At 40.3% G+C, this 57671-nt stretch carries 49 protein-coding genes and 1 pseudogene (1 of these 50 only partly in view); 25 read left to right on the forward strand and 25 right to left on the reverse strand.

Annotation, left to right across the window (positions count from 1 at the left end):
- Positions 1-333, reverse strand: partial view of a DUF4007 family protein gene (locus BV375_RS09725; RefSeq protein ID WP_086759844.1) — the 5' end (the start) only. 609 nt of this gene lie to the left of the window's left edge; the window shows 333 of its 942 coding nt (coding positions 1-333); it begins with the start codon at positions 331-333; its stop codon lies beyond the left edge, outside the window.
- A 130-nt stretch (positions 334-463) separates the two neighbouring features.
- Here BV375_RS09725 and BV375_RS09730 point away from each other — a divergent pair, with 130 nt between their 5' ends.
- The gene (locus BV375_RS09730) at positions 464-2614 is read left to right on the forward strand and encodes a DNA phosphorothioation-associated putative methyltransferase (protein WP_166507417.1); all 2151 of its coding nucleotides are present in this window, start codon (positions 464-466) and stop codon (positions 2612-2614) included.
- Positions 2615-2858: 244 nt separating this feature from the next.
- On the forward strand, positions 2859-3014 hold the full coding sequence (locus tag BV375_RS36720; protein WP_166507418.1) for a hypothetical protein: 156 nt from the start codon (positions 2859-2861) through the stop codon (positions 3012-3014).
- On the opposite strand, the gene BV375_RS09735 is transcribed toward BV375_RS36720, so the two are convergent.
- From BV375_RS09735 to BV375_RS09745, 3 genes are read right to left on the reverse strand one after another with little or no spacing between them, the layout of a single operon-like run.
- Positions 2997-3848, reverse strand: coding sequence for a hypothetical protein (locus BV375_RS09735; protein WP_086759848.1), 852 nt, complete (start codon positions 3846-3848; stop codon positions 2997-2999). The two genes, BV375_RS36720 and BV375_RS09735, sit on opposite strands and share 18 nt — an antisense overlap.
- A gap of 14 nt (positions 3849-3862) precedes the next feature.
- Positions 3863-4657, reverse strand: coding sequence for a hypothetical protein (locus tag BV375_RS09740; protein WP_086759850.1), 795 nt, complete (start codon positions 4655-4657; stop codon positions 3863-3865).
- 20 nt (positions 4658-4677) lie between these two features.
- Positions 4678-5658 (reverse strand): hypothetical protein, encoded by a 981-nt coding sequence (locus BV375_RS09745; RefSeq protein ID WP_243713893.1) that lies wholly within the window; start codon positions 5656-5658, stop codon positions 4678-4680.
- 233 nt (positions 5659-5891) lie between these two features.
- Between BV375_RS09745 and BV375_RS09750 the strand changes: the two genes are divergently transcribed.
- The 6 genes from BV375_RS09750 to BV375_RS35885 all read left to right on the forward strand — a co-directional run bounded on the left by BV375_RS09750 (position 5892) and on the right by BV375_RS35885 (position 10400).
- A complete protein-coding gene (locus BV375_RS09750; protein ID WP_086759934.1) occupies positions 5892-6479 on the forward strand; it encodes a hypothetical protein in 588 nt (195 codons plus the stop codon).
- A gap of 72 nt (positions 6480-6551) precedes the next feature.
- Positions 6552-7781, forward strand: a complete 1230-nt coding sequence (locus tag BV375_RS09755; protein ID WP_086759852.1) for a hypothetical protein — start codon at positions 6552-6554, stop codon at positions 7779-7781.
- Between the two features lie 48 nt (positions 7782-7829).
- Positions 7830-9089: a DNA cytosine methyltransferase gene (locus tag BV375_RS09760; RefSeq protein WP_086759854.1), complete on the forward strand. Its 1260-nt coding sequence runs from the start codon at positions 7830-7832 to the stop codon at positions 9087-9089.
- A gap of 95 nt (positions 9090-9184) precedes the next feature.
- Entirely contained in the window at positions 9185-9739 is a 555-nt protein-coding gene (locus tag BV375_RS09765; protein WP_243713894.1) for a hypothetical protein, read from the forward strand.
- A gap of 96 nt (positions 9740-9835) precedes the next feature.
- Positions 9836-10126 carry a GIY-YIG nuclease family protein gene (locus tag BV375_RS09770; RefSeq protein WP_086759856.1) on the forward strand — a complete coding sequence of 97 codons (291 nt, stop codon included), beginning with the start codon at positions 9836-9838 and terminating at the stop codon, positions 10124-10126.
- A complete protein-coding gene (locus BV375_RS35885; RefSeq protein ID WP_143842041.1) occupies positions 10095-10400 on the forward strand; it encodes a DUF3155 domain-containing protein in 306 nt (101 codons plus the stop codon). The genes BV375_RS09770 and BV375_RS35885 overlap by 32 nt, the downstream gene beginning before the upstream one ends.
- 175 nt (positions 10401-10575) lie before the next feature.
- On the opposite strand, the gene BV375_RS09775 is transcribed toward BV375_RS35885, so the two are convergent.
- Positions 10576-11151, reverse strand: coding sequence for an ImmA/IrrE family metallo-endopeptidase (locus tag BV375_RS09775; RefSeq protein WP_086759857.1), 576 nt, complete (start codon positions 11149-11151; stop codon positions 10576-10578).
- Positions 11152-11192: 41 nt separating this feature from the next.
- Positions 11193-11549, reverse strand: coding sequence for a helix-turn-helix transcriptional regulator (locus tag BV375_RS09780; protein ID WP_086759859.1), 357 nt, complete (start codon positions 11547-11549; stop codon positions 11193-11195).
- A 99-nt stretch (positions 11550-11648) separates the two neighbouring features.
- Between BV375_RS09780 and BV375_RS09785 the strand changes: the two genes are divergently transcribed.
- The 10 genes from BV375_RS09785 to BV375_RS09830 all read left to right on the forward strand — a co-directional run bounded on the left by BV375_RS09785 (position 11649) and on the right by BV375_RS09830 (position 29008).
- The gene (locus tag BV375_RS09785) at positions 11649-12173 is read left to right on the forward strand and encodes a multiubiquitin domain-containing protein (protein ID WP_243713895.1); all 525 of its coding nucleotides are present in this window, start codon (positions 11649-11651) and stop codon (positions 12171-12173) included.
- Between the two features lie 3 nt (positions 12174-12176).
- Positions 12177-12557, forward strand: coding sequence for an E2/UBC family protein (locus BV375_RS09790; RefSeq protein ID WP_086759864.1), 381 nt, complete (start codon positions 12177-12179; stop codon positions 12555-12557).
- Complete coding sequence (locus tag BV375_RS09795) at positions 12554-13981, forward strand: ThiF family adenylyltransferase (RefSeq protein ID WP_086759866.1); 1428 nt, start codon at positions 12554-12556, stop codon at positions 13979-13981. Before BV375_RS09790 ends, BV375_RS09795 begins: the two co-directional genes overlap by 4 nt.
- Positions 13982-13984: 3 nt before the next feature.
- Entirely contained in the window at positions 13985-14344 is a 360-nt protein-coding gene (locus tag BV375_RS09800; protein ID WP_086759867.1) for a DUF6527 family protein, read from the forward strand.
- A gap of 369 nt (positions 14345-14713) precedes the next feature.
- Positions 14714-16156 (forward strand): lecithin--cholesterol acyltransferase, encoded by a 1443-nt coding sequence (locus BV375_RS09805; protein ID WP_208099093.1) that lies wholly within the window; start codon positions 14714-14716, stop codon positions 16154-16156.
- 67 nt (positions 16157-16223) lie between these two features.
- Entirely contained in the window at positions 16224-18065 is a 1842-nt protein-coding gene (locus tag BV375_RS09810; protein ID WP_086759868.1) for an ATP-binding protein, read from the forward strand.
- A 22-nt stretch (positions 18066-18087) separates the two neighbouring features.
- The gene (locus BV375_RS09815) at positions 18088-20280 is read left to right on the forward strand and encodes a WD40 repeat domain-containing protein (protein ID WP_208099094.1); all 2193 of its coding nucleotides are present in this window, start codon (positions 18088-18090) and stop codon (positions 20278-20280) included.
- Between the two features lie 127 nt (positions 20281-20407).
- Positions 20408-21037, forward strand: coding sequence for a sigma-70 family RNA polymerase sigma factor (locus BV375_RS09820; protein WP_086759871.1), 630 nt, complete (start codon positions 20408-20410; stop codon positions 21035-21037).
- A gap of 547 nt (positions 21038-21584) precedes the next feature.
- Positions 21585-24662 (forward strand): PQQ-binding-like beta-propeller repeat protein, encoded by a 3078-nt coding sequence (locus tag BV375_RS09825; RefSeq protein ID WP_086759872.1) that lies wholly within the window; start codon positions 21585-21587, stop codon positions 24660-24662.
- Between the two features lie 146 nt (positions 24663-24808).
- Positions 24809-29008, forward strand: coding sequence for a tetratricopeptide repeat protein (locus BV375_RS09830; protein ID WP_086759874.1), 4200 nt, complete (start codon positions 24809-24811; stop codon positions 29006-29008).
- A gap of 144 nt (positions 29009-29152) precedes the next feature.
- Here BV375_RS09830 and BV375_RS09835 read toward each other — a convergent pair whose 3' ends face one another.
- Positions 29153-29644 carry a hypothetical protein gene (locus BV375_RS09835; RefSeq protein ID WP_086759938.1) on the reverse strand — a complete coding sequence of 164 codons (492 nt, stop codon included), beginning with the start codon at positions 29642-29644 and terminating at the stop codon, positions 29153-29155.
- A gap of 940 nt (positions 29645-30584) precedes the next feature.
- Here BV375_RS09835 and mobV point away from each other — a divergent pair.
- The gene (gene mobV / locus BV375_RS09845) at positions 30585-32324 is read left to right on the forward strand and encodes a MobV family relaxase (RefSeq protein ID WP_086759876.1); all 1740 of its coding nucleotides are present in this window, start codon (positions 30585-30587) and stop codon (positions 32322-32324) included.
- 168 nt (positions 32325-32492) lie between these two features.
- On the opposite strand, the gene BV375_RS09850 is transcribed toward mobV, so the two are convergent.
- The gene (locus BV375_RS09850; protein WP_086759878.1) at positions 32493-33017 is read right to left on the reverse strand and encodes a thermonuclease family protein; all 525 of its coding nucleotides are present in this window, start codon (positions 33015-33017) and stop codon (positions 32493-32495) included.
- Between the two features lie 170 nt (positions 33018-33187).
- Positions 33188-33790, reverse strand: a complete 603-nt coding sequence (locus BV375_RS09855; RefSeq protein WP_086759880.1) for a class I SAM-dependent methyltransferase — start codon at positions 33788-33790, stop codon at positions 33188-33190.
- Between the two features lie 104 nt (positions 33791-33894).
- On the opposite strand from BV375_RS09855, the gene BV375_RS09860 reads away from it, so the two are divergent.
- Positions 33895-34359 carry a DUF1643 domain-containing protein gene (locus BV375_RS09860; protein WP_086759882.1) on the forward strand — a complete coding sequence of 155 codons (465 nt, stop codon included), beginning with the start codon at positions 33895-33897 and terminating at the stop codon, positions 34357-34359.
- Positions 34360-34515: 156 nt separating this feature from the next.
- Here the strand turns inward: BV375_RS09860 and BV375_RS36725 are convergent, their stop codons facing one another.
- Entirely contained in the window at positions 34516-34653 is a 138-nt protein-coding gene (locus BV375_RS36725; RefSeq protein WP_166507419.1) for a hypothetical protein, read from the reverse strand.
- Between the two features lie 551 nt (positions 34654-35204).
- Between BV375_RS36725 and BV375_RS09865 the strand changes: the two genes are divergently transcribed.
- On the forward strand, positions 35205-35528 hold the full coding sequence (locus BV375_RS09865) for a hypothetical protein (RefSeq protein ID WP_086759884.1): 324 nt from the start codon (positions 35205-35207) through the stop codon (positions 35526-35528).
- An 84-nt stretch (positions 35529-35612) separates the two neighbouring features.
- Positions 35613-35753, forward strand: coding sequence for a hypothetical protein (locus BV375_RS36730; RefSeq protein ID WP_166507420.1), 141 nt, complete (start codon positions 35613-35615; stop codon positions 35751-35753).
- Between the two features lie 121 nt (positions 35754-35874).
- Here the strand turns inward: BV375_RS36730 and BV375_RS09870 are convergent, their stop codons facing one another.
- From BV375_RS09870 to BV375_RS09925, 11 genes are all read right to left on the reverse strand, one after another.
- Positions 35875-36141 (reverse strand): hypothetical protein, encoded by a 267-nt coding sequence (locus BV375_RS09870; RefSeq protein WP_086759886.1) that lies wholly within the window; start codon positions 36139-36141, stop codon positions 35875-35877.
- Positions 36142-36745: 604 nt separating this feature from the next.
- Entirely contained in the window at positions 36746-38026 is a 1281-nt protein-coding gene (locus BV375_RS09875; protein WP_086759888.1) for a nucleotidyltransferase family protein, read from the reverse strand.
- Positions 37986-39806, reverse strand: a complete 1821-nt coding sequence (locus BV375_RS09880; protein ID WP_086759890.1) for an ABC transporter ATP-binding protein — start codon at positions 39804-39806, stop codon at positions 37986-37988. Before BV375_RS09880 ends, BV375_RS09875 begins: the two co-directional genes overlap by 41 nt.
- Before the next feature lie 3 nt (positions 39807-39809).
- On the reverse strand, positions 39810-42986 hold the full coding sequence (locus BV375_RS09885; protein WP_086759892.1) for a type 2 lanthipeptide synthetase LanM family protein: 3177 nt from the start codon (positions 42984-42986) through the stop codon (positions 39810-39812).
- Positions 42987-43180: 194 nt separating this feature from the next.
- Positions 43181-43954 (reverse strand): NHLP leader peptide family RiPP precursor, encoded by a 774-nt coding sequence (locus BV375_RS09890; protein WP_086759894.1) that lies wholly within the window; start codon positions 43952-43954, stop codon positions 43181-43183.
- Positions 43955-44012: 58 nt separating this feature from the next.
- The gene (locus BV375_RS09895) at positions 44013-44480 is read right to left on the reverse strand and encodes a lasso peptide biosynthesis B2 protein (protein ID WP_086759896.1); all 468 of its coding nucleotides are present in this window, start codon (positions 44478-44480) and stop codon (positions 44013-44015) included.
- Between the two features lie 1668 nt (positions 44481-46148).
- Positions 46149-47054 (reverse strand): hypothetical protein, encoded by a 906-nt coding sequence (locus BV375_RS09905; RefSeq protein WP_086759900.1) that lies wholly within the window; start codon positions 47052-47054, stop codon positions 46149-46151.
- 1204 nt (positions 47055-48258) lie between these two features.
- A complete protein-coding gene (locus tag BV375_RS09910) occupies positions 48259-48582 on the reverse strand; it encodes a hypothetical protein (protein ID WP_086759902.1) in 324 nt (107 codons plus the stop codon).
- A gap of 163 nt (positions 48583-48745) precedes the next feature.
- The gene (locus tag BV375_RS09915; protein ID WP_086759904.1) at positions 48746-49120 is read right to left on the reverse strand and encodes a hypothetical protein; all 375 of its coding nucleotides are present in this window, start codon (positions 49118-49120) and stop codon (positions 48746-48748) included.
- Positions 49117-49725, reverse strand: coding sequence for a ParA family protein (locus tag BV375_RS09920; protein ID WP_086759906.1), 609 nt, complete (start codon positions 49723-49725; stop codon positions 49117-49119). Before BV375_RS09920 ends, BV375_RS09915 begins: the two co-directional genes overlap by 4 nt.
- 668 nt (positions 49726-50393) lie before the next feature.
- Positions 50394-50699 carry a hypothetical protein gene (locus BV375_RS09925; RefSeq protein WP_086759908.1) on the reverse strand — a complete coding sequence of 102 codons (306 nt, stop codon included), beginning with the start codon at positions 50697-50699 and terminating at the stop codon, positions 50394-50396.
- A gap of 300 nt (positions 50700-50999) precedes the next feature.
- Between BV375_RS09925 and BV375_RS09930 the strand changes: the two genes are divergently transcribed.
- The gene (locus BV375_RS09930; protein ID WP_243713897.1) at positions 51000-52079 is read left to right on the forward strand and encodes a pentapeptide repeat-containing protein; all 1080 of its coding nucleotides are present in this window, start codon (positions 51000-51002) and stop codon (positions 52077-52079) included.
- A gap of 7 nt (positions 52080-52086) precedes the next feature.
- Here the strand turns inward: BV375_RS09930 and BV375_RS09935 are convergent, their stop codons facing one another.
- Genes BV375_RS09935 through BV375_RS37545 form a run of 4 tightly spaced genes read right to left on the reverse strand, consistent with a single transcriptional unit; the run spans position 52087 to position 55328 of the window.
- Positions 52087-52791: a tyrosine-type recombinase/integrase gene (locus BV375_RS09935; protein WP_243713898.1), complete on the reverse strand. Its 705-nt coding sequence runs from the start codon at positions 52789-52791 to the stop codon at positions 52087-52089.
- A 26-nt stretch (positions 52792-52817) separates the two neighbouring features.
- Positions 52818-54128, reverse strand: coding sequence for an IS701 family transposase (locus BV375_RS09940; protein WP_086759914.1), 1311 nt, complete (start codon positions 54126-54128; stop codon positions 52818-52820).
- Between the two features lie 38 nt (positions 54129-54166).
- Complete coding sequence (locus tag BV375_RS09945) at positions 54167-54967, reverse strand: IS4 family transposase (protein ID WP_086759916.1); 801 nt, start codon at positions 54965-54967, stop codon at positions 54167-54169.
- A gap of 4 nt (positions 54968-54971) precedes the next feature.
- Entirely contained in the window at positions 54972-55328 is a 357-nt protein-coding gene (locus BV375_RS37545) for a hypothetical protein (RefSeq protein WP_086759918.1), read from the reverse strand.
- A gap of 446 nt (positions 55329-55774) precedes the next feature.
- On the opposite strand from BV375_RS37545, the gene BV375_RS09955 reads away from it, so the two are divergent.
- Both BV375_RS09955 and BV375_RS09960 read left to right on the forward strand, forming a co-directional pair.
- Positions 55775-56590, forward strand: a complete 816-nt coding sequence (locus BV375_RS09955) for a DUF4351 domain-containing protein (protein ID WP_086759920.1) — start codon at positions 55775-55777, stop codon at positions 56588-56590.
- A 489-nt stretch (positions 56591-57079) separates the two neighbouring features.
- Positions 57080-57527: pseudogene (locus tag BV375_RS09960) on the forward strand (transposase); the annotation flags it as partial.
- Positions 57528-57671: the final 144 nt, after the last annotated feature.

The raw sequence follows: 57671 nt of genomic DNA on the forward strand, positions 1-57671 counted from the left end.
ATGTAAAAGCCATAGTGTTGCTGGGTCTTCTAGAAAAGGGTCCCAACCATTTTCTCCTAAAAGTTGAACACCAAACTCAGAAGGGGCATCCTTTTCCAACACCTTAAACGCATGACACCAGTAGCGAATAGCACTTGCCATGTTTTTCCCAACACCTAGCCGCACAGGAGCCTCCTCGCGCAAGAAGATACCCGAATCATCTCTTGCAGCGTCAAAACCTTTCTTAATCCAGCCGTAGCGAGGGTGAAAGGTTTCATGGCGGGCAAAAACTGGGTTAACATGAATTGTTTTTTTTATATCGCCATTTAAATTTAGGGCAATTTGCTTTCCCATAATTTTCAGTTTTATAAGTTAATAAACCATAGTTCAAAAGTGATTAAAATCCTAATTATTATGGGAAAATTGCAATCTCCACTCATGCTTGAGTAATTTTGCTGACAGTACCTCTCCACTAATGAGCGCTATGGCTTCAAGCGATAACAGTTTTAACACAATTCAGGCAACCTGTGATACATCGGAGCCACAGCTATCTAATAGATATGATTTGAACATAATTGCTCGGGCTTGCAAACGTAGTCCGGTTGGGAAAAATCTACCTGATGCTTTTTATGTCCATGTTTGGGCACTGCACGCTCTTGAAGACTTGCTGCAACAATATGAAAGCTGCGCCAGAAGTGCTACTACCCAAGCTCAAAACGCAACAATTGTAAAATTTAGCACTAGTAAACTCAAGATTTCGTACCTGTTCTATCCCGACTTCGACACCGATCCACATCCAGCATTACAAGCCAGCATCCAAGTTGACTTGGAAACCCTACAAGTCACACACCGCGACTACGGCACTTCAAGTAATCCCTTTATTCTCCACCGTAAAGAAACTTTTGTAACACCCGAATATCCACTTTACCAACAGTTCGCAGAACTTACCCGCGCTCAAGAAGCGTTGGGTTTACTGAATAATTCCAGAAGTATTGGTACACGCCGAGGATGGGAAGAACGTTTAAGAGCCTATAATGTAGAACTGCAAGGTCATTGTCTCATCCAATACCAAGCAGCAAGCAGTACTGGTGAATCGCCATCGCGCCAGATAGATCGTCATAAAGCAGCAATTGTTCGCAATGACTTTTCACGTCCTGTACGCACAGCTTTAGAAGCTGGCTTATTTACACCAGACACAACTTTTTTTGATTATGGTTGTGGACATGGCGGTGATGTTACTCGCATCGCACAACAAGGCTATACCAGCACAGGATGGGACCCTTATTACTTACCAGATACTCCCAGAACAACTGCTGATATCGTTAATCTTGGTTATGTGATTAATGTTATCGAAGACACGGGCGATCGCCGAGAAGCATTAGTCAAAGCCTGGGAACTTACTCGTAAAGTTTTGCTTGTCGCTGCCCAAGTCACCCTTGCGGATACCAATAAAGGTACAATCGCTTACGGCGATGGGGTAGTTACGACCCGCAACACCTTCCAGAAATATTACGAGCAAGAAGAACTAAAAATCTACATCGACCAAGTTCTTGGTGTTGATGCCATTCCTGTAGCTTTGGGTGTTTACTTCGTTTTTCGAGATGAAGCTCAAGCTCAGTTATTTCGTGCTTCCCGCTTTCGTTCTCGTGCTACTACACCCAGAGTTCGTTCTCACGTCAAGCGATTTGAGGACTATCAAGAACTACTCACTCCTCTGATGTCTTTTGTTACCGAACGCGGTCGCTTGCCAAGTAAAGGCGAACTGTCACAAGACGCTGACATAAATGCAGAATTTGGCAGTTTACGGCGTGCTTTCCAAGTAATTTTGCAAGCGACAGACCCACAAGAATGGGAGGCAATTACTGAAAAACGCCGTCAAGATTTGCTGGTTTATTTGGCGCTTTGTCAATTCAGCCGTCGCCCAAAATTAGGAGAATTAGCGCCGTCAGCGCAAGAGGATATCTTAGCCTTATTTGGTACGTACAAACAAGCTTGGCTCAATGCTGATCAGATGCTGCACAGCTTGGGCAATTCTGAAATTATTGTAGAACGTTGCCAAAATAGCCAAATTGGGAAAAAATTACCCAATTCTCTCTGGGTTCACATATCGGCCCTACAAGCCCTCGATCCGCTACTGCGCCTTTACGAAGGTTGCGCTAGTCGTACTATAGGGCGCTTAGATGAAGCCAATGTAATTAAATTCCATACCAAAAAACCAAAAATTTCTTATTTATTTTACCCTGACTTTGATACTGACCCCCATCCGGGATTACACACGAGTATGGAAATTGACCTGCGTGATTTGCATGTCAGTTATCGAGACTATGATACTGATGACGACCCCCCAGTGTTGCACCAAAAAGATGCTTTAGTTACCCCTGACTATCCGCTTTACGAGAAGTTTGCCAAGTTAACTTGCCAAGAAGAGGACTGGGGGCTACTGGATAATTGGCGTAACATTAGTCATCGCTCTGGTTGGCTCAAATGTTTGGCAGACCACTGTGCAACACTTCAAGGGTATCAGTTATCCTGGCGAAAGGATGCTGACCCCTATAAACTTAAGGCGCTGCGTGCTACCGTAAAAACTCGCCAAGCGAAAAGACGCAATGCCAATAATAAGAACAATACAGAATAGATAAACTATCTTGTTGCGAAAGTACATCAATTTGCAATGGTGTACCTGCCAGCCGGAGGCGATTGCACTCCGTTATAGACGAAATGTACGCGATCGCCCTTTAGTCAATTAAATCAAGTAACGCTAACTTAGTTTCTTCCACAACGTTGCTGGAAGAAACCAACGTCATAACTGCAACAGTTTCCGAACATATTCAACAAATTCCTAGCTGGCATTTCAGTTTGTTGCTCAAGAACTGATAGCAATGATCGCCGCAGTAGATATCAAAAATGCCAACCTAGGGATGGTTCACCTCATACCCAACGATTTTGACACTTGTGAAGGTGGTAATGGAGCAGCAATGGATTCATTTTCGTTGATTAGCTCGATTCAAATGAGTATTTTATCGTTTAAAAAATAACAACATTCCATGTGGATTATCTAAAAATACATCTTTATTACTGTTGTGATTCTGCGACTCATACCCTTGTAAATCTTGACTTGAAAGTGAGTACACATCAGTTGCAACAAGCTGATACCCTTGAGTATTGAAATAACCAACTAGTTTATCTGGCATGACATGAGACGCGCCGTAACTTGGTAACAAATTATGTTCTATTTTATCCTGGTCTAAAATATTTAATTGCACAACACCTGTACGACAAAATATATCAAAATCAATCGACTCGATTAAGCCACTTGTAGTAATTTCTATTGAATTTAATTCCATCGCTAGTTGCTCTATACTCGTAAAATTCCGCGACCACGGGTTGCCCATTAAAAATAGTCTTATCGATATTGCCTCTGGCTGCACCTTCACGATATCAAGTAATGTTGTTGTAACCGTATGTGGTTGTAAGTAATCTAATACTCCATGAACCGAAACTAGCCGCAGGCTATTTCGAGCGTAAAGTTTTGTCAGTTCTAGTTCTGCTAGATTGCAATCGCAAAAATAATTTAACTGTAGGTTTGGATATTGGCTGCGTAAAGCTAAAAACTTTTCTGGTGGGTTAGGAGCAATGTCGTAACAATCGATTGTCGGAAGTTGGTAGCGCGTTAAGTCAACTCCCTCAAAACCAAAAAAAACTTCACGTTCGGCAAAACCTGCACCCAAGATAGCTGCACTGTCACCATTACCTGAAAGAATCGCTTCCCAAGTGAGGGGATAAACATTGGGGGTAAGTTCTAAAAGCCTAGCTCGACTAATTTCTAAGATATTGCCACTGCCCTTATTTTCTAGGAATCTTACTGCCATAAAACCTCGCTATATTATGAAATAACCTTGGGACGACTGATTAGGGTGATATCTTTACCTTCGCCCAGACGGTACACTTCTGTGCGATCGCCAACATCAATTTCAAAAAACCGATAGCTTGTAGTAAACCGCGCCCACGCTGCCAAAGGATTAATTTTTGGGAGATTGGTTGTTGCTTGGTAAGTAATTTCAAACCCCGCTCCCCCATCTTGCTTGAACATCCGCAAAAAACATTCGTAGTCTCTAGCGTGCCAAAAATCAGTCGTTCGGCGACGCACCACATCTTGGGAGTCAGAACTCATAGCCCGTGCTGCTGATGCAGACACGATCAATTGCAAATTGTCAGACATTCGCGTTAAGGCAAGTTTCTTGTCTGGATTTGAGAATATTTCATCAACAATTGGTCTAAGCTCAGGGTGTAAACAAGTTTCAGCAATGTAAAACCCTGAATACTTGCTGATATCATTCTCAAATTTCCGATTAACTAGTCTTTCTGAATCACAACTAACCGACTTTCGTAGGCTTGCAAAAATCAAGTCTTCATATAACTTCTGCTGCGATGCTGGCGTTGCTGCAAGAATTTTGAATGCAGACCCACGCATCCCCTGAATTCCAATCAAAGCACAGGTACAATCGAGGGATGCCGCCCACATTGCTAGAAATTTTCGATAGTTGTTATAAAGCATTAATGCTTCCTGGTAGTCAGGAGCTTTAATTTTGAGTAGATGCTTTACTGGATTGGGTTTAATTTCCCATCCAGGCTTGCATAGTAAAGCCCATAACGCAGAAGAATCTTCAATGGCATCCATGCATTTATGCCCTCAGCAAATTAATGACAATTATTGGTCTGTCCGTTTTTGTCAAACCTCATGCGGGATATCAAATCCTTAAGATGCGCTGGGTCTACACCAAACCTATGAGCAATGTCGTACTCCTCATCTTCAGTTGGCGGTGCATTTAGTGTAAGTAAATGCTCCAAAAAAGGTTGCGACCCCCCTAAAGGCAAACCATCATCCGTAAAAGGTAACCTATGTTCGTGCATTGACTGCTCAAATACCGCAGGGCGGGTATTTTGTAGCCACGCTACAACCTCACCAGGTTTTGGCGGATCTATCCCCAGTCGATCGCATTCTTCTAATAACTCGTTTGATAATTGCGATTCTACTGCGGAGACGCTGCGCGATCGCTCCACCAAATCTTGTAACCATTCCTGTAGTTTTCCTGTCTCTGGTAACTGCAAACCCAGCGTCTGACAAGCAGCTACAAACTCTTGCCCAATAACAGCATTAGTATATAGCTGCCCCAACCAAGTAGCAAATTCCTCATTTTCAGGTAATTTTATGCCTTGTTCAAGGCTAAATGTTTGTAATTTCTTTCCTAAACGAATTCTTTCTAAAAGCTTTGTACCAGTATCTTCTTCATTAATGATTTGAGGGTCATTTGACCCAAAAGCCATTTTGTCTAAAAGCCAAATAGCTATTTGTCCTGATTTTGGAGCTGATAAATTTAAAGTTTCACAGGCTATAAGCAGCTCAGTTCCCAAAGACGTATAACTCGCAAGCCACTCCTCTAAATTACCTGACCGAGGAGCAGTAAGTCCCTTTTGAGATAAACCAACAAGCTCTAAACCCAAATTTACTAAGTTCCTAACTACCATTGACAAGCTTTTACCCATGTCAGGTATTAACTTCTCAATTTGACTCCGCATATCAACATTAATATGGACTGTCACGCGGTCTTTTTCTGCGTCTACAGGACGACCGCGCTTCGGAGGTAGCTTTGGGTTTTGTTCGGGCTGTTGTTTACTCATGTTACTTCAGTTTATCGGAACCACAAAGCATATTTGAAGCCTTTATATGCAAAAACGTTAACAAACGTAACCATTTAGCAGTGTAAAAACATTTTTACACTGCTAAATGGTTACGAAATGTAAATAAAACACATACATAATTAGTTGATTTGGTATTCTTCAATCAAAAGCACAAAAAAGTCGAGATGGCAGAAAAACACCTGTTTCAATCAAAATTTCTGCACGAGTCCAATATGAAATACTGCGAAATCTTCAAAAACTTACCCAAAGAAGGCTTAGAACCAAGGCAATTTCTACGCCACTGTTTTGATATCGCTGAACTCAGCCCCCCAGAACTTCTCGAAGAAGAAACAGATTCGCAATACCGCAAAAAATGTATCACTGTACTATGTGCAGTCTTAGGGGTACAAAGACCAACAGTTCGCAAGTGGGGAAGCGATCTCAATTTTGACGGAACACCCAACTACTGCAAAATTTCACTTGCTTACATTCACGCGGCCGAAATCATACCAAACCAGCTAAAAAGCATCTTGAGAGGAGAATACAACGCACCGGAAGTAGATGCTCAAACCTTTCTAGAAAGAATATTCCTTGAAGGGTTAACTGAACAGCAAATACTGCAAACTGTTTCCCACGCCAATTTTCGCGCAACTTGTGTCAAAACTCTCACGCAAGTATTACATATTGGCACCAAATCAGTCCAAGATTGGGGTCAAGATATGTCGTTTCACAAAATGCCCAAAATTCACAAGCACACCTTGGGCTATGCTTTGGCTGCTATCTCCAAATCGTCATCAAAAAATTGGGAAAAAGCGGCCTGACTTATTTAACTAGTCGAATTAGGAAACTTGGTCTTAAAGATAAAACCGCGCATTATAGCGCAGAAAAATGTCATGACTACAACAACTTTTGCAAATAAATTATACGTCGAGAAGCATCGGATAGACTCCAATCCTACCACCCACATAGAGCAAAGTAACCTAGAGTACCTCCACACGGCTTTCCTACTCTATGAGTACAAGCAGACTTACACTAAAAAAGAGTATCGCGCACTGTTAGAAGAGTACGGCTGGGACAAGGGCAGTGCTGAGGAAAGGCGATCGCTCCGAATTGCCGAGAATTTTCAAGCATTTATCAGTTGTCCGGAACATTTAGCGGTTTTACCAATATCGGTACTACTTCGGTTATGTTCCCATAACTACAAAATCCTAATTGATGAATTGAAAGATATTCCTATTGGTGGATTGACTTGTGGATTAGTGTTAGAACTGATTGAGAAAAGAAGATTGTTTCTCAAAGCCATGAATCAAGAAAAAAAAGATGGCAACTGGCGAGCAACACCAGATGGAAATAGATATTACACCTTCGGCAAAATTATGGAGGATGACTACCAAACAGGAGTGTTTACCGAGAAGTTAATAGAGGAATTGGGATTGTCACCGCAGAGAATTGTCAGAATGGCGATCGCTGATTTATATGAAAAGCATCAAGCTGAAATAGCCAAGAATGAAATCGGCTCTTTTGAAGAACTAATCCCTTGTGAACAACTTACTGACACCATAGAAGAATTGATTCCTGCCAACGATGAAAATATCGTCAACCCAATAAACCTTGAGGTAATGCAGCGAGAACTTGAAACCTTGTGGCAAAGGGATACAGAAGAATATGACTGCGAAGAATACCTGGAAGAACCTGAAGAGTCAAACATTGACTTTGAAGAAGATGAGATTCAGGTAGTAGAAAGTACATTGGCTGGGATATTCGGTACAAATGAAGTCCCAGCAACTGATGCAGAAGTCCTCGCAGACATATTGCGGAAAGCTTCAGATTATTCCTCAGTGCGCCGAGGACTATGGCAATATCAACAAGCTAAAGAAGAAGCTTGGAGCCTCCTCTCGGATTCGGAAAGGAAATCTGTATGGCAGATGCTTCCAGAGGCAATCAAAAAGCTTAGTAATGCCAAGCGTGAAGGATTGATTGTCAACTTTTATGAGATGGAGTCAGGAGGAGTATATAAAGTCTTCACTACAGATTACCCACTAATAGAAGAAACAGTTAGTAATAGTCGCTTAGACAGATGGCTGGCAGATTTGAAAGTCAGGCAGAACTCCGATTGTAATTGACATGTGTTAAAAGCCAAGTGCAAGAAGTTAACATTAATTAGAATCTCGATGAACTCAACAGCAGCAAACAAAAAAATAGCTGTTAGCCTATTCTCCGGGGTGGGTGGATTTGACTTGGGATTTAAAGCAGCAGGATTTGAAATCGCGATCGCCATTGATAACAATCCCATCGCCCTAGCAACATACCAACATAATTTCCCCCACGCCACAGTTTTGTGCAAAGACATTCGGGAGGTGACGGGTGAAGAAATACGCGCCCATATTCAGGCGAAGTACATAAATTGGGACGGGGAAATTCATACAGTTTTTGGTGGGCCACCATGCCAAGGATTTAGCGTTGCCGGACTGCAAAATGTTGAAGATGAGAGAAACTCGTTGGTAGGGGAGTTTGTACGGCTGGTGTTGGAACTCAATCCCCTTGCGGCAATCATGGAGAATGTGCCGGGGATTGAAAATCAGAAGTTTGGCTGCATTACTGCGAACCTCCAAGCAGTGCTAGAAGAACATTATTTCCTTAGCAAATGGAACCTGAACGCTTCAGATTACGGGGTTCCGCAAGCTAGAAAAAGGGTGTTTTTTGTTGCATCTAAGTTTGGAGAAATTATACCGCCGGAGCATCAACCTCAACATACAGTTAGAGATGCGATCGCGGACTTGTTGCCAGTCCCCCTACTCCCCAAGCAAAACACTCAAGAATGGCATCCAGATTGGGTGAAGGGAGAATATGCTAAGTATCTTGAAAAAATATTCCCAAATCTTGGTATAGTAACTAACATTAGAACGGGATTCACAGCGACAACACATACACCAGAAGTAATTCAGCAATTCATCAACACTCCCCCAGGTGCGAGAGAAGCTAAATCCAAATCAAAAAAGCTGCAATGGGATGGATTCTGCGTAACGTTAAGAGCCGGGAGTGGCAACCGCACCGCATTACGTCCCCTGCATCCAGTACAACCACGGGTTATCTCAGTTAGAGAAGCTGCTCGTTTGCACAGCTACCCCGATTGGTTTAATTTCAGTGAGGCAACACTCCACGCCCAAAGAGAAATCGGAAATTCGGTACCCCCATTGCTTGCATATGCTGTAGGAATGCAAGTTAGGGAACATCTAGAATGTAATACCAGTTATCAGATTAATTGCCAAAATTGGCAAAACTGCCTATTTTTACCAATTTCTTGCAATTTTAAGAATATATCGGTTTTTGTCAATGAAATGCTGTCTTTAAGCGGGTTAAGTAAAATCAGCAAAGAGCGATCGCCTCCACGTCTGGCTAAAAGAAAGCAAAATTTGGTTACTTGCCTTTAGGTCTGGCGGATAATAAATGATTATTTTAACCGCGAATTAATTGTGTGCGTTACTCTGGGCAAGAAGACCACCAAACAGGAGTAATCACATAGGAATTGATTGAAGACCAAGCGATCGCAGATTATCACGCCAAAATCAAATCCCAAGAAAAAGAGCAGCCACAGGAAGAGACTGCTGAATCTAAAGTGGTTGAGTCGAGTATGCTTCCACAATTAGAAACATCCCCAACAGAGAGAGAAAAAGCTCTAGAAGTTAATCCCAGACTAAAACAAAACGAACAAACCAGCACTAGTAACACTACAGAACAGCAGCCAGTTGAGGAAGAAGTATTAATGCTGGCAGAAAAACTCAAATCAGCTACCAGTTATTATCAAATTAGAAGTGCTATATATAGGCATCTGGCTGTTAAAGATGAAGCTTGGAAGCAGCTTTTCCCAGAAGAACAGTTAAGAATTGAAAGATTGTTGACCCAGGAAGTATTAGCTCTCAAAACAGCCAGAGAAGCAGGTTTAATTATTGACTACTATGAGCTAGAAACTGGCTGGTTTCAAGTATTTATTGCAGGTGAGGATAAGCCTGTAAGCATTAGTAAATCAAATGTAATTAGTTGGGTACAAGAACAAGAAAGACTCAACTGCGTAACTACGTAAACCACCACAATCAGCTAACGCCTCAGTTTTCAAAATAATCCCAAAAAAGCATATATGGAATTGTCAGGAAAGATACCCTCAATTCCTTGCTGCTACATGATTGAGCTATCTCGTCCGCTTGGAAACGAGAAACATCAAGCTCGTTACTACTTAGGTTCATGCGCGAATCTCAAGAAAAGATTTCAGCAGCATCTACAAGGATCTGGCGCAGCATTTACTCGTGCTGCGATAAAACGCGGCATCGAATTCAAAATTGTTTACGTATGGAAGACATCAAGTAAACAAGAAGCCCGTCAGCTTGAAATTCAACTCAAACGATATAAAAACCACGCACAATTATTAAGGAGAGTGCAAAATGCCAAAACGCATTCGACAAAAACTAGGTAGATACAATTTAAGACGCAGATTACGCGGAAAAGTTTTGCTATCAAAGGTTACAAGCTTTAGTTGCTATCAACAAAACCATCAAGAAAAAACTTGTACAACTGCAAGGAAATTCATTCGCAATAACAATATTCAATCACCATGCGTTATCACCGTACTCAAGATATCAGGTAGTGAAGAGAAATTTTTCTTATCAAACAATGGATTGTTTAGTTATAAATATGCAATTGAAAATCACAAATTATTTTCACCAGAAATAGCGTTAATTGCTAGTTAAAATTGACTAGAATCTGAATCTATTACAGCCTGTCAAATATGGCAGGCTAAAAATCAATAAGGCTTACTCGACCAAGTTCATGAATATAGATGACAGTATTATTAATTTTTTATTTTATATAAATTTTTTAATTGATGATTACCAGGATTTTATTAATTTTTGCACTTAAGCTAATTCAACTAGCTCTCCAACGAGAAGAAATTCTTTTTCTCGCTCCAGTAACATTAATACGCATATTTATCACTTCCTTGCTAGCACGGTAATATTCAACAGCCTCATCTATTGTCATTGCGGTTTTAACAATATGGAGGGCAGCTTCTTCTGAAATTAAAAGTGCTGGGCCTAACCAGTTTGCTTCATCTTCATATTCTTGATTAAAATTCCGGCATCCGCATTCGTTGAAGACTTCATCTGGCTGGTGTTGAAGGATGCCATGACTTAACTCGTGAGAGACATTGGAAGCCTGACGTAGAAGGCTGTGAGCGTCATTGTGAACAATTATTCTTTGTGTGCCATAAAACACTGTTATCGCAGAAAAACTTTTTGTGTCTTTTTCTGTGAGATAGCGAACCTCGTCAGGAATTTTATTTTGAAATTCCGACAGAGGAACAATAGGAATTGCTAAATGTTCAGCAAGCTGCCAAGGGCATAAGGGATCATGTGGTTTGAGACCAAGCTCTGCCCGAAACTCCCTGGAATAAGCACTTGCCTCCTTCTTAAAGCCACGACGGAACTGCGCCTTATTTGGCATAAGCATTTACCTCCTTCCTCAAACCACAGCGTAATGTCATCTTATTGATCCTTGCGAAGTTTCTCGTAAGCAGCTTTGATGACGGCTTCCATTGCAGATGCAGCTTCTGGCGTTAAATGGGGGTCTGCACGCAAATATGCCGTAATTTTAGCAAGTGGTTCGGATTCGGTTGGAATATCTTGTTCGCGCTTGATGAAGGAGTCTGCGTTCAGCCCAGACCATGCTAACAGAGCTGCCATACTGTCTACATCTGGTCGTCTACCTTGCGCGATCCGAGTCAAAGTGGACGCACTAACGCCAGATTTTTCGGCAACTTGTTTCCAAGTCAAACGCTTAGACAGCCTCTGACTGTCCAATGCTGCGTAAAAGGCTTCAACATCAAACTGTCCTTTTGCCATTTTACCTCCAATTTCACTCTTGCAATTTTAAATCAAGTGTGCAATATAATGGATGAAATTTCACAAGTGAAATTGAAAGTCAAATTTGCAACTGAAACTATGACTAACAATATTGTGGTTGAGGAGATCGAATTGGAAGCGTGGGTCAAGCAGCACGGGGCTGTACAACCTCCGCTTGCAAAACACTACTTGGTGCGGATTGATGACCGAAGTTACAAAGTAGACGACCCCGTGATTACAGGAGGGCAGCTGCTTGATGAAGCAAGCAAGAGACCCGTGGATGAGTACCTCATCTTCCAAGTGCTACATAACGGTCAGTTGGAAGAAATCCGCCTTGATGAAACGGTTGAACTTAGAAAGCCTGGTATCGAGCGGTTCATTACTTGGCGTAGCGATCGCTCTTTCCGTTTTGTTATCGACGGTCGGCGATTTGAGTGGGGCGCGCCAGTTATCACAGGGTTAAAGCTGAAGGAACTTGCAGGTGTAGACCCTAAATCCTATGGAGTTTGGCTGGAAGTACGTGGTGCAGAAGACCGTCCAATTGCTGATAACGAATCTGTCGATTTACAAGCACCAGGAGTTGAGCGATTCTTCACTGGTAAAAAGACTACAACGGAGGGTTAAGTAATGAGCTTTTTACCCCCAAACGATCGCCAATACCTGGAAAACAGGGGTTTACCTTTTGAAGAAGTGGTAGATGCCAGTCAAAAGGGTGTCATTTTACGGGAATTTCAGTTACCACCTGGTCGTTTTGATACCGAACAGGCAGATATCTTAATTCTCTTGCCGAGCGGATATCCAGATGCACCCCCCGATATGTTTTACCTGATGCCGTGGGTAAAGTTAGTACAAGGTGCAAAATATCCAAAAGCAGCTGACCAAGCACACCAATTTAATAGTCAGAAATGGCAACGATGGTCGAGACATAACAATGAGTGGCGACCTGGTACAGATGGCATATGGACAATGCTCAAACGGATTGAAAATGCTTTGGAGGTGGCTGCTTGATTTCTGCAAGCTTGACATTGCAAGAGCAACACTTAAATTCCCTGCGGGAATTGCTATTAACCACAGATGGGAAAGAGCGAGCAGCCTATGTCCTGTGTGGAAAGGCCGTTATAAATACGGACCCTTGGGATGGACAGCCGCACCAAAAATTCATTTCATATGAAGTAATACCAGTGCCAGAGGATGAAATTGTTTCTTTCTCTGCCAAACACATTACCTGGAAAACAGATTCTTTTGTTCGGGCATTGCAAGTGGCACAAGCAAAGAACCTGACGTTAGCTGTTTTCCACAGCCACCCAGAAGGTTTGGGAGAATTCTCTATCCAGGATGATACTAACGAACCAGACTTAATTCAACTGGCACAAAACCGCAACGGCTCAGATACACAGATTTTGAGTGTGATTTTAACACCAGATGGAAATTTGATTGGTCGCATCTTGGTTAGTTCGCAGGAAGTTATTTTCTTGCGGATGATTCGTGTTATTGGGCAGAAAATCCGTTTGCATTATCCAAACCGAGGGCTGGGGGTTTCTCCTCCAGCATTCCAGAGGCAGGCTTTAGCTTTTGGGGAGGCCCTCAATCAAGACTTATCGATGTTGCGTGTTGGGGTTGTTGGTTGCGGTGGTACAGGAAGTGCGATCGCCATGTTGCTGCCAAAGATGGGTTTTCGCAACATTGCACTTTTCGATAAAGACATTGTTGAAGATACGAATTTAAATCGGCTACACGGTACGCGTCAGCCAGATGCTGATGCTATGAGTCCCAAAGTTGAAGTTGTTGCCAGGTCACTTGTGGAACTTGGACTTGGTGTTCAAGTGAGAACATATCAAGCTTGGATTGGAGAAGCAGACTGCCGCGATCCCCTAAAAGCGTGCGACGTAATTTTTTGTTGCACTGATGACCACACGGGTCGCCTAATGCTGAATCGGTTTGCCTACTACTATGCAACACCTGTGTTTGATATGGGTTTAGCAATTGAGGTTTCTCAAGAGGAAACGCCCAATTTTCAGGCTTTAGATGGTCGGGTCACGGTGCTTGCACCTGCGCCAGGACATACCTGTCTATTGTGTCGTGAAGTTATAAATCCTGTTGCTGCACGGGATGAAGCGTTAAAACGAAGTAATCCTGATGAGTACGAACGCCGCAAGGCAGAAGCCTACGTTATTGGAGAAGGAAACCCCAGCCCTGCCGTTGTTTTATTTACAACAGAGGTTGCAATTATGGCAATACAGGAACTTGTTCACCGCCTTCAGGGTTTCCGTGGTGAGGATGGTGCAGCATCTCACAGGGTTCGTAAATTCCATCTGACGACTGACCGTAAACCAGCAGCAATCTCTAATCCCAATTGCCCAGTTTGCGGGACAGTCGGTGTCCAGTGGTGGGGCAGAGGGGATGTTGTGCCTTTTCTCAATCTGGTGGAGTAAAGGATGTTTTTTCGTGGTGTAATCAGACAACTATTAATCTGGCTGCGTTTTATTCGTCAGCCAGACTTATCAGCACGGATAGTTCCAACACATCCTGCACCTGAGAATATAAAACCAGGGGAGATTTTAGTCGTTGGTGATGCTGAATATCAGAAATGGGCTTGTTTTCGTTGCCCTGGAGGATGTGGGGAAAGTATTTTGCTGTCCTTAAATCAAAAGCAGCATCCTTGCTGGGCGATCGCCATTGATTCGTTAGGGCGACCGACACTTAATCCTTCTGTTAGGCAACTTAACGAATGCCACTGCCACTTTTGGGTATGTCAGGGAATTGTTAAATGGTGCCCTGATTCGGGGAAGGAATGAACTTTATGGTTTGGCGCCACAGGAAAAGTCTGCTTCTGTGCAACGCCAACTTGCTTAATTGTTTTCATAGTAAAAGGCAGTTCCATTCTGCCAACAAAATACAACTACCTTTTAATAAATCTCGAAAAATGAATGTCAATTCTTATAAACGACACAGATCATTAGTGCCATAGCGATCCTCTATCAACAAAAAATTTCTTAAGCAGAACACCTCACATAGCAAAAGCATATCAAATATAAAACAATAAGCTTTTTATATTTAAAAAGCATCCCTTTAATAGTATTTTTTAATTTAAAATTGGGTCTAAGCCAGTTTCGCCTTTATTTGCTTCAAGGAAAATAAGGAAGGCAAGTACAAAGGAGAAAGTTATGCCAAAAGAAAGGATGCGAGATATCGTTGTACTGATACCTGGCATTATGGGTAGTGTTTTAGAAAAAGATGGTAAGGATTTATGGGCTACTGCTCGGGTAGCAGGAGCTGCGTTAACTAGCTTAGGGTCTTCATCTTTACAGCAACTTAAGGTGGAGGGGGATGATCCCGATGTGGACGACATAGGCGATGGAATCCAGGCGACCCGCTTGATAACAGTTCCTCGTCTAATCGCAGGACTGACCAAAACTGACGATTACTCAGTTCTCTCACGTTTAATTACGGACTACTTTCAAGTAATTAAAGCAACTGTGGATGATGACGTTCCAGCTAACTTTTTTGAGTTCCCCTACGACTGGCGGCGTGATAACAGAGTTGCTGCTCGAAAATTAAAAAAGCTAATTGACCAACGCTTACCGCAGTGGCGAGAACACACTGGTATAAAAGATGCAAAAGTAATTATATTAGCTCACAGTATGGGAGGTTTAATTGCCCGTTATTATTTAGAAGTATTAGAAGGGTGGCAAGACTGTCGAGCTTTAGTAACCTTTGGAACTCCTCATAGGGGAGCCATTGATGCAGTCAACTTTGTAGCTAATGGATACAAACAAATATTTCTTGAGCTAACAGAGGTAGTACGCTCATATACTTCTGTGTATCAATTAATGCCAATTTACGAGATGGTCAACGTTCGTGGTAAGTACCAGCGAGTTGCAGAAACAGACGGAATTCCTAACATCGATCAAAAGCGAGCCGAGCAAGCGTTAGCGTTCCATCGAGAAATTGAAACTGCTGTACATCAGCACCAGAATAATGCTCAATACTTAAAATCAGGTTATAAAATAATACCAGTTGTTGGTTTTCGTCAGGATACTCTCCAATCTGTTGAGCTTTCTGAAGGAAAACTAATAGCAAGCTATGAATTGCCGAATGAAATTGATTTTTCTCTAGGCGAAGGGGATGGAACCGTACCCCGCTTATCAGCAATTCCCATTGAACTCGACCAAGAGTATCGAGAAACATATATCGCACAGAGGCACAGCTGTTTACAGAGTAGCCCGCAAGTTTTGAGTGATTTGCGCGAACGCCTTAAACAGATGCAAATTCTACACAAACCAATTCGAGGTCCGGAACCTAATCATGAGGTAGCCCAACGCCCAGCTATCAATCTCAATCTTGATGATTTATATCTTGCAAGTGAGCCAGTTGAACTGCGTGCTAAGATTATTAACTTGAGGGAAGACCCTGGAGTGCTAAAAGCTACTATCACCAGAGTAGGGAGTGACGAGCCATTGAGCTTTGAATTTCATCAACAGGAACATCGATGGGTGCTTACAATCGATGCTCTCACCCCAGGGTTGTATCGGTTAGAGGTGCGGACACGCAAGGCTGGCCCCTCGGCTCCAATACCTGTTCAAGACTTGTTTGAAGTAGTGAATTAAACTTGCTGTACATTAAGTAAAATTAATTAAGACCAATTTACAGACAAGCGCTACTAGGAATAGATGGATGGAATGGGAGTGGTCAAGATATAACCGCGAAGGTCTAGCGAGCTTTGTCAGTGATAAAGCTGTTGAGTTCCTTAGACTACCCGAAAATCGAGTAGATATTGCTCTCAGCCAAGGACGCTACCAGCTAGTCGAAGCCATCTACAATGCCTTAGTGGAGCAAAATATACGATATACTCCAGAAAAATATCATCCTTCAAATGCCAAACAGCGGATACGCACTCCTGTAGAAATCCTTGATAAGCCAGGTGAAGGAACTTGTCTTGATTTAGCTGCACTTTTTTGTGGGCTATGCTTAGGTAATGATTTACTACCACTATTGATTGTAACCGAAGGTCATGCGCTGGTGGCTGTGTCATTAACCCACGGGTTACGAGATTGGAACATTTTTAATCGGCGTGAACGGGAACTCTTTAAAGATAAACCACTCGAAGACGTTGAGCAGCTACGCGAATTAATTGTTTCTGATGTATACATAGCGATTGAATGTACTGGTTTTGCTTATAGTAAAAGCCTACCCAAGAATTTTCCAGAAGGAGTGGGGCGAACAGAAGATGGGATTCTGCCATTTGAGCGGGCAATTGCTGCTGGTCGCGAACAACTTAACCAAACCGATAGACCATTTCGTTTTGCACTTGATATTGCAGTTGCACACTACGAATGGCGAATCGAATCTGCCAATATCCCTAATTCAAATTTTGTACTCCCTTCTTCTCCACTTCATCAGTTTCAGTCCCTTATTGCTGATAAGACAGAGGGTTTTGTTGGACGAGTATATGTATTCAGCGCGATCGCAGAATTTATCAACAGTCAACTCAACGGCTATTTCACTATAGAAGCAGATCCCGGTGTAGGAAAAAGCGCAATACTAGCCAAATATGTTCAAGAACACGACTGTATAGCGCATTTTAACGTGCGATTGCAAAGCATTAACCGTGCTTCCCAATTCTTGGAAAGTGTGTGCAAGCAACTCATCAACCGCTACGATTTACCATACCCATCCTTGCCAACTGAAGCAACGCGGGATGGTAACTTTTTGGCGCAGTTGCTAGATGAAGTTAGCCCCAAGCTGGCAGAAAGTAGGAAATTAGTAATTGCCATTGATGCTTTAGATGAGGTGGACTTAGCCAGCCAAGACGTTGGTGCTAACATCCTTTACTTGCCCCCCTCCCTCCCTCAAGGCGTCTACTTCCTGCTGACGCGACGAAGAGTAACACTGCCTTTTGTGGTTCACGCACCGCAGCACCTCTTCAAGCTGATGGAATACCGCGACCAGAGCAGACAAGATGTGCAAAATTACATTTGGGGTGCTACTAGGCGTCCAAAGTTACAGGCGTGGATTGATAGGCGGGAGATGACAGTTGAAGAGTTCGTTAATCAGCTAGCTGACAAAAGCGAAAATAACTTCATGTACCTGCGTTATGTTTTGCCACAAATTGAGGATGGCTTCTACCAGGACTTAAGCATAGAAAGTTTACCTAAAGGTCTAGAGAACTACTATGAAGATCACTGGCGACGTATGGGTATGGCTGCCAAGCCATTACCGCGCACTAAGCTGAAAATCGTGTACATTTTAGGTGAAATTCGGCAAGCCGTATCACGTCGCTTAATTTCTGAATACGCTAGCGAGGATCAACTTACCGTACAGAATGTTCTTGACGAATGGGAGCAGTTCTTGCACGAGCAACCTATCGACGACCAAACTTGCTACAGCATATATCACTCTAGCTTCCAGGATTTCCTGCATCGCAAAGACATTGTTCAGGCAGTTGGGATTGATATTAAGAACATTAATGCCATGATTGCTGACCGCTTGTGGGAGGGGCTATTTGGGGATGAGTGATTTGTACACATGTTTGAATAAAATGCCGTCAGACAAACAACGAGCCGCTCTGCATGACTTAGCACAGCATCTAGCTAAGGCAGTAGATGTATTTCATACAGAGCGATTGTACCAATTGCTGACCAACTTCTATTTTATAGAAGCCAAGGTTTTTATCCTGGGAGCACAACCATTGATAGAAGATTATGATCTAGTCAGAAATCTTCACAGTCTCATTTCTTGGGAAAGCTTAAACACCTTGATATTAATTCAAGATACCGTCCGGTTGTCATCACATATATTAGCTTCCGATCTAGAAAAGGCACAAGTTACTGGACAGTTAGCCGGACAGTTACTAGGGCGACTACTGGCTTATAAAACTCCCCAGATACAGGCATTAATGGCTCAAGCTAAGCTGCGGAATCATGCATGGCTATGTCCGTTAACACCAAGCTTAATTCCTCCTAGAGGATATTTGCTACGCACACTTACTGGTCATGACGACACAATCAATACGCTAGTTGTGACCCCAAATGGTAAACAGGCAATTTCCGGTTCTGATGATAAAACGCTTAGAGTCTGGAACTTAGAAACTGGTGAAACTTTATTCACACTTTCTGGTCACAACGCTGGGGTAAATACTATTGCTTTATTCTCAGACGGCAAGAAAGTGATTTCTGGTTCCGATGATAAAACACTTCGAGTTTGGAGTTTGGAAACTCAAGAAACACTGCTCACCCTCTCTGGTCATACTGACTGGATAAATGCTGTCGCTTTAACCCCAGATAACAGATGGGCTATTTCAGCTTCATGGGATAAAACCCTTATACTATGGAGTTTAGAAAAAAGGGAAGTACTATTAACCCTTATTGGTCATACTGCAAGGGTAAATGCAATAGTTGTGACCCCAAATGGTAAACAGGCAATTTCCGGTTCTGATGATAAAACGCTTAGAGTCTGGAACTTAGAAACTGGTGAAACTTTATTCACACTTTCTGGTCACAACGCTGGGGTAAATACTATTGCTTTATTCTCAGACGGCAAGAAAGTGATTTCTGGTTCCGATGATAAAACACTTCGAGTTTGGAGTTTGGAAACTCAAGAAACACTGCTCACCCTCTCTGGTCATACTGACTGTGTGAAGGCTGTAGTGGTGGCTCCAGATGGCAAGCGGGCGATTTCCGGTTCAGATGACAAAACACTTCGAGTTTGGAGTTTGGAAACTGGCGAAACACTATTCATCATTACTGGTCATAGTGATTGGATAAGTACACTAACCATAACTTCTGATGGTAAACAAGCAATTTCTGCCTCATGGGACAAAACACTTCGAGTTTGGAATTTGGAGACACAAGAGACGCTGTTGACCTTCACTGGTCATAGTGCAGGGATAAATGGGATTGTTGTAACTTCTGATGGTAAACGAGCAATTTCTGCCTCATGGGATACAACGCTTCGAGTTTGGGAGCTAGAAACTGGCAAAACGCTATTTAGTCTTATTGGTCATAGTGATTGGATAAGTGCAGTAACCATAACTCCCGACAGTAAACGAGCGATTTCTGCCTCATGGGACAAAACACTTCGAGTTTGGAATTTAGAAACACAAGAGACGCTATTTACCCTCAATGGTCATAGTAGAGGGGTGAGCGCAGTAGTTGTAACGCCAGACGGCAAACGAGCAATTTCTGCATCGTGGGATCAAACTTTGAGAGTTTGGAGTTTGGAAACTGGAGAAACACTATTCACCCTCAGTGGACATGATGCTGGTGTAGGCACGGTAGCCGTGACTCCAGATGGCAAGCATGTAATTTCTGGTTCAGACGACAAAACGCTTAAGGTCTGGAGTTTGGAAACTGGAGAAACACTATTCACTCTGTCTGGCCATAGCGACTGTGTGAATACAGTAGTTGTGACTACTGACGGCAAGCAGGCAATCTCTGGTTCAGATGACAAAACTCTTAGGGTTTGGAGCTTAGAGACGGGAAAAGCACTATTCACTCTCTCTGCTCACGGTGAGTGGGTCAATGCAGTGGCTATAACCTCAGATAACAAGCAAGCGATTTCTTGTTCAGATGACCAAACTTTAAAAGTTTGGGATCTGTCTACTGGGAGGATGATTACTAGTTTCCACGGAGAAAACGAGATAAACTGCTGCGTCATTGCACCAGATAATAAAATGGTTATGGCTGGAGAGCGACTAGGCAGATTACATTTTCTACAGTTGCTGGGCAGATAGGGTTACTTTAATCCAAGTTGTCCTTACCAAGATTAAGAGAATTTATGTTTCTATTTTGTTTGACTTACAGGCTTTTAATTTAACTTAACACTACCTGCCGTTCACACATATTTTTGACTTTAGAGAAATGAATGATAAAATTTCTACTTCTTCATCTGATATTCAAAAAGAACAAAAAACAGTAAATGACTACGTCGAGCTAATCGAAAGAGTAGCGCAGTTGGAATACACTCGCTTGCCAAAGCACTTGGTAGATTACAGTGAGCTAGTCAATATTGGTGCCATAGCAGTACATGTTTTGCTGACCTCCAATCCCGATCAAGAGTATAAGTATACATATTTAGCTACTGCCATTAGGTGGGCCATTCGGAATGAGTTGCAACATCGGTACGAATGGTATACCCTCAAAAAGTCTTCCGATGATGATGCTGATGCATTGGAAGATAAACAACTGATTCGAGAAGCCATTTATGAAACTGTTCTCTCTACTGAAGAGACACATACCCCCCTTGGTTTTGAGGAAGCTGGCCAACAGGAAGTTAATGAGATTAGAGAGCTTGCTAGAAATGTTCGGGAAGCAATCGCAAAGTTGCCAAATCAAGAACGACAAATCGTTGAAGCTCGTTTTTATAAAAAACTAAGGAGACAAGAAATTGGGGAGTCTTTTTACGTTTCACCACTGCGGATTTTACGGATGATGCAGTTGGGGATGGACAACATAAAAACGAAAGTAGGAGGAGAAGATAGGAAAAAATAGCTTTGAGTCTAATCGCTCAGTTAAGTCATTTTTTTTAGTACGGATATTGATTGATTGATAAACGCTTCTAGTATGGAAACGAGAAAAAGCTCAAATTGAGGCACAGCTTAGCTACGTGGAGAAAGATGCTTTGAAAATTTTAGGCATTGCATTCTAAAATCTCAGCAGGGGTAAAGTGCCAGCAATAGCATTGAGATCAACAGTTTTCATACCAAGGCAAAGCAACAGAAAGTATTGCAGCAATAGTTGTTCCTGGAGCAACTGGCAATACGGACAACACTTGTTCGGTAAAGTTTGCTCTTAATTTGATTTGAACCTAACATAATTCTCCAAAAACAATTATTCATATCATTTTCGGTGAAAGACTTATCATTTAGGCCGCTGAGAGGCAGGGGAGCAGAGGGAAAGGTTTTTGGGTTTTCCGCATAGATCGGGAATTGTAACTAATTAGCCGGATATCATAATCACCTGCGTGGTTGCACTTGATAAATTAACCTTTATTACAAAAAATTAACAGAGTAATTATATTTCCCTAGTCCAGAAAAGTATGAGTAATTTAAATGAAAGGTTAGCAAAAATGCCGCCTGATTTACGACGAGCTACTCTACAAGATTTACCAACTCATTTAGCAGAAGCAGCTAGTACAGAGCGATTACATTTGCTGCTAACCAATTTTGATTTTATTGAAGCTAAAGTTTCTGAATTAACCCCACAGGAATTGATTGAAGATTATAATCTAGCTAAAAACCCTCAAGTTCCGATACCTGAAGAAAAAAGGAAAAGCTTGAGATTGATTCAAGGAACACTTCGGTTATCATCCAATACCTTAAATCAGGATAGAAAACAACTGCCTGAACAGTTACTAGGTCGCTTGATGGATTCAAAAGACCACATAATTCAATTACTAACGGCTCATGCTTTAAAAAGAAAGACTGGTATTTGGTTACGCCCTTTAGTTCGTAGCTTAATATCCCCTCACGAACCATTGCTACGCAACTTACAATCAGGTCACAACCAAGTAGTGAATGCTATGGTTGTGATGCCAGATGGGCAAAGAGTCATCTCTGCCTCTAACGACAATACACTCAAAATTTGGGATTTGGAAAGTGGAGCAGTACTGTCTACTTTAGAAGGACATACTGATTGGGTCAAGGCGGTGGCAATCACACCTGATGGAAGGCTTGCAATTTCTGCATCTAGGGACAATACCCTGAAAGTATGGGATTTGGATAAATGCTTGGTGCTACATACCTTGACAGGTCATACCCAAGGAGTTAATTCAGTGGCAGTTACTTTAGATGGTGAACGAGCTATCTCTGCATCAAGCGATCGCACTCTCAAAGTATGGGATTTAAATAAGTATTTAGAAATACGCACTCTGCAAGGACATACTGGCTTAATTAAACATGTAGCAGTAGCACCAAGCGGAAGGCTAGCCATTTCTGTCGCTGATGATAATACTTTGAGGATCTGGGATTTAAATCAGTATATAGAAATACATATTATCAAAGCAACAAATGTCAATGCAATAGCAGTCACTCCGGATGAAGATAGAGTTATTACCGTATCTGCAAAAGGCACAATTCAAGTTTGGAACATGGAGAATGGTAAAGAGCTTTACACCTTGCTTGGACATAACAATGTGCTCAATGCAGTAGTCGTAACATCAGATGGACAAAGGGTGCTTTCAGCTTCAAGTGACCATAGTATAAAAGTTTGGGATTTGAAGACAAAAACAGAATTATTGACACTAAGGGGCCATACTGCGCCAATATTAGCTTTAGCAGTAACACCTGACGGAAAACAAGCAGTCTCTGCATCCAGAGACATCATTCTCAAAGTATGGAACTTGGAGATGGAATCTGAACTGCCCCCTGTCATAGGTCATATGCAGAGGGTAAATTTTATAGCAGTAACATCTGATGGAAAACAAGCAGTCTCTGCTTCTGCCGATCGCACTCTTAAAGTTTGGGATTTGCAAACTAGGCAAGAACTTTGCACCTTAAAAGGGCATCAGCATGAAGTGACATCTGTATCAGTCATACCAAAGGAAAAAAAAGCCGTCTCATCCTCTGTAGATGGCACTTTAAAAATGTGGGATTTGCTAAGAGGTAAAGAAATAAACACATTGAGATTACGATTTTATTGCGAACGAATCAATGATGTGGTGGCAATGCCAGATGGGAAAGCGGGGTTGTGTGCCTTCAATAATAATATTTTAAAAATTCAAAATTTAGGGATGAGGACTGAAATCCTTACCCTACAAGGTCATACTGCACCAATATCTGCGATTGCGGTGACACTAGACGGAAAACGAGCAGTTTCCGGCTCAAGTGACAACTGTTTGAAAGTTTGGGATTTGGAAAATGGGAATGAACTGTTCACTTTTCGAGGTCATACAGGTAAGGTATACGGAGTAGCAATTGCAGCGGATGGGCAGTCAGTAGTTTCTTCTGCAAGTGATGGTAAGATTAGGGTTTGGGATTTAAATTCTGGTGCAGAGCTACTTGTCATACACGCTCATACCTTAACTATTAAAGCACTAGCATTGACACCAGACGGGCGAGCAATTTCAGCTTCATATGATAATACTGTTAAAATTTGGCATTTGGAAAGTGGAAAAGAACTGTATGTTTTACACCGTCATCTTGGCAGTGACAGATCCGTTGTAGTGATGCCAAACGGACAGCAGGCAGTTTCAGTTTTAAAAAATGGTACGCTGCAAGTGTGGAATTTGCACAACGGGGTTGAGTTGTGCAGTCTAAATTGCCAGAACAATTTTTTAGTTAGTGCATTAGCCTTAACACCTGATGGTCAACGTGCTATAGCAGGTTCTTTCAACGGCATCCTCAAAGTTTGGGATTTACATACTGGAGTTGAACTGTATACCCTTGCGCGCCATGCTAGTGCTATTTTTTCTATCGCAGTAACACCTGATGGAAAGCAAGCTATCTCTGGGTCTAAAGATCGTACTCTCAAAGTTTGGGATTTGGAAAATGGAAATGAACTTTATACTTTAGGGAGCCACTCAAGTATTGTTACTTGTGTAGCAGTTACATCAGATGGCAAGCGAGTAATTTCTGCTTCTTCCGATGGCATTGTGAAAGTTTGGATGCTAGAATCAGAACCATTTATTCTTAAAGGTCATACTGATACAGTACACGCAGTAGTTGTGACCCCAGATGGAAAGCAAGCAGTTTCTAGTTCATCTGACTGTACTTTGAAAATATGGGATTTAGATAAAAAGTTAGAACTACATACATTAAAGGGTCATACCAAGGTTGTTTATACAATAGCGATAACGCCAAACGGGAAGTTAGTAGTTTCTGGTTCGTGTGACGGTACAATAAGAATTTGGGATTTAAAAAGTGGAACCCAATTGTATACTCTACAGGACAGCACTAGCTGGGTTAATTCAGTGGTAGTAACCCCCGACGGGCAAAAGGTTATCTTTGCCTCAGGTAATAATACCCTTACAGTTTGGAATCTAGAGAGTAGAAAAGTTATTGCTCGCTTTAGTGCTGATAGCTCAGTTGAAGCTTGTGCTGTATTACCTGATGGGGTAACTATTGTTGTAGCTGAGAAATCAGGACGAATGCATTTTCTACAATTAAAAGGGATATAAATCTAAATAGCAATTGCAACTACAGTTGCTCCAGATTTAGTCAGGCTTTTAGGAATTATTTAAATTGAGTATAAATACTATTGATTATTATCAAATTGTATTTTACATTTTTATTTCTGCAATTTTTTAGGTAGCCAGTAAGTTCAATGGAATGGGAATGGCATCCAATTGACACGGTGGGCATAGCCCGTTTTATTGACCCTAACGTAACTAACCTGTTGCCTGTAGAACAAAGTGTTTACGACATAAAACAGCAGTCACCCCAGAACCTTAGCCCAGTTATTGAACTACTGTATAACAAGTTACTAGAACAACAGATTTGGTACGCAGCAGAAAAAGGAATTACTTTAACAGGAAATCAAAAAATTCGTCGTCCGGATGAAATTATCAATGGTAATAGGGAGGGAACCTGTCTCGATTTAGCTCTGCTGTTTTGTGCTTTATGCCTTGGGCATCAATTAATACCTATTTTTGTACTACTTGAAGGTCATGCGTTGGTAGCCATTTCAGTTATGTACGAAGGCAGAGAGCGAGATAATTTGTTGCGATCGCATTTGCATCTACTTCAAAGTAACACAGTAACCGATGTTGAAATTTTACGCCATCTGGTAGACAGTGGAGAATATGTTCTTTTGGAATGTACAGGTTTTGCCCGCTCAGAAACCATACCAACGCACCTGCCTGAAGGGGAAGACCGTATTGATGGTCTGCTAACTTTTCAAAAAGCTGTGGAAGCTGGGCGCAAACAACTGGATTACCCAGGTCGTTCCTTAAAATTTGCCTTTGATGTAGATATTGCTCATTGGATGTGGGGAATTAAGCCCCATGAAGCTAATAGACAAGACACCACTCATATTTTACAAGAGCAATTAAAGCTATTAACTACTCAGATTAACCAAAGACTAATTTCTCCTGCCACTGGTACACCTGAAAATCTTACTGATGAGAGGCATTCACGAATTGAGAATGGGTGCAAATTAATTAACCAGGGAAAACCTAAACAAGCCCTACAGTACTTGACAGACCTGAAAGCAGAATTGTGGGAGAAAAAATTAGACCTCATTATTAAGTATCGCTTACTAGCCAATATAGGAATGGCTAAACTTGGACTTGAGCAAATTTCCGAGGCTGCTGATGCTTTTATAGAAGCTAAACAATATAACCCAGAAGATGAAAAAGCCCTTGCTTTTGCAGCAATGGGATACACACTACAAAAAAATTATCAGCAAGCAGAGGAACTTATTCAAGTTGTTTTACAGAAAAATCCAGCTAACTCAATAGCACATTCTCTCCGAGTTGAAATGGCTCCAGCTACTGATAGTTTAGAACAAGTTATCAATAGAGTTCCTCCTGCTCATCAAAATAATCCAGATGTAATGGCAGCTTTGGGACAGGCAGCTTTGGACAGAAATTTGTGTAAAGAAGCAGAAAATTATTTTCAAGCAGTCGTCAATCATAACAAAGGCAATTTAGATAATATTAAAGTTTTATTAGCTATTACTTTGATGCAATCTATAGCTAAAGATTTTCCGCTTATCTTGGTTGGACAAATAGATTCAATTAAAATAGAACAACTAGAAAAAGCATTAACTTTATTTACTGAAGTGTTGGGTGGTAATAACCCGAACATAAGTGATTTATCTACAATTAAATTGGCTGCTCTTGTTAATAGAAGTAGTGCATTAAGGCTTTTAAAGAGATACAATGAAGCAAGTCGTGATATCGAAATTGCCTTAGAATTAGAACCTAAAAATTATGAATTTATTAGGCAACGTGCGCTTATTGCTGTCGAAAAGGGAGAAATAGCGCAAGCGATTAGCTATTTACAAAAAATTCCCTTAAATGAGAATTATGAAGCATCAATATTAACTGCAAGTTTAATGGGGCGAGAAAGTCGATTTAAAGAAGCGATAGACTTGCTGGAAAATATCCAATTAAATAATCAAAAAGAAGAGCTAAAAGCAGAAGCTACACGTTTAAAAGCGCAGTTATATCTAGAAATGAGAGATTACGAAAGTGCTAAAGAAATTTCTCAAAGCTTGCTTGATGAAGAACCAAATAACATTCTCAACCTTGTTGCCCATATAAGTGTACTTATACGAAATAATAATGAGGATAGTATTCGACCTTTTATTGAACAAGCAAAGGCTTGTTTGGGACTAAATACTGATATTAGAGATTTGGTAACTCTAGCTGACTTACTATACTACCTCAAATACTACCGTGATGCGGTAGAAGTTTATGAAAAATTTGTAGATAAAAAATTAAATAATCATTTTACTTACCGATTACTAAACTCTTACTTTCATGCAGGCGATCACGAATCTGCAATAAATCTTTGTGAAGAACTAATAAACCAGCATGGAATTGATGTACTTATTCCTCATTTATCAGAACTTGCCACTTTTATATACCAAAGCATAGATGACTTTCCCTCTGTCCGCAAAATATGTGAACAATACTTAAGACTTGTTCCTAATGATATTTCTATGCAGTTGCGGTTGGCAGTAATGAACTATGAGACTGATAATTTTGAAGATTTAGAGAGATTTTTAGATTCAAATCCTAATATTGATAATTTATCCTTTGATGCTTGTAAACAGCTTGCTATTCTTTATAAAGTAACAAATAAATTAGATAATTTTTTTGAAATTATCTATCGAATAAGACAACAATTTCATAATTATGAACAAGCACATATTTTTTATATAACGTCGTATGCTGAAGGAATGAATCTTTATGTAAAACTCCCTTATCCAGAACAAAATGATATCAAGCCTTTACATTTACCAATAACTATAAGCGGAATAAAAGTATTTTCGTCTCTAGCTTTCGATAGTTATTGCCACCAATCGTTTCAAAAAGTGGAAAGCACTTGTGGTGTACTTTTAATAAATAAATTTAAATCGAATAATGCTAAATGGTATATTATTGATGAAAATCTAAATAAAAATTTTTCAAGCCAAGAATTATGCCCTACTGATACCTTCTACCAGAAATTAATAGGTAACTCCCTTGGTCATGAGGTCAAAATTTCCGAAAATCCTCTTAATAAAAATTCTTCTTTAATTATAGCTGCCATAACAGATAAATATTTTGCAGCTAACTATATCAGCTCTAATTTTATAGAAGACAGACCAGATATTCAGGGGTTTAGTATAGCACAAGTCCCAAGTAATGAAAAAGACGGCATCGACCCTGATTGGTTAGAGCGTTATGGTGAGATGTTAAAAGAACGCGAAGAAAGGTTCAATAAAATAAAATCTTTATACACTGAATTGAAAATTCCTTTTGGACTTTTTGCTATTCAAGACAATAGAAATTCTATTGAACTATGGGAAATTTTAGTATATGGTAATGAACCCTGCTTACATTGCTGGTCAAATCCGAATGAGAATTTAGATGATGCTGTTTCCTTACTTCAAAAAGAAAATCTTTTAGTTATTGATATAATTTCGCTTTTAAGCATTTATAAATTAGGATTAGCAGATATCGCTGTCCAAGCTTTTAAATTTGGTATTGCTCAGTCTACACTTGAATTACTACGATACATAGTACAAGATTGCCAATTATACGGTGTAGGCGGTTGTTCTATTTTTGCTTCAGTCAATGGTCAACAGGTAATACAATCTTTTAGTCCTGATGAAGTCGCTCAAAGGAAATTATATTTTGAGCAACTTATCACTTGGGTACGAAATAATTGTCTTATTCTTCCGTGTAAACGAGCTTTAACTATTAGTAGAGATGAAAGGCAGAAGCGTAACGAAGTGCTAGGCTTGTCTTTTGTTGATACTGCACTTCTTGCTGGTGAAACTGGTCGTATTTTGTACTCTGATGACCAGTGGTTACGCTTCTATGCTAAAGCTGATTCAGGAGTTCAAGGTGTTTGGACACAAGTAATTTTGAATTATTGTTTACAACAAAAGTATATTGATAATTCCACATATTGTAATGCAACTCTACAATTAATTTACTGGGGATATAACTACACACCTGTAAATGCAGAAATTCTATTGGCATCTGCTAAACGGGCAGATTGGAGTCTAAAACCAGATTACACAGCAGTTTTGAAAGTTCTTGAAAATCAGCTATCTTCGGAAGACTATATTCCTTATGTTGCTGCTGAATTTATTTATAAGCTTTACAACGAGGCAATAGTTCCTCATTATAGAGATTATTTAATTCTTGAATTACTTAGAGCTATTACTAAACATAGGCATAAAACAAAAATTATTCAACAATTGACCCGTAATGTTAAGTCTATGTCTCCTTTTTTGTTGCATATTACAAATGATATTTTACGCATAATTGAGATTTGGTGGTATACCCAAAATCTTGTAACATGAAGATTAAAAAAAGGTTTTAGTGTGGCCATTGTGACAGGTGGCAGCAGTTTACTATCCTGTCTATCTCAGTAAAATCATACTACTATGCATGAGTAAGGCGAGTCTGAACGTGTGCAGTCTAATTCGGGTGACTCAAAACCAATTTCAAAAACCCTCAACATCTTCTCCTCCCAAACTACCTGAGCCTTCCCCAAAAAGCCAGTCGCTATCACTGTCGGCATTACCTTCGCCATCCAGTTGAAGATTTAAGGAAGGTATTAGCTGTTCAATTTGGCTTTCAAGTCGGGAGATCGCCAGCGTTAAAGAAGCAAGTTGCTCCCTATCTTTCTTAATTTCATTTGAAATCCCCACCCGCAATTGATTTAACCGCTCTTGCAGGGTATGTACTTCCGTTTTGGTCGCAGAAGGAATATTCACCTTCTCTTCCAGGGCGGCAATTTGAGCTTTCAAAGCCTCAATTTCAGCAGCAGTTGCACTTACACCATCCGCACTCTCTTCCACAAGTGCTTGTTTAATACAATTCAGCACAAACTCCTTAAAAGTGAGGCGCAACTCCTCAGCACGCTGCTTGGCCTGCTTCACCAACTCCCGGTCTTCTTCAGACAGAAGTTTTATATTTATCTGCGGATATTCCACCATTCCCTCGCGCTTTTGTTGTGGAGAAGTGATTTCTAACCAGTTCTTTAACCATTTGCTTCGAGTTCTAATATTTACTTACTCCCCCTACCTCCCTATCTCCTCCTACTTCCCCAACTTTCCCCACTACCATCATCGCATACGGGATATCCGCGTATATACGATATAGACGATTCTAGATGAGCAATTTAATCGTGTCCTGGAAACAACTATCATAAAGATACCGGGAATTACAGTTCTCGGCATCATGGTTTTTCTTCTATTATTTTTTTCGTGTAGTTTTCTAGAGTACTTACTACACAATTCTGACTTGAGCGGATACCAAAGTCTCCATTCTCCCCTTGTGAAACAAACATTTTATAAGTCCTTGGAAGATATAGCGATCTATGAAGAGTCTTCCCTATGCTGTAACAAGTAGTGATGAGTGATGAGTAGATGTGACAAGCTTTTTTCACCCTTATATAAAAACAGCGATCGCTATTCCTAATAGCGCCGATTCATTGGACATTTGTGGAAAATGCATACATATATCCATCATTGCAGTGAACCGACTTGCAATATTTGTAACTAACTGGACTAACCTTAAGAGTTGGTGTTCTGATTTCAAAAGCTCCGCTTTCAAGGGACTGTTAATCTACCAACATGGACACCTGCAAACTTCCCAGATGGGAGAATTGCGCGTACCATGTCGCCTGTCTGAAAACCAAAAAACGTTTTGCATCACGTTCTGTGCTTAGTAGGGAACCCATACTTATTGGGTGTACACATCTATCTGGTGATTCCCCCACCCCTTCGCTGCGATTAGTAAGGGTTGCGAGGTTAAGACTAGCAGTTTTCCTACAATGTCAAGTCTGGTAAAATAATTTTTAAGAAATAAAAATAAATGTTGACCCAGCAAGCATAGATAATTTCTGTATCCCGACTGTGGCATGATGCAAATATGCCTACTTACGCAATTTGCAGAATTCAGAAAATCAAGTCTTGGGGAGAACTTGGAAGCAGCTCTTTGCACACCACTAGAGAGCGTGATACTCCTAATGCAGACCCATCAATAAAAAATATTCGGGTAATTGGGAATGCTGACGATATAGATCTGGAGACTCTATTTAAACAAAAAATTGGCAACCAAAAAATCCGCTCCAACGCTGTCTTAGGAATAGAAATGTTATTGAGTGCCAGCCCTCAATATTTCCGTCCCGAAAACCCATCACAAGCAGGCACTTACAACCAAGACCTTTTAGATAATTTTGTCGAGGCATCTATTAAATGGTTGCTAGAACGTTACAAGGATAGAGTCGTCAGAGCCGAGTTACATCTAGATGAAGTAACTCCTCATATTCATGCTTATATAGTCCCGCTCGATCATTATGGGAAACTCAACTGCCGAGCGCTATTCAATGGCAGACAAAAATTGTCACAAATGCAGGACAGCTTTGCTAATGCAGTTGCACATCTTGGCATTGAACGGGGAATCAAAGGTTCAAGAGCCAAACACACAGATATCAAAAAATATTATGCTCAAGTCAACCAGCAAACATTTAACTTAGATATCAAAGAAATTTTTCCTCAGCCTCAACAAAATCAAAACGCAGTTACATATCTTGAACAAGTTCAAGAAACTCTTCAACCTACTCTCAACAATATTAATTATCAACTAGCTGACCGAGAACAAATACTCAGCGAAAAAGAACAGTTAGCTCTTACGGCTTTAGCTTCCGAAAGAGAACGGCAGAGTTTAGAAAAACGCATTTCTGAACTTGAGTTAGAAGTAGCTCAGTTGAAAGCACAAGCGGAACTTTTACGAGATTTACCTTTAGATGATGTGGCTTACGAGTTAGGACTTTTTCCCGATAAAAAAGGTCAGAACCGATGGAAGGGAGAAGGACACATTATTAGTATTATTGATTCAAAATTTTATGACTTTGGCACTTACCAAAAAGGTGGTGGTGGCGCAATTGATTTAGTGATGCATGTCAATCGATGTAATTTTAAGAATGCACTGAAATGGTTAGCAGAGCATTTTTCTTCCACTCAATTAACTAAAGCTCTTAACCATCACATCCGTTCTCAAGTAGAAAAGATTAGTAAATACGATTTAAGTTCTCCTTTCAAACCACCATTGAGCGATGAAACTCATTGGCCAGATGTACACAATTATTTGACATCGCAACGAAAAATTCCTGAATATTTAATTGATATTCTCCACACAAACGGTTTAATCTACGCTGACAAAAATGCAAATGCTGTATTTATCATGCGAAACTTGGCTGGAGAAACCACAGGCGCTTTTCTTCGCGGTACTCAGGGTAGAGATAATACATTTGTTGGATTTGCTATAGGTACTAAACGTACTGCTGGATGGTTCCATCTAACAATTGGTGGACAAACAAGCGATGAAATTTCTCGCGCAGTTATTGTCAAATCTCCCATCGAAGTACTTTCGATTGCAATAGTTTTACCACCAAAAGAGAAAACTTTATATTTGGCCGCAGATAGCGTTCTTAGCATACCAACTTCCGAATTTTTTACAAAAATTCCCACTATAGTTGCTGCCTATGATAATGATACAACTGCTGATGAAATTGCTAAACAAATCAAAGATGTTTTACCTCACGCTAAACGACTGCGACCAAAAACTAAAGATTGGAATGAACAATTGAGCGAACAACTTAACTTTTGAAACTCTCTGCACTTAACTATCTGAGTTTCTACCATTTTTTTGATTTACATTATTATGTATTCTGCATTCTTCTTCAATGGCATGGGAACTATGGACAATATGGACAACATACTCTCTCTTGAAAATGCCTTACTTCCAAGCCTGTCCCCGATAGCTTCAAGTCTTTTCTCAATTAGACTGCTTCCAGATACCCGCTTTGGATGCAATTGCTAGTTTCTGAGCTTGTTCAAAAGCGGAATGATTCGGGCATTTTATCCCTGACTCATGTATTTTAGCTAAACCACTCTTGAGTATTTCTTCTTGAAAGCTAATTTCCATGTCATCCTTACCGTGAGCCATAACTTCTGCAACAGTACGTCCCTCACTATTTTTTTGTACTGGAATAATTATTACTTGACTATCGGCAGCAGCAACCAACGATTGCAGTTTCTGTTTTGCTTCATTAGCTAATGGTTGTCCTAAAGCTTTATCCTGTTTCACTTCAAGAACATCAATCCCACAAAGCTGAACTTGCATTTGGCTGCCATCGGTTTGGCGAACTGTTAAGGTATTGCCATCTACAACATCAGTAACTATCCATTGTTCACTTAAAGCAATAGATGAGTTGTTAGTTGTTTGGAAAATGAAGATAGCGATTGAGGTGGTTCCAATTAGCGCAGCCAAGATCATCAAAATTCTCTGCGATGACTTCATGTTATAGATTATTTTCTAAGCTATCAAGAAGCCACAATTCTAACTGCAACTCAAAGATTCAATGATATTCTTCCCTGTGCGATCGCTTTACCTGCTACCTTTAATTCTTCTTAGCCGTACAACGCCAGAGGCAACTGAACACACGCTGCCAAATTCCTACATCCAAAAAGTTAATGCTTTTTTAGGATGCAGAAGAGTGCTTTGGGAAGTGGATCGAGTGTCCCATGATATACCGTTTGTTTAGCTGAACACAGAGCAAATCGCTCTATGAATATCTGCTGAATTTCGTCTGGCGTAAAGCGGTAAGGACCTTGTTCTCTTGTTTCCTCTTGAGAAAAGCATTTCAAAAACAGGTAACCTTTAGGCTTTAACAAGTTCGCAACTGTTTGTACATAAGTCCTTCTACTTTGGGGTGGCAGAACGTGAAAGCATCCTCTGTCGAGAATCAAATCGAAAGATTGTTCCAGACGACTGTTGAGAATGTCATCTTGCCGAAACGAAATTTCTAAACCCTCCTGGTTTGCTTTTGCTGCTGCTTGACGAATGGCTGCCTCTGACAAATCTGTTGCCATCACCTGAAAGCCTCGTTTGGCTAGGGCGATCGCTTGTGTTCCCGGACCTGTTCCCAAATCCAGCACCGAACCATTGCTTAATTCAAGTTTGAGGAGCGCTTCCTCGACATCTGGATCTAAGCTTGGGTTGAACCAAGGCATGGTTTCAACGGCTTGTTCTTGATAGAGCGCTTCCCAATTGGAAAATTCTCGTTCAGTCATTCTTAGTTACCTTTTCTATTTATATTAGCTTTCTCCTTATGCTTAAACACAGGAAATTATTTCTTTCAGCTATTAAACTAAATGTTGATTTTTAAATATCTCATATGGAAAGAACCGCTATTATTGATGGGTCTTATCGTTATTTATTAAGACGGGTGTGGGATGCTGAGTATCCACAAATTACTTTTATCATGCTTAATCCGAGTACCGCTGATGCCGAAAAAGACGATCCAACTATTCGTAAATGTATTAAATTTGCTAACTCTTGGGGTTATGGTTCTTTAGAAGTAGTCAATCTGTTTGCTTACCGTGCTACAAAACCTCGCGATCTGTTTCAAGTAAGCGAGCCTATAGGTTCCGATAATAACCTCTACCTTTTAGCAGCCGCAGAGCGTGCCAAGTTAATAATTTTGGCATGGGGTATACATGGTAGTTTTCTCAAGCGAGATCGGGCAGTGCTTAATTTATTTTCTAGCAGGCAATGTCTTTACTGCCTAGGTCGAACTAAAGCAGGTCATCCACGTCATCCCTTGTGGCTGAATAGTAGTACGCAACCAACTATTTTCTAGTTCTTATTAACATGATGTGGACGCGCTGGTGTTGCGTTCAATGGACACAACAGTGCTGATAAATTAGACTTGACCGAAAACACCTAGCTCGATTTCACGCTTCCCTTCGGGTAGAACGTGAGGCTTCTTGCGGTTCCAGCTAAATTATTCAAGTTATTAGCGACAGACTTGAATTTTCGGGATTACAACAAACCAATCTTCTAAAATATCTCCTGTAACATCATCTATTTTGATGTGATGATAAATGTATCTTACTGTTACCTCACCAAATTTAAATTGAAATTGGTTAGGCACAATTTTTTTTCTACTAAAAAGTTCTTTTCCCTTATGTGACAAGCAACCAATTTGTTCATTACTTTCCGTGCAAATATTCTAACCATCACCCCATTGATTGGTCTTCAATTGCAATGGGCTTCCTTCACGTAATATTTTTATGATATCCTGCTGATTTTTTGTGGTAATATGTGCCAAATTTACATCAGCAGGAATAAAATCAAAGTAGTGCATCAACTGAGGAAGTTGAGTTCCTAGATAATTAGTTATTTGGGTAACTAATCCAGCTTCTTGGATAAATTGATTTTGCTCTTGAGTGCAAATGATTAGTTCTTCTTGGGCACGAGTTATCGCTACATAAAAAAGTCGTCTCTCTAATTCAATATAGGCAAATGCATTACTTGGAGCAGTTTCATCATCTTTCTTTAATTACCTGTAAAATTTAAGATTAATTTCGTCAGTTATGCTTTTTAGTCGATGAAATTACCCAATAACTGTGAAAATATGGTAGACATTTGAGCCGAAATAGTCAGGCTAGATCGTCAAGTTGTTGCACTAATTAGTTAGCGTTTATGAGTAACCATATTTCATTTGAAGAAGAGCCAGACTTTCATTTATCTATTCAAGAGAGCTTACAACAGCTTTCCGTTCAATTGGGGTCTCCTTTAGACGAAACATCAGTCATGCAAATATACCAGAATGCATCCGAACTACTGAGCCACCTTTCCCCATCACCCCTAACTTTTGCCCGTGTTGCAGGAACATTATTAGTTTATCAACTCCAAAACACAGAACCCGAAGAGATAAAATGGTTTAATAACCAAGTGAAACAATGCTTAGATGAAGAAGAAGTTGAAGAGTTGATTGAATCTATTTATCGCACTGATGCTTTGTGATTGCTCTGCGCCATTGCAGCGGTTAAACTACAGAAAAAGCTGGAAATAGTTTTACTAGGTAACTTTGATGAGTGCCGAGTAAAAGTGAGTAAGCTATCACCAGAAAGCTTCTGCATCAGTCGGCTACCGCTGCTGAGTATGCTAGCAGATATTTTGGAGGTGTTACGTTCTGGGCAAATGGAGTATACCAAAGCTAGGGCGATCGCCCACCAAGTAATGCCCTAAATTAAGATTCAAGAGTAAAAGTATAACAAGTGGCAAGAAAGCGTTAACCAAGGCGAATTTATTGGATTCTACTTTGAAGAAAGGAATTTGAAAGCAATTTCGCTTTTGTTAGACTACTTTATCAGTCATAGAAGTTATCTATCCTCAAATCCCGCCAAATCTCAGACGCTTGCCAGCCTGAATTGCCAACAGATTGGACTAGAGGATTGTCACGTACTGGTATGTAGTTAACATTAGTATAATTGCTATCCATTACTGGATTATTCTCAATTACTGGCTCTTGAATCTCACCAGTATCAGTTCTCAAAGTTGGCTGTGATAATTCTTCTTTTGTTTCTACATTTTTGGGTATAGGTTTTTCAATTCTTTTAATTAATTGCATATCCATTTGATTAAATCTACTGTACTACTTGGTAAATAAATTAGTCTCTAAGGCGAAACCAGTTAAATCACAATATAGTCTTTCCCGAATCAACACAGCAATCCGCAAAAAGTTTGTGTAAAGTTTGGTAATCCTAAGGATCGGGTCTCGCAAATTTTCCTTTTTATTTACTGTAGCCGTTGTGTTTGTAAAAATACTTCTCGAATCATCAGATTATTGATATTACTTTTAGTTGTTAAAATTGTAAATCACAAATAAGTACTTGTTATCAGTAAGTCAAGCGTATTGAGGCTTACGCCACCAGTATCTTGCACAAGTCATCAGAACTGAGAGTTGTTACTACATAAATACGGATCGCCAAATTTTGGAGAAAGAAAAAGCTAAGAAAATAGTCGGGGATTAAAGTAGAAAGCATTGCCTCACAAGCGTTTGGAGTGGGTACGACCGTGCAACACTTTTGCGCGACATTGGCTATAACCCGGTTCTAATTCAGTTGAATCTGCTGTTAAACTGATTGACCGTTGAACAAAGATTTCTGGAGCACAATGAAAATGAAAAAATGTGCTTACCCATCGCTGTGCCTATCTCAATGGATTATTGTCTGTATCAGCTACCTCAAAAAGTGAGATGCTCCTAATAGCCTACCTAGTAATCGAAATTGGCGAACCAGAGGATACAAACAGTAGAGTTTTCTGGGCAATGATAGAAGTGCGGCATCTCCTTCATTTGGACTAAAAATCAGATTAAAACAGTAGCAAGCTCTATCCCGTAAACGTTCCCTGACCTGAATATTCCAAATAGAAAAATTGTTTCCAAAGCGTTTACGTTTAGGCGGTTGAGCAACCTGATTAAATAGCCGTTGGCGCACCTCATTAGCCAACGATTTTACCGCCGCATCGGTCTGCACAATTTGCCAAACTTTTTCTGGGAGGACTGCTCCTAACATCTCGCTAGCTAAGAAAAGTCCCAGAAACAGGATGCGCTGACAACCTATAATGCGAGCTTGTTCTATAACTGTATCCCAGTCCATCTCCTGATCAGCCCGAATTAGTTCTACAACATCGCAGATAGTCTTTAAACTGTTCCAATGATCTTTGGTGCCATTGATGCAAGCTATCAATAGTGAATCTTCTGCTGAGAAGGTGCGTACTGTTCTGCCAGTCAGGGTGATTTCTTCAAGACGTTGCCATAAATCTTCAGGATTCAAAGATATACATAACTTTCTTTGAGTGAACCCCCAGTGAGGTTCGACTGCAACTTTGCCATCTTTTCTCAAAAAATTGTACTCGCAAGCCGATTGCAAGTATAATGTTTCCTCAGCATCCGTAGCATTAGTTAGTTGTTCTACTAGCAGTTGATACCCTTGAGAAATAAGCAATTGTCTGACTCTTTTAGCATCTTGCTTGTGTATTAAGATGTCCAAATCGACGAACTGACGAAGTGATAGGTTACCGTAGGCAAAAACAGCAAGAACTGGCCCTTTAAATGGAACACTAGGAATTCCATTGTTCTCAAATAAGTCTAGGAGAACGAGCAGTTCCTTACTTCGGTATAAATTATATAGAGCATTTACGTGGAAATGCTCTTGCATCTGTTTGAGTATATTTTGAGGAACAGCTTTTGGGCAGGTGACATTCAGACTCTGATACAAGAGCGGTATCACCTCATGACGATCTGCTATCTGGATGAGATACTTCCAGTCGATGTCTTGTTGGAGCAGTACCCTAATTCGCTCTGCTGTTGAGGGGGCTATGTGAGTTCTAGTACAGCACAGAAGTAACTCGATTTCTTTGCGCCTAACGCTTGTTGGCACTTGAGTAGTATGTTGGGATAAGGCGATCATAAAGTACTCATCGATAGTGTTGGGCTTGGGTTTCAAATAAGTGGGCATAGCTACCGCCCAATTGCATCAGTTCCTCATGGGTGCCACTTTCGACGATTGATCCGTTTGCCATAACATAGATACGATCAGCCATTTTGACGTTAGATAAGCGATGGCTGATGAGAATCGCCATACGATCTGTGACCAATTGGCGGAATTTTTGAAACACTTCTTCTTCAGCTTTAGCATCCAGGGCGCTGGTGGGTTCGTCCAAAACGAGGATTTGGGCATTACGGAGAAAAGCTCGCGCTAATGCTACTTTCTGCCACTGACCGATACTGAGTTCTTCCCCATCTGCAAACCAACTACCCAGAATGGTGTCATAGCTATTGGGCAAGCGGGTTATAACATCATCTGCACCTGCTTTATAGGCAGCATCCTCAATTTGTTTATCATCCGGTGAGAGATCGATATTGCCAAACCAGATATTTTCCTTAGCAGTGAGATGATACTTGGCATAGTCTTGGAAAATGACGCTGATTTGGCGGCGCAGATCTGTGGTTGCAAAGGAACGCAAGTCATCGCCCTCAAAGGTGATGCTTCCCTCTGTGGGGTCGTATAATCGGCACAAGAGTTTAATCAGGGTAGTTTTGCCTGCGCCGTTCTCACCTACCAACGCCACTACTTCCCCCGGTCGAATAGTCAGAGAGATATCTTTTAGTCCCTGGCGATCGCTTGTAGGATATTGAAAGCTCACACCCTCAAATTGAATCCCCTTTTGCTGGAGTTGAGGGATGGGTAGAGGATGTAACGGTTCAACCACCTTGGGTTTAAGATCAAGGAATTCGTGGAGGTTGGAGAGAAATAGGTTATCTTCATAAAGACCAGCTACACTTCCTAACACCCCCTGAAGCGCACTTTGTCCCCGCTGAAATGCTTGGTAATACATAATCAGGTCGCCGAGGGTGAAGGTGCCTTGAACTGTTTGGTAAGCGATGATACCATAAGAACCATATACCGCCAGGGTGGCACTTGCTTGGACAACCAACCCTGTAACGGCAGTTCTTTGAGAGATAGCAAGGCTTTCCCGGTAGAGTTGCTTTTTTAATTGGCGAAAGCGGCGACTGAACAGAGAACCCAAATCAAACAGCCGAATTTCCTTGGCGTGCAAACTATTGGTCAGCATCCAATCGAGGTAATAAGCTTTGCGTTGTGTGGCTGTGCGTTTGCGCTTCCAATGATACATCTCGCCTGCATACTTTAAACGCACAAACAGACCGGGAACTGTCGCCACGAACATAATGGCTGCGACTTCCCAATGGAACCAGAATAGTAAGCCAGCAATTGCTACTAATGAGATAGTGTTTTCACTTAGCTGCAACAAACTATTCAGGATATGGGTGGGACGGAAGTAAGCTTCTTGTTGGGCGCGTTGCAGAGTATCGTGGTATTGAGAATTCTCGTAATACTCCAAATCCACTTCAATGGCTTTGGCATGAACAATGCCATACATGTGATCGGTGATGATTTCCGCCTGGGTGGTGTTAACGAGTTCTGTGATCGAGTTACATAAAGCAATAATCAGGTTAACTGTGCCTGTGAGTGCAATAAGCAGCGCTATCTGTTGGAAAGCGGTTTGTTTGTTGGGTGATGCTATGGCGGTGGAGACTGCATCTACAATTACCTTCATCAGATAGAGTGAAAGTAAGGGCAGTGTACTCTGTACTATTAGGAGTGTTATACGAGTGATCGTCCAAGTTGGACTGCTTTGCCATACAAGTTGCAAGGCTCGATTTAGACGCAATGCTCCTTGTATTTTATGTTTTAATTTGTAGGGGGAGACAGTCATGGGTTACTCCCACAGCAGGACTGAGGGGAGTTGGTCTGGGTAAGCTAGTCTCAGTAGTTCATAGCCAATTCCGGCTGCGCCTTGGAAGAAGCCGGGATTGTAACCCAGTAAAGGACTATAGCCAAAAGTTCCTCTATGTTTTGCACGATCTACAACTTGTGATGCTTGTGCTATTGCTGCTTCTACTAACTGAGGTTGGGAGAGTTTTTTACCCGCAGTAAAAAGAAATTCAATTCTACCTAGATTGCCACAACAGAGATGATCTATTTCTGAGAGTTTATGTTGTTTTGTAGTTTTAATTGCGGCTTTAATATTTTGTTGAATTTCAAATGTATCTAAAATTTCTAGCCCACCTACTCTTGCTAAACCAATGCCGGGAGCCCCATGACACCAGGAACACATACAGCTATGATCCTTTTCAGGCGAGTTTGCTTTGAATGGTAGCCAATTGCCCATCTCAGGTATATAAATACTGTTTTCAAAAGAGATCGATTCATAGGCTGCTTCCAGAAAAGCTACCTCACCGCAAGTTTGATGCAAACGCAGCAAGGCATAAGCAATTCCTGCTGCACCGTGAGAAAACCCAGTAAGTAAATTGCCATCGAGAGTTTTCCAAGTTTTGTAATTTGAATCACTAACTACACGGTTGTTTAATAAATGATGAGCACAAGTAATTGCTTGTTCAAGAAGTTCTGAATCAGCAGTAGCGTTATATAACGCTAACAATCCCAGAATTCCTCCTGCGGAACCGTAAAGAATATCAAATTTACTATCAGCAAGAATTAGTTCAGGGGTTATTAGAGATGCAACTTTCCTCGCATCCTTTAAAAGTACTGGTTCATTCAAAAAATGAGAGATACGTACCAATGTTATGATGAATGAACTACACCCCTCAGCAGCACCAATACCAATTCTTTTGACAATTTGAGTAAAAACGGATTTATAAATATCTTCGCGAAGGGACTGTAAAGCGCCCAGAGTGAGGTTACGAAATCCAGCACCACCTGTGACCTTCTCTAGCGCTGCCAAGAATAGAGCCACCCCACATGTGCCAGCATACAAGCCATAATCCAAGGGCTTGAGTAGAAACTGTTTTGTTTCAGAATCGTATTGTGGGGCAATCCAAGTGACACTTCCATCAGTCCCACTGATAGCTTGTTTTTGCAAAGCTACAGCAATTGCAATAGCCTGTTGAGTGATTTTTGATTGCGTCAAGGATGCATCTGTATAAAAAGAATTATCTATTTTTCCAGGTATTGAAGATTCATGATAATTAGTTGTTATACTCGAATAAACTAATCCTTGAATGAAGCCAATCTGTAGTTTCAAATCTTCATCATTAAAATGTTTAAAATGGGAAATGACAAAATTAAAACTTGACTCTTTAAAAAAATTATAAATGATTTGATTAGAACTTAATTTCAAATCGATGCTATCTGAACTACAAGTGAAGACGGGAATATCTAGTTGTTCCAGCGCTTGCTTTTCGCTCATCATTAGTGGCCAAAAATAAGGCTTGGTATGTGATAATAACATTCCTTTACTTAAAACATCAAGCTGAATACTCCAAATAACACCATTACAAAGATATTTTGGTTGTAGTGATTTTCTTAAAATAGAACTATAAGTTGCAGTGTGACGAAATATAAATCGTACCTGTTGATGGGCTAGATATGTTAAAGGGCTATTTGGTGCTAAGAGCGATTCTCTATGTTCTACAAGAAAGCTGTATATTTGCCTAAAACCTTCAACAATTTCCTCTGCAAACTCATGTGCCAGGTCATTAGATATTTTACAACCGATGATAGAAGATGCATCTACTGCATTATCATTATTGATATTATTCCATTTGTAAAATGGTAAACCTGTCTGATTTAATTCGCCTTCTAACTTAAAAACAAAGGGCATCAATCCTGTACTGAGTACAGACCTAGAAATTTGTTCAATAGCCAAGTATTGAGCATTTTTATTAGCTCCCGGTTCTGCCACTTCTTGAGCTTTTGGATGCATCAGTGTTTCCAAATCAACTAATACTGGTTGTTCCCCATGCACAATGATATTTTCATAATGTAAATCAGTTGCGCCAAGAAGATATGCCAGACAGAGCAAAGCACCACATCTCCTATAGTAGTGCCTTAGTTCTTCTATATTTTTACAATGTACAGACTCTACAAATTCAACCCAGCCATATTCTGAGCAGTTAAGTATTTTAATTAACTTGAATATTAAAAATTTAGAATTATGATTTAACCATTCTAGCAAGTGATAATAAGCTTGATAGATTTCTAAATCTCTTGGTTTGTAGATGATTTTTAATCCAGAATCAAAAACAACCAGCATAACCGAACATCCATTATGATGTCGATCTCCTAGAGGCTTGATGCTAACAACTTTTTCCAGTTTTGATTGGAACGTGTTTTGAATCTTATCCCAATCTGATTCTAAACGTTTGATAAACTCTACAGTGCTATCGACCCATAAATTAATTAACTTTCCTAACAACCTAGCTAAGACAGGATATTCTTGGAAAAAGGTTACCAATTCGCTCTGAATCAGACTCTTTATAAAACTTTGGTATAGCCTGCTGAAATCCTCACTATTCTTTAGCGATAAACGGGAAACTGTAGATTGTCTAGTAGCACAAAAAACCGAAAATTCAAATTCTAATGAAGGTGAACAAATACCAGACAGTAATTCTAGTAGATTCCGTTCGAGTTCAGTATGTGCTTCATCTGAAAGCAGATAGTAGCTATGACTTACTTGAGTTATCAGCTTTCTTCTAGCTACACATATGAACTCCAATAAAACTTCTTCAAAAGGTATTGGCTGTTGCTGAGATAAAAACCGATTGTTAAAAATTTCTTTTTTATTCTCATAAGTAACTCCTTTGATACCTTCATAAAAAGTGTTTGCCCATTCAGGTAAAGTGTGATTGTCATTGAGTTTTACAGAAGCAATAGCTTTACGAATTTTATTCAAATCGAGACCGTCCCATGCCAAGCGTTTTTCAAAGACACTTTGGTCTCCATCCGCTATAATCTGACACCAATCCCCAATTATAGAATTAATTTTACTATCATTTTCTCTATTAAAAACGGGAATAAAATCATCAGTTATTTTTTCTGCAAAAGTACTGGCTAGTTCTACAATTTCAATCAATTTTTCTTGGGAAATATGCATAATGATTATTGACCCTAGTAATATCAAAATAAGTGTAAGATTTCTGACAGGTTTTTAACTTTTATTATGCTTTTATACCTATAGTCAAAATACTGATAAAAAGAGATTTTTTGTATAAATGCGATTATGTCACAGCATCTATACTAATGAGAAATTTAAAGTGCCTAATTTACAGGCACAGATATTTAAGCAAACTATACTGGGCGTGAACCACCTTCATCTCCACATCGAGGAAAAGTACACCCACCTATGGTTAATATTCCCGTTTCGCAAGTACCAAAATAACAAGTGCCTGGTGCGTAAATCTTGCATCCTCCAGCCAAGTCTCCTGATCCACCCATTACAATCTGTACATTCAAATTTAATAGATCAAAAAAGTCTTCATTAGTATCGAGATTATCAATTATATTAGGAAAAATCACATATAAATTGTAATAATTCTCCTCCACTACTTTGATCTCAATCACCTCGGGAAGATTTTTATTAAACTCCTTCTCAATTACCCACTTAGGATTTTTAAATAACTCCTGCTTAAATGCCCCATTCCTCCAAGCTCTTGTCATCAATTTCACGCTGCTTTCTTCATCCAACAAAGAGTTCCTATGCTGCTCCAACACCCACTGAACAACATCCTCATAAGTCATCCCCAAAGAAGCCTTCAAATCCTCCTCAGAAATTCCCTCATAAGGATTGCAAGGTAATACCATATAAAGAGTATCTTCTGTTTCCTCCAGAACGTTAATCTCTAACTCCTCTGGCAATTTTGATCCTAACTCTTGCTCCACCACCGCTTTAGGATTAGCCATCAACTCCTGCCTAAATCCCTCATCCTTCAAAGCGCGAGTAATCAAATGAATTTCCAAATCCTTCCTAGTTTTCACAGTCAATTTTGAATCCTGCTGTAGTTGATAAGACCATAAAGGCAGTAATGGTGTTATCCCTTCAGGAGTCTTGTCTTGATTATTCATATTGCCACCTCAATTGTTGTTATTGAAATTTGTTTTTTTGTTCATACCCTGCATTTATTTAAGTAAATAAATGCCAACTACCACTCTCATCACTTCCTACTTCTGGAAGTGGAACCGGAATATAACGAGCCATATTCCCAGCACTACCAATCACAACTTCCCCCTGACTTTCTAACCAAGCATGGGCTGAGATTTGTCCACCCTTGCTTCTGGTAATACCAATGCGTAGCTGAGTGGGGTAACCACACCGAGCAAGCAATACTTGCGTAGCCAAAGCCTGGGGGAGACATACGGCTCTTAAGTATGGGCTTGCTACTCTCACAGCCCAAGCAACTTTGTTGACAAAAGCTTCATCTACAGCCTGCAACTTAGCCCTTGGCTGTGCAATTTTTGCCAAAAGACCACGCAATTGCTGAAACGGTAGCAATTTCAACCCAACCCTGATGACTGCAAGTAGAAGAACAGCCTTAACCAGAAGCAGGCGATCTCCACCTGTTAGGCTGAAAAATTTACGCAACCGTTTCATGTTTTCTTTCGATTGGCTCTTTAGTTTACCCTTGGCTAGTTAATGTCAGACGAATACAGCAATCCTACTAAGTTGTGAGAATTATTTTGGGAAATAAATGGATTAGAAGCCCAGAAGAGGGTTTATCTCAGGATAGATGTCAAGAAAAGAAAGAGAATCTCACGAATTATTCAGGAATGCTACGTGACCCATATTTTGCACCCTTAACTGTCACTTAGCAGACATACTGCCAATTTGCTGCTAAACAGTAGTAAATCAAACTCTTCTAACCGACTCAAGGATCAAGGCGGTTGGGAAAGCTTAATTTAAGTACACTCAGCATCTTAGATAGCGTTATTACCGCTTTCAATTCAGTTAAAACCGAATCTACTAGTTGTAAAATCGTACTTTAGAGTACACCTTACAAGGTAATACTAATCACTTCGATTAAAAACCACGATAGCCAACTTCTCTGTAAATACACTACTTATCTACTTTTCTTTATTAAAACTTTAATTATCTCATTAGATAAAATTCTTATACCATAAAAGATTATTTTTTTATGTAAAAATACAGTATTTTTTTGACATGACTATCAAGAAATGTAAAGCAAGCGTGAAGTATCATCGGATTCAAAGAGAATGATTGTGATTTGCTTTCAGTCGGTGCTTTCTATGTCTTGTAAAAGTTATCCTACGGATCTGAACAATGTAAAGTGACATTCAATGCTACGAATTTGAACCCCGACCGAGCAAGAATGATGCTCGGTCGCACCTTTCTCAAATCCTTATAATTTAAGCTTTTGAGCAAGTAAAAAAATTCCTTACTTACTTTTTTCTTATTTGCGCTAAGTTTTATAAATTAACGCCTAATAAATGTCAAACTATTATTGATTTAACTCTATGTCTGCTTGGGAATTCCAAAGCATAAAAAAGAATCTTAGATCCTAGTAAGACATGTTTGAGAAATAGTCTGACGGATGCGGTTTTGTCTTACACATTTGACGGTGATGACAAGGTGCGTTCATCGGAGGTGATCGCCTGGCAATTATCCTATTGTCTTAGAGGTCATTGTGGTTGGGTAGCAGGACTATATAGGTGAGGGCAGTGATGCTGCAAACCCTCCTGAGTTCTTAAGCTTTAAACCTGTTGGCAAGTTTAGTTGTGAAGAGAATAAACCTGTTGACAAGTTTGTTGAGCAGCGCGATCAAATTATTTTGTTATTGAGGACCCTTTAAAATTAAAGGCTAATGCTGGAGGTGCTATAAAGGATAAAGTTAAACAAGTTTTGCGATTATTAGCTACTACTTATTAAGTATTTCTTACTCTTTTTCTAGCTAGATCATACGCATAATTATGTAATCCAAAGCTAATTATTTCTACACATTTTTGCCTGTCTGTATCTATTATTCTATATACAATTCTGTAATACTCCCTATAACCTTCTACTGTATGTATGATATCTATTGCCCTATATCCCGATAGCTCTCTGTGTGAGTCTAACTCATGATGGTCTAATTGTATGCATCTATCGGGATTGATTTCTAAGTAACAATTGTATGGATCTACTTTTAGTATCGTAGTATACAATTTTTCAAACTTCTCCCTTAATTCCTCGCATACATCTTGCAAATCTTGACGTATTTGAGGGTGGCGTCTGATATGGAAATTCTTTTGTATATTCACCTTTTTAGAAGAAATCACTGATCTCTTCTATATTAATATTTTCTTCTTCCTCTGGGTCTGTTATCCATTCTATGTCTTTGTCTTCTTTTATTCGCTGTATTGCTTTTGCTTCAGCGGTAGCGTGTATTGAGCGATTCAGCCTCTCTTTTTTTACTAAATTAAGTATAAACATTGAAGCGTAGCGTATTCTTCTCCTAAAAGCTTCGCTTTGTGTAGTTTTGTAACTTACATTTGATGTTTTTGATAATAGAAATGTAGCGAAGTCTTCAAATATACCTAAAGGTGTATCCGGGAATAAACTAAATCTTACTTCTATGGCTTCTGCAAATAGTTCAATAGCTATTACCCAATCTTCAAGAATTTCATCACTACTATCTTTGTTGAATTCATCTTTTGCAGATGCTACTAGATCTGCTGCTTTTTTAATAAATTCAAGCTTTTCCTGGCTTAGGTTTATACTAACCTTACAGGAATCATTAAGGTTTTTTAGATCCTCTATTACTTTTTTTGGAATCCTTTCACTATTTCTATATTTTTCTTGGAATACTTCTATTTCTTCAATAGCTTTACCTATTTTATCAAAGACCAATTCTATCTTTTCATATACACCTAATTCTTTATCTTCTTCAATTTGTTTTGCTTTTGAGATTAAACATTGAATATCTCTTAAATCATCTGTTGCTTGAGCGCTTAAAGAACTTTTGTTAAGAGTCTCCTCAAGCTCTGATTGAAATATATTTATTTGTTCATGGATTATCTTTTGTAGATTATCCTTTACTGCTTCAGTTACCAACTCTTTATCAAGGCTTGTATTCATTTGATTTGCCTCGGAGTATTTGTTAAGATTGTCAGTTTGCTCTTTTGCATTAGTTTTTTTGTATATACAAGCTATATTAGAACAAATTTTCATAACGATTTTTGTCAAAAATGCTTCAAACCCTTTATCTGAGGGAGTTTGAGCTATATGTAGATTTGTTACGATCCGAATCAGTGATACAAATCAAAAAACGTCACCCTGGTTATCCTTCAATGACTCTGTTTTAGGGATGTTAGGTAAGACCCTCTTTTTTGGATTTATCCGGAATGCTTTTAAGATAAAGAGGCTGAATAAGTAGGTGGGCGCGAAAATTTATAACTACGTCATTACGAATGGAGAGAAGCGGAGTGAAGCAATCGCAAGGGTTTTGAGAGATTTACATTCTGTTACATAGTTAGGTTTATTCATGCCTACCTACTTATCTTTTTCATATAGCTCTTAAAGAGTTTGATTGAGGTGTTAAGAACTGAAAGACAATTAGGCGGCGCAGCGGAGTGGCAGGGGCTGGCTTGCAGATCTAGAGGTCACAGTGAAGATCCATTGCCCGTCCCAGCCACTGCCTAATTGAGCGAAGCGCTCTTTCAGTTCGGCGATGCTCCATGAGTGGATATGTTTTATGAGTTTTGTCGTTTGAACCCCAACAGGTTACATGGGGTTTAATTGCCAAACTAGACTAATTTAATCACTTCTCCATGAGTGACTCTGTTTTATCCTTCCTTCACTTGACCCCGCCCTCGCCCTTAGCCATGACAACAAATTACAGCGTTCGCTCCAACAACTAAAAGAGCAACTTCCTGACTACTACAAGATTGATGAAGCATTCAAGCATTGGTGGCAGGAGAACGGTCAAGCTTGGGCTGAAAGATTTAGAGATGTGATGATTGAACATCGCAATATCGGTTATGACTGGCAGTTCAGTAACTCCAAAAGGAATTGTTGAATCAGTACTTCAATGCCGACAAGCTACTTGTTGATTGTCTCAATAGCGATTGTTATGTGAGCCTTGAAGTGCGGCAAAAGATTGAAGATACATTACTGTTGCCAGTAAGTTTAAGCTAACTCCTTACGCAAAACAGCGAGCGCTCATCCAGAACAATACGCTGATGACCTTTGGTGGTGATCGCCTGACAATCATCCTGTTGTCTTACAATGTCTTACAAATCCGTCAAGATTTTTGAGTCTGGTTGTCTAAGTCAGGACTTATGTTTTGTAAGACATCACGCTCCAAGGGGTTGAGAGGAGCAAGCAGCATGAGATTAGCGATTGCTATTTAAGTATCCAGACGATCGCTTCAATTTCAACTTGCGGCAGTTTCATCTGCGGCAGTACTGACAAGGGATTTTTCTTCCTTCTTTTTTTTCTCAAAGATTTGTACACCAGCTTCAACAACTTCAAACCCGTTGTCTGTTCGCTGACCAAGTTTGCCCGATATTGCTCCAGCCCAGTCTGCAAACTCCGAGGCATTCGTCTCTGCCTTGCGCCAGCTTTTGGCATTAAGCAGAGCAGTGAAGGTAATGCCGTTTTGATCCGTAAGTTCAATTTCGACTTTTTTATTAGGTGCTGGTTTAGCTGTGGGCAGTGAGCCACTGAATTTAATTGTGATTTCGCTTCTCGCTTCCATCGCACACCCGCAATCAGAAAATTGTGTTTGACGTTCCTGATTGTATCAAGCTTGACGTTGACCGCTTTCAATAGTTCGGGGTGGAAGGTAGGGGATCGCACTAAGTTAGACTTGACCCTTCCTCGTGGAAAGAAAACTTGATGCCATCGCCAGAACTGAAAAATCATTGATTTGGTTTTCTGGTTTTCTGGTTTTCTGGTAAACCAAATTTCTCTTTTAGCGCTTCCAGAATTACTGAGGTCACAGTAATCCCCTGCTCTTTAGCTTTAGACATCCAGTAGCGGCGCTGGGAGATAGGGACTTTGACACACAGATTGACCATCTCTTCCTGCTCTAGCTCTTGTTCTGGTAAACCAGATTTCTGGTTTTCTGGCTTTCTGGTTTTCTGGTTTTCTGGCAAACCAGATTTCTGGTCTTCTGGCTTTCTGGTTTTTCGGTTTTCTGTATTTATGGTTATCTGGTCTTCTGGTAAACCAGATTCCTGGTTTTCTGGTTCAGTCTCTCTGGCTTTTTTAATTAAATCTCCGTACTTGCTCATTTCAAAATCTCCATAACTTCCTCACCAAGAGAAATGTAATCAGCCCAAGCTGTTTTTAAACGCGAGTCATCAACATCTCGGATGGGGACACCAGCCATCGCCGCTTTCTCAAAACCCACAGTTCGCCGAACCATCGCCTGGAAAACAGGGATTCCCCCCTTTGAAAGCTCCTGCTGTAAAGTTTCACCTTCCTTACTGGGATAGGGAGGGACAATAGTCAGCAAGCAGCGATAATTTGCTTCACCTAAGTCCTTCACCATTTCCAGCATTGGCTCAAGACTGACAATATCTGGCTTAGTCGGCAAGATTAAAAGGTCGCAACCCTTGGCTAATTCCTTTAAATCATCAGAGTCAGGTCTAGCTGGCGTGTCGATAACCACAAATTGAGCATCAGCAATAACTTTTAAAGCTTGGCGTTCATCCACAGTGAGGAAAGGGAAAGACCCCCGCTTTGACCAAGCCAAAGCAGTACGGTTCTGGTCGCCGTCAACCAGGACAGTTTTACCTTGTTCGCTCAAGAACGTCGCCAGATGCACCGCCGTAGTGCTTTTCCCCACCCCGCCTTTATATCCAGTGATCGTGACAATTCGTTTCTGGTTAACCATATTTCTGGTTTTCCATAAATTTGGTTTTCTGGTTTTCTGGTTTGTTGTGCATCATACTGGCAACATCAAGGAATGTCACGTACATTGCAGGTTATGGGAGATTTTGGGAATTGCTGCAACTGTCTTTGCATCCCCCAAATCTCCCTGACACAACAGAGATCGCCCTGGGGTGAAAATCAGCTTTATTGATAAGTTCTTGTGAAGCTATCTTGAAGAATCAGAGATCACCCTTAGCATTAACATTCACAGTTGCTACTATGGGGCACATATACAGAACTCCTTATACCGAACCTAAATTATCCTCTTCTTTTCTTGGAAGAAATATGAACCACATAGAAAGCCCCCTTCATGTTCATGGGGGTATTTTTATGTCTGTTTATTCCTGGCGATGCCAAAGGCGGCAAGCGGGAGCAGTATTGAAAGTGGCTGATCAAGTCCTTAGAGATCGTGACAATTCGCTTCTGGTTTTCCATAAATCTGGTTTTCTGGTTTTCTGGTTTTCTGGTTTGTTGTGCATCATACTGGCAACATCAAGGAATGCCACGTAAATCTTCGGTTATGGGAGATTTTGAGAATTGCTGCAACTATCTATCCATCCCCAAAATCTCCCTGGCACACCCTGAGTAACTATATATGTGGCTCAATAATCAAGCATTAGCGGTACAACTTTAACCTTCCTCATCTAACTCAGCTAAAGTTTTGTCCAACCTATTATTTGCGTCCTTTGCCATCTGAATGGAGCGCACACTAGCAGCTAGACCACAAGCAGCAGTAACAGTACCTTCCGAGGCTTGATTGGAAATCAAAAGTCCAGCACCTATGAGGCTAATGCCGAAAGATACCCCTGTTGCAATCAGAGCCAGGTTAAAACTGTAACGGGCTTGGCGCAAGCGTTCTTGCACAATAGTCAATTTTACTGTCAAGTAAGGATCTGGATGAGAGTTAGGCTGAGAAAGTACGATATTCTCTGTCATAGCTCAGGCTCTGGGGTAAATATGTAGATTTTTGTTTCAATAACCCCATTGGACTCTGGATTTCTTGAATTTTGGTCTGATAAAAGCGTCGAACTTATGTAAGACTTGTGTAAAAGTTCTTGTGGGTTCGTAATGCCACGGTCATGTCGAGCATCAAAAGAAGGGCTAAAAAAGGCTGAGAAAGCGTTCCAACTTAAGGGCTGGACGCAGGAATACATAGCAGGATCTGCAAGTTGTACTCGGCAGACCGTAAGCAAATTTTTTGCAAGGCGACCTGTTGCAAAGCACTTATTCCAAGCTATGTGCAATGAACTAGACTTGGAGTGGGGAGAGATTGCGGAACTGGAGCCAGAAGACGAGCAATCCAGCAGCAAGCTTGGTATGGACACAGAACGAGAAAAAACCTGTGAGGTTCTCCAGGAGGGACCTAAGGCTACACAGGTATTGACTTCTCCAGTATCCCTAGCAAAAAAACAAAATGCTAACTGCAACGAACAACTCGTTATTACATTTACAGGCGATATAGAAACTCTCCAAAAAAATCCTGCTTTTCAGGCAGCTTTTCTAAGCATGATGCAAGCAGTTTCAGGGGATACAAGTTTAAAAATTGAGAAGATTGAAAAAGGCAGTATCAAAATAACCTTCAGTGGTTCAAAAGAAGGTCTTAAAAGGCTGGAGGAGCAAATCAAATCAGGCGAACTGACAGAAGTATTGGGTATGCCTGTTGAAGATGTACAGTTATTACCTAGCAGCACTACAGGTGAAGAGCAAGATAAAATTCGTCTAGTCCAAGAAATTATTGCTCAGGGAGCTAGTGGTAGAGATCTCAGCGATACTAACTTGAGTGGTGTAGACCTGAGGGGCACAAATCTCAGTAATGCTGACCTGAGCGGTGCCGACCTGAGCGGTGCCGACTTAAGAGGTGCCAATTTAGAAGGTGCTGACTTGAATTGTGCTGACTTGAGCGGTGCCAACCTGAGGGGTGCCGACCTGAACGGTGTTTCTCTGCATGATGCGGTCATTGACGAGGCAACAATAATTAGCGACAAATGGCGGTTGCTGTGGAAAATTGTCAATCAGTCATCTAAGGCTCGAAATCTGAGCGGTGCCAACTTAAGTGGTGCCAACTTGAGCGGTGCCGACCTGAGCGGTGCCAACCTGAGCGGTGCCAACTTAAGTGGTGCCAACCTGAGCGGTGCCTACCTAATTGATGCCTACCTAATTGATGCCAACCTGAACGATGCCATAGTTGAAAATGCTCTGTTCGGAGAAAATTCAGAACTTACTGAGGATATAAAACGTGACCTAAAACGGCGAGGGGCAATATTTGAAGATTTACCAGGAGACCGCTTTCGCATTTTGATTCCTTACTCAGGATAACGCCCCCCTAAACCATATCCCCCAGCAAATCCGACAACTCCTGCTGGTCATTAGAGCGGTTGTCATCATAAATCAACAGCGTATCAATCTTGGCGTGCCTGCTCAACTTCTGCACCTTGCGGAGATTCCCGTCCGTGGCATCTAGCGCCGCTGTAATCGCACTGTGGCGGATGCGGTGCGGCGACATCTTCTTGGTAATTCCCGCTTTCTGACTCAACTTGTCCACAACATAGCGCATCGCCTCACCCGTGAGCCTGTGCCCCTTATGGACATTATCCACAGCACAGAACAGCGGTGCATCCAAGCGCGTTTCCCCCCTGGCTTCTAACCAGACCATCAGCGCTGTGGTTGCAGATGTGGTCAACTTGATTGTTTGAGTCTGCGTTCCCTGACCTTTGCCCCTAATGATCAAAGTCCGACTACCGGGATTGAAGTCTGCAATGTCAGCTTGGGCAATTTCATTGCGCCGCAGAGCGTTATCCCACAGCAAGCGCAGCAAAGCATAATCCTGTTTTCCCTTCAAGGTGTCTTGGTTGCACTGAAGCAGAATCTGCGCTATCGCTTCCTTACTCACCCCGGTGGTATCGCGATAAGTTTGATTTTTCTTGGCTTTGATATCATTCAAAGTGTAAGCGCAGACACCCAACTGCCGCCCCATCGCCACCAGACTTTTCAGCGCTGCCAACCGCCGATTCACCGTTGCTTCCTTCAATCCCTTATTAACCCTGTTGTGTCACTTTAGGCAGAGGAAAAATAGAATTCAGGGTGAGTGAGGAATATAAAAATTGGAGAAGTGAGCCTATAAACGATGGCTTGAAGTTTAGCAAATCCCAATGAAAGTTGAGGGATAGGAAAGACTGTTAACCAGGGATATATGAGGTTAAATAAAATGAAAGGTTGAATAACTAAACGCAAATTATTCAAAATATTCTTCCAACCTTTACCATTATCCCACCAGGGGTGAGAAGCAAATGTTGATTGAGAATTACCTTGAGAAGGACGCAGAGATTCTGAATGGAGACTGACCATGAGATAAGCACTACATACAATCTCCCACCATCGTTCAATATCTTCATAGCGAGTAAAACGATAATCCGCCCAACCTAACTCATTCTTACTTTGCTTTAAGCCATATTCAACCCAAGTTCTTAAGCCATAAAAATTTCCAGCTTCTCTGGGTGTAATATCTGGATATTTACTCATTACATACCAGGTAGAGTTTCCGGGTAATATTTCAGTGTCTGTAGTAATTTGCCAATATCTATGTTCTTCACGTTTGCCGTGTATTATTTCACGAATAAACCGATTTTCACTGCTTAAATCAGAGAATACTCTATTAAACCTATGCCACTTTAAGTACTGGGTATACTGCCCTTTGAGCAAGTCTACAGAATGGTTTGAGCGGATTGCTACTAGATAATTTAAACCCAGTTCATCTAATACAGATACGAAATTTGTGCCACTCTCACCATATAAGCTATCTGCCAGTACCAAGTTGAATTTAAAACCCATCAACTGTAGCTTTCTAATTAGCATTGCCCCAATTTGCGGCTTGGTAAGATATTTATCTCCTGGCTTTAATTTTTCTCGTGGTTTGTACACTTCAAACAATAGTGGAAATGTCATTCCACAAAACACACCGTATGCTGTAACTGCTACAACTCCATTTTCTACTTTTCCTAGATTTCCTATATACTGACGTTTCACATAATCTGTCTTATTACCTTTCTTTTTATTTCCGGTTTCATCAATTATTAAAATAATTGGCCTACCTTTAAGTATTTGTAGAATTAGCTCTAATCTCATGGATCTTAACTCTTCTACTTCCCAAGATGGTGTAGTTAAGAAATGATGTAGCCCTTGATAGTTATCTAACCCTACAATTTTCGCTATTTCTGGTAAGCTTTTCCGTTTTAATTCAGAAATACATCCTATATGCAGATACTTAAATGCTTCAAAATTCCTCACATCTGAAAATAGCTTTTTATACCAAAGACAATATTCATCCACAAATTTAACGGTTTCTTTGGGTGGACGAGGCTCTACCATGCTCTGTGTCTTCGTTCTGGGCTTTTTACATCCTTATATTACTGCGATAGTGACACAACAGGGATAAGCTCCATAGCCCTTAAACCTCGCTGATAATATGCTTGCTTATTGCGAATGGAAGCGACCAGTTCCTCGACCCATGCTTGACACTCATGCCAAGCAACTATCCAATTAAAACCATACAAACCTATCCAAAAATTACTATGCCTTTTTTCAGTTTTACCTTGAGCTTGGGAACGGCAGACATAAGATTGTTGTCGTTGTAATTTAATTTTTTGACCTTGTAACCAAGCACTAGTCATTGCTAAAGCTATTAAAAAAATTAAACGTACAAGTCTATCAGGGCTGGCTTGAGAGCTTTCCAAATTGTATCCGCCAGTTTTACAATCTTTAAACATCGCTTCAATCCCAAAACGTTGAGCATATATTTTGAGAGCAGTGTTTAAGTCAGGTAAATTAGTTAATAAATACCAAGCGGATTTTTCTTGTTTACCCCTGTACTTTCTTTTCCAGTAGACTCCTAAATTAAACCGACCAAAACCACGTTTTTGAGTAACCTTGACATTGGTATAAAATTGGCGGACACCAGGATAAATCTCAATATTACTTAAAGGCTGAAATTTTTGCCGTTTTTCTTGGAAAGTGGTGTCCTTTTTTTGACGGAGTACAAAACCTATATTCTGCTTGTGTAGCCAATTACCCAATTCGATGCTATGAAATTCCCTATCACCAATAATAACTAATTTGTACTTTTTTAATAACCGAATTACTGGGCGTAATACTTTTTGCTGTTGGGTGAGTTTACTGCAACCATCTTTCTCTAACAGACACCAATATATTGGCCTATATTGGCCACGCCCTTTTTTGGTAAATTATGCTGACCATCAACACATTGTTTTCTTTCCACTGTGTTCTATCCATTGCAATGGTTAATTGTGACCCCAGTTTGAAATGTTGGTTAATTAGGGCTTCAATAATCGGAAACCACAACAATACTACACTCAAGGCATTCAGCGTTAAAAACCTTTGTAAATGCCGTCTACGACTGTTTTGTTGTATTGGTAATGGTATTGTCGCTGCCAGTCTTTCTATCTTTACTTGTTTTTGATTTTGTAGTAACCATACCAACATCTTTAGGGTGATTAACTGTGCTTTATTCAGGTATTTTTCTAAAAAGTTTTGGTAGAATGATGCCAGCATTATTATGACGGTCTTAATTAAATTACAGACCGTTCTTTTTTACCATTAAACTGTACCCTACAGGTAGCTGCTTAATAAGCATACAGTTCATTCTCAATAAGCACCTAATTTTTTCAAGGGGTCTGTGACTCTCAAACCTTTATCTGGCTTGGTTTAGAGGTGATTGTCGCCCCTTGAACTCCCAGGCAGGAATCACAGCCAGATTATGAGGGGTTGCGCGATCTCTACCTTGCTAGTCTCAAGCTAGGTAAGCAATCGCCAGAGTATAAGAAAGCTCAGAAACACTTGGAGGCGTTTGTTAATTTATTGAGCAGGAATAGCGACATTCTCCCCAGATAGCCCTATTTTAATTCTCTGTAAGATAATTAGGGAACAACAAAAAATTAAATTATTCAATTTTTCTTTCCCATGTAACGATAATTTTGGTGTGAAATGGGGTGTAAATTGTGAGTTTTGACAACCTTTGTAAGGTTTTAGCTGAAAAATACCCAACAGAATTTGTGAGTTGGTTACTGACTGAAGCACCGACAAAAGTTAAGGTACTGAAGACCGAATTGAGTTTAGAACCAATCCGTGTTGATTCTGTGACTTTTCTGCAAACAGCCAATCGGATTCTACACATCGAATTTCAAACCCGCACCATCTCAAATCCACCGCTGCCATTCAGAATGCTGGACTATTCGGTGAGGTTAATACGTCAATATAACGTCCCTGTAACCCAGGTAGTAATTTTTTTGCAAGAGACAAATAACGAAATTGCTTTTACCCAAGAATACGTAAATGAGACAACAACTCACCGTTATCGAGTCCTGCGGATGTGGGAACAAGAATCAGCACAATTTCTTGATAACCCAGCATTATTACCTTTAGCACCATTAACCCGAACAACCTCACCGCAAAGGTTGCTATCGCAGGTTGCCCAGAGTGTTGCTAGAATTTCCGATAGGAATACTAGGCAGGATATTGCCGCTTACACAGAGATTTTAGCTGGTTTGAAGTTTGAGAAGGAATTGATTCGGCAATTTTTAAGCGAGGATGTGATGCAAGAATCGGTAATTTATCAGGATATTTTACAGAAGGGAAAGCAACAAGAAGCTCTGACTTTTTGTATGTCTTTACTTGAGGAACGCTTTGGTAATATTGATGCGTCAATTGTTGAGCAAGTCGAAGTTTTAAACAAGGAACAGTTAGAAGCTTTAGGTAAGGCACTTTTAAGAATTTCATCGATACCTGATTTAATAAGTTGGCTACAGCAAATTTAATTATTCAACTATCAAGCAAAAATGTGCTCACATTTTTGTGAATAGTCATTACTTCGCAAAACGGTTATGCAGTATTAGCTACCCAAAATGCTTGTGGTAAACAAGTTGTAACTTTCATACCACAAGCATTTCTTATTTTTTGATTTCTTGCTACTGAATCTGTCCATCGCAGATCCTACCCAGCCATTTCTCCAAAGAGTGATCGCACATCGCAGCGCTATATACTCTCTCAAATACCAACATTTGGGTGAAAGTTGGTATTTGACAGCAAAATAACATTGATTTTTTAGGGGTTCTGGGTATGAAGAAAGAGACTATTCAACCATCGAAAGTTGGTAAAAGTCAAAATCAATAGCGTAAATTCCGCAAAAACAGATGCGATCGCTAGGAACTAACAGTCGCTAAAAACCAAATACCCCTCTTCTGTCACTTTCCGGGTATTCTGAATAAAAGAATAAAAAAATAAAACCCTGAAATGTACGTGGGGCAATGGATGTAGAGTTACAAATCCTGAAACATTTAGCAAGAGATGCTCACCCAACAGTTGCCATCATAGATGAATATTGTGCAGACTATCAGGACTTATTTAAGGAAGTAAGAAATTATGAGTGTTTCAAATATTTACACTTGGGAATCATATCTACGGTAAAAAGGAAATCATTACCAGAGATAGCGAAGGTAGTAAGTATAAACTCAGCCCAGTCATTACATCACTTCCTAGCTAATTCAGATTGGTCAGTAGATGAATTAAAACAACGAAGATTTAAATAAACTTAAGCAAGTATTGAATGGTCAGGCGATTACAGTAGTAATAGATGAAACCGGAGATAGAAAAAAAGGTAAAAAGACTGATTATGTAGCAAGACAATACTTAGGAAGTGTGGGAAAAGTTGATAATGGAATAGTTTCAGTCAATGCTTATAGAGTTTACTCTAATAAGTCTTGATGCCACATATTAGGCGACCATTTGAAGCTGCAATTTCTCTAACTACCAAAATCTTTGAAAACTATAATTAGCAAGGTTTTTTAGCCGCTATTTCCGTTTTTGCAGCTATCTCGGCTCCATGCCTATATTGATATT

The sequence above is a fragment of the Nostoc sp. 106C genome (genome assembly GCF_002154725.1).
In the GTDB taxonomy this organism is placed as follows: domain Bacteria; phylum Cyanobacteriota; class Cyanobacteriia; order Cyanobacteriales; family Nostocaceae; genus Aulosira.

Excerpts from the sequence above, each read along its gene's own strand:
- BV375_RS09905 (WP_086759900.1), bottom strand. The coding sequence starts at position 47,054 with ATGAAAATTTGTTCTAATATAGCTTGTATATACAAAAAAACTAATGCA.
- BV375_RS09860 (WP_086759882.1), top strand. The coding sequence starts at position 33,895 with ATGGAAAGAACCGCTATTATTGATGGGTCTTATCGTTATTTATTAAGA.
- BV375_RS09865 (WP_086759884.1), top strand. The coding sequence starts at position 35,205 with ATGAGTAACCATATTTCATTTGAAGAAGAGCCAGACTTTCATTTATCT.
- BV375_RS36720 (WP_166507418.1), top strand. The coding sequence starts at position 2,859 with ATGATCGCCGCAGTAGATATCAAAAATGCCAACCTAGGGATGGTTCAC.
- BV375_RS09745 (WP_243713893.1), bottom strand. The coding sequence starts at position 5,658 with ATGAGTAAACAACAGCCCGAACAAAACCCAAAGCTACCTCCGAAGCGC.
- BV375_RS09785 (WP_243713895.1), top strand. The coding sequence starts at position 11,649 with ATGACTAACAATATTGTGGTTGAGGAGATCGAATTGGAAGCGTGGGTC.
- BV375_RS09750 (WP_086759934.1), top strand. The coding sequence starts at position 5,892 with ATGAAATACTGCGAAATCTTCAAAAACTTACCCAAAGAAGGCTTAGAA.
- BV375_RS09790 (WP_086759864.1), top strand. The coding sequence starts at position 12,177 with ATGAGCTTTTTACCCCCAAACGATCGCCAATACCTGGAAAACAGGGGT.
- BV375_RS09810 (WP_086759868.1), top strand. The coding sequence starts at position 16,224 with ATGGAATGGGAGTGGTCAAGATATAACCGCGAAGGTCTAGCGAGCTTT.
- BV375_RS35885 (WP_143842041.1), top strand. The coding sequence starts at position 10,095 with ATGCCAAAACGCATTCGACAAAAACTAGGTAGATACAATTTAAGACGC.
- BV375_RS09915 (WP_086759904.1), bottom strand. The coding sequence starts at position 49,120 with ATGAGCAAGTACGGAGATTTAATTAAAAAAGCCAGAGAGACTGAACCA.
- BV375_RS09925 (WP_086759908.1), bottom strand. The coding sequence starts at position 50,699 with ATGACAGAGAATATCGTACTTTCTCAGCCTAACTCTCATCCAGATCCT.
- BV375_RS09770 (WP_086759856.1), top strand. The coding sequence starts at position 9,836 with ATGATTGAGCTATCTCGTCCGCTTGGAAACGAGAAACATCAAGCTCGT.
- BV375_RS09815 (WP_208099094.1), top strand. The coding sequence starts at position 18,088 with ATGCCGTCAGACAAACAACGAGCCGCTCTGCATGACTTAGCACAGCAT.
- BV375_RS09910 (WP_086759902.1), bottom strand. The coding sequence starts at position 48,582 with ATGGAAGCGAGAAGCGAAATCACAATTAAATTCAGTGGCTCACTGCCC.
- BV375_RS09830 (WP_086759874.1), top strand. The coding sequence starts at position 24,809 with ATGGAATGGGAATGGCATCCAATTGACACGGTGGGCATAGCCCGTTTT.
- BV375_RS09940 (WP_086759914.1), bottom strand. The coding sequence starts at position 54,128 with ATGGTAGAGCCTCGTCCACCCAAAGAAACCGTTAAATTTGTGGATGAA.
- BV375_RS09740 (WP_086759850.1), bottom strand. The coding sequence starts at position 4,657 with ATGGATGCCATTGAAGATTCTTCTGCGTTATGGGCTTTACTATGCAAG.
- BV375_RS09855 (WP_086759880.1), bottom strand. The coding sequence starts at position 33,790 with ATGACTGAACGAGAATTTTCCAATTGGGAAGCGCTCTATCAAGAACAA.
- BV375_RS09755 (WP_086759852.1), top strand. The coding sequence starts at position 6,552 with ATGACTACAACAACTTTTGCAAATAAATTATACGTCGAGAAGCATCGG.
- BV375_RS09820 (WP_086759871.1), top strand. The coding sequence starts at position 20,408 with ATGAATGATAAAATTTCTACTTCTTCATCTGATATTCAAAAAGAACAA.
- BV375_RS09880 (WP_086759890.1), bottom strand. The coding sequence starts at position 39,806 with ATGACTGTCTCCCCCTACAAATTAAAACATAAAATACAAGGAGCATTG.
- BV375_RS09890 (WP_086759894.1), bottom strand. The coding sequence starts at position 43,954 with ATGAATAATCAAGACAAGACTCCTGAAGGGATAACACCATTACTGCCT.
- BV375_RS09780 (WP_086759859.1), bottom strand. The coding sequence starts at position 11,549 with ATGGCAAAAGGACAGTTTGATGTTGAAGCCTTTTACGCAGCATTGGAC.
- BV375_RS09775 (WP_086759857.1), bottom strand. The coding sequence starts at position 11,151 with ATGCCAAATAAGGCGCAGTTCCGTCGTGGCTTTAAGAAGGAGGCAAGT.
- BV375_RS09885 (WP_086759892.1), bottom strand. The coding sequence starts at position 42,986 with ATGCATATTTCCCAAGAAAAATTGATTGAAATTGTAGAACTAGCCAGT.
- BV375_RS09730 (WP_166507417.1), top strand. The coding sequence starts at position 464 with ATGGCTTCAAGCGATAACAGTTTTAACACAATTCAGGCAACCTGTGAT.
- BV375_RS09760 (WP_086759854.1), top strand. The coding sequence starts at position 7,830 with ATGAACTCAACAGCAGCAAACAAAAAAATAGCTGTTAGCCTATTCTCC.
- BV375_RS37545 (WP_086759918.1), bottom strand. The coding sequence starts at position 55,328 with ATGCTGGCATCATTCTACCAAAACTTTTTAGAAAAATACCTGAATAAA.
- mobV (WP_086759876.1), top strand. The coding sequence starts at position 30,585 with ATGCCTACTTACGCAATTTGCAGAATTCAGAAAATCAAGTCTTGGGGA.
- BV375_RS09735 (WP_086759848.1), bottom strand. The coding sequence starts at position 3,848 with ATGGCAGTAAGATTCCTAGAAAATAAGGGCAGTGGCAATATCTTAGAA.
- BV375_RS09870 (WP_086759886.1), bottom strand. The coding sequence starts at position 36,141 with ATGGATATGCAATTAATTAAAAGAATTGAAAAACCTATACCCAAAAAT.
- BV375_RS09825 (WP_086759872.1), top strand. The coding sequence starts at position 21,585 with ATGAGTAATTTAAATGAAAGGTTAGCAAAAATGCCGCCTGATTTACGA.
- BV375_RS09805 (WP_208099093.1), top strand. The coding sequence starts at position 14,714 with ATGCCAAAAGAAAGGATGCGAGATATCGTTGTACTGATACCTGGCATT.
- BV375_RS09875 (WP_086759888.1), bottom strand. The coding sequence starts at position 38,026 with ATGCCCACTTATTTGAAACCCAAGCCCAACACTATCGATGAGTACTTT.
- BV375_RS09850 (WP_086759878.1), bottom strand. The coding sequence starts at position 33,017 with ATGAAGTCATCGCAGAGAATTTTGATGATCTTGGCTGCGCTAATTGGA.
- BV375_RS09920 (WP_086759906.1), bottom strand. The coding sequence starts at position 49,725 with ATGGTTAACCAGAAACGAATTGTCACGATCACTGGATATAAAGGCGGG.
- BV375_RS09930 (WP_243713897.1), top strand. The coding sequence starts at position 51,000 with ATGTGCAATGAACTAGACTTGGAGTGGGGAGAGATTGCGGAACTGGAG.
- BV375_RS09895 (WP_086759896.1), bottom strand. The coding sequence starts at position 44,480 with ATGAAACGGTTGCGTAAATTTTTCAGCCTAACAGGTGGAGATCGCCTG.
- BV375_RS09800 (WP_086759867.1), top strand. The coding sequence starts at position 13,985 with ATGTTTTTTCGTGGTGTAATCAGACAACTATTAATCTGGCTGCGTTTT.